Origin of the sequence: Pseudomonas sp. SCA2728.1_7, from assembly GCF_018138145.1 — a bacterium.
Classification (GTDB): Bacteria; Pseudomonadota; Gammaproteobacteria; order Pseudomonadales; family Pseudomonadaceae; genus Aquipseudomonas; species Aquipseudomonas koreensis_A.
In genome coordinates this window covers 2,459,582-2,515,616 of the sequence record NZ_CP073104.1, presented here as the reverse complement: position 1 = coordinate 2,515,616, position 56,035 = coordinate 2,459,582, and the positions used below count along the sequence as shown (strand labels likewise).

The window sequence follows — 56,035 nt, the reverse complement described above, 5'->3', positions numbered from 1 at the left end:
CATCGTGCCGGCAATTTTCGTGATTTTCGTCCGTCGTCTGGTCAAGGATCCGGAGATCTATCGCGAGGCCAAGGCCCAACAAGCGCCGGAGACTCAGTCGAAGTTTTACGAGATCTTCGCCCCCGGCATGCTCTTCACCACGTTTCGCGCTTCGCTGCTGACTACCGGTGCTCTGGGCGGCTATTACGCGATCACTTCCTGGCTGCCGACCTTTCTGAAAAACGAACGTGGCTTGAGCGTACTCGGCACCGGCGGCTATCTGGCCATGGTGATTGTCGGCTCCTACGTCGGTTACGTGATCAGCGCCTACCTGACTGATCTGCTGGGACGGAAAAAGAACTTCATCCTCTTCGCGGTCGGCTCGTTCACCATCGTTCTGCTCTACACGCAGCTGCCGGTGAGCAACGGCGTGATGCTGTGGCTGGGCTTCCCGCTGGGCTTCTTCGCCTCGGGGATTTTCAGCGGCATGGGCGCGTTTCTGACCGAGCTGTTCCCCACGCGAATTCGCGGTTCGGGGCAGGGCTTTTGCTACAACATCGGTCGGGCGCTGGCGGCATTGTTTCCGCTGCTGATTGGTCTGCTCAGCCAGAAAGTACCGTTGAGCGTAGGCATTGGTGCCTTTGCCGCAGTGTCTTACGGCGTGGTGATTATCGCGGCGTTGAGCCTGCCGGAAACCCGTGGCAAGCAACTCGATGCGCAGTAACTGATAACCTGCGCAGCACAGTCCTACAGATAAAAAGACAAGCACCTACAGGAGTGTTCACCGTGAGCCGCCTGCTATTGAATTGCGACATTGGCGAGAGTTTCGGCAGCTGGACCATGGGTCTGGATGCCGAGGTCATGCCCTTCATCGATTGCGCCAACGTGGCCTGTGGTTTCCACGCCGGCGACCCGAGCATCATGCGCAAGACCGTCAGCCTGGCGTTGAGCCACGGCGTGCAGATCGGCGCGCACCCGGCCTATCAGGACCTGGTCGGATTCGGTCGCCGTTCCATGGCGTATTCGGCGCAAGAGCTGCAAGACATCCTGCATTACCAGATCGGTGCCCTCGATGGCATTTGCAAGGCCCAGGGCGGGCGCGTCAGTTACGTCAAACCCCACGGCGCGATGTACAACGACATGATGGCCAACCCGGCGCAACTGCGTGCGGTGATTCAGGCCGTGGCCGCTTACGACCGCAGCCTGCCGCTGATGCTGATGGCCACTCGCGACAATTCGGCTGCGCAGCAGATTGGCGATGAGTACGGCGTGACGTTGTGGTTCGAAGCCTTCGCTGACCGCGCTTACGACAGTGCCGGCAAACTGGTTTCACGACAATTGCCGGGCGCGGTGCATCACGATCCCGAGAAGATCATCGAGCAAGCGTTGACCATCGCCCGTGGCGACAGCCTCAGCGCCAGCGACGGCAGCGCCTTGCTGCTGCACGCCAATACCCTCTGCGTGCACGGCGACAACGCCAGTTCGGTCGCCGCCGTGCAACGCATTCGCGAGGCCTTGAATCAGCAGAGCGCGCCATGAACCCAAGGATTGAAGTGGTGGCACTGGATTGCCTGATGCTGCGTCTGTTCGATGAAATCGCCGAAACCAACATGCCGTGGATGCTCGCCGCCAGTGAGCGCTTGCGTACGGCATTCGGTGAGCAACTGATCGATCTGGTGCCTTCCTATACGACGCTGATGGTGCATTACGATTTGACTGCACTGAGTCCGGGTCAGGCGCGGGAATTGATCGCTGAAGCGTTGATCGACCTGTCGCCCAATACGCGAACGGCTGGCCAGTGCCATGTGCTGCCGGTCTGGTATGACTTGAGCGTCGGCCCTGAGTTGAGCTTGCTCGCCGAGCGCAGCGGTCTGGCGGTGACGGAGGTGATCCGGCGCCACAGTGCGCGGGAGTATCAGGTGTTTGCCCTGGGTTTCGCACCGGGCTTCGCCTTTATGGGCCTGGTCGAAGAGATTCTGGCCGCGCCACGTCTGAATACCCCACGAAAAAAAGTTGCTGCAGGCAGCGTCGGGATTGCCGAGCGCCAGACCGCTGCGTATCCCGTGGCATCACCCGGCGGCTGGAACCTGATCGGTCGCACTCCGGCCAGACTGTTCGACCGCAATCGCGATGGTTACAGCCTGATGCAACCCGGCGACACGGTGCGATTCGAAGTGGTCAGTCACGCCGAATTCGTCAATCTGGGCGGCGATGACACGCCACTGGAGGTGCAGGCATGAGCCGACTGACGATTGAAGCGAGTACACCGCTCTGTCTGTTGCAGGATGCAGGACGTTTCGGCGTGCGCCATCTGGGCGTTACCCAGGGCGGCGCGGCGGACTGGTGCTCAATGAGCTGGGCCAACTGGTTGCTGGGCAACGGACTGGATGTGCCGGTGATCGAAATCACCCTCGGCGGCTTTGCCGTCATCGCCGAGGAGGACTGCTTGCTGGCGCTGGCCGGAGCTGATCTTGGCGCGCAGATTGAGGGTCAACCGCTGGCGCCGTGGCGCAGTTTCAAGTTGGGTAAAGGACAGAAGTTGCTGTTCACGCAACCGTTGCTCGGTGCCCGGGCTTATCTGGCGGCGCCCGGCGGCTTCGAGGCCCCCAAGGTCTTGGGCAGTAGCGCGACAGTGGTGCGCGAGGAGCTCGGTGGTCTGGATGGCCTAGGCTTGCCGCTGGCCAAGGGGGCGGCGCTGAGCTATCGCGGTGAATCGCTGTCGCTTCGTGAAGTGCCTTTGGCGTTACGGCCGGATTTGAAATCGAATGCAGCGCTGGATCTGGTACTCGGCGCGCAGATCGGCCAGTTCAGCGGGCAGAGCCTGTTTGACGTGTTCAATACATCCTGGTCACTGGACAGTCGCGCAGATCGCATGGGCATTCGCTTGTTGGGCAGCGCCTTGCACTATCAGGGGCAACCGATGATTTCCGAAGGCATTCCGCTCGGCGCAGTGCAGGTGCCGCCGGACGGGCAGCCGATCGTCTTGCTCAATGATCGCCAGACCATTGGTGGTTATCCACGCTTGGGCGCGTTGACGCCGTTGGCGCTGGCGAGGCTGGCGCAGCGTCTGCCGGGTGACAAGGTGCGCTTCACACCTGTCATGCAAGAGCGTGCATGGCACGACCATATCAACTATCTGAAGTCCTACTTGTAATTGTCCTTATTTCGGACTGAAGACCGAGACGTTTCCTGACGCTTTGGTAAGTTGCCCTACATCACGCGTCGAGGAGGTGTGGAACTATCGGTCTTCATCTTTTACAAGGAAGTTACAGATGCGTTTTATGAAAGTGATGGCCCAGTCAGAGGGCGAGTGTGCGAACTGTGTCGATGGGCACATTGTCGGTTTTTATGAGGATGTGGGCAGCGTGCCGGTTTATCGGGCGAGCGTCGATCGTTTCTACAATGTGCAACGACTGGACGCCGAAGATGCCGGTCATCAGGACATCGTTGCGCGTATCGAGACATTCATGTCCACCGCAACCGTCGACATGATGCGAATGTTTCACTGGAATCACCGCACAGAGGCAGGTGGTCAATCCATGGAACTGATTGCCGAGGGGAACAACAGTGAAACGGAGGCGACCCGGGTCAGGTTTCGTTTTCTGTCGCCAGAGGGCGAGATGAAGAGTGAAACGACCCTGAGTTCTGAAACGGATATTGAGAAAGCTCGTAGGGTAGAGCTGGCAAACGGCGGGACGAAAGTGGTCGCCAAAGGGAAAACGAGACGTCGCGGGCAAAAAACTGCCTCTGTCGGGCCGGCGATTCAGGACACCATTTTTATGGACAGGCTCTGCAATTCCTATCTCGCAACAGGTTGGTAAAACGGCCGCCGATTTCGCACGGAATTGAGGGTTCCCACGCTCACGTGGGAACCCTTGGCCGTTATTTGGACAAAAAGCGCATCCCTTCCTCAAGCCCGCGCAACGTCAACGGATACATCTGATCCTCGATCAGATCCCGCACGATATTGGTCGATGAGGTATAGCCCCAGGTATCTTTCGGATACGGGTTGATCCAGATGAGCTTCTTGTACTTCTCCATGAAGCGCTGCATCCACACGTAGCCCGGCTCTTCGTTCCAGTGCTCGACACTGCCGCCAGCCTGGGTGATTTCATAGGGCGCCATGGCGGCGTCACCGATGAAAATCACTTTGTAGTCGGCGCCGTACTTGTGCAGCAGATCCTGGGTCGACGTGCGCTCGGAGGTGCGGCGCATGTTGTTCTTCCACACCGATTCGTAAACGAAGTTGTGGAAGTAGAAATACTCCAGATGCTTGAACTCGGTCTTGCAGGCCGAGAACAGTTCCTCGCAGATCTTCACATGGGCGTCCATCGAACCGCCGATGTCGAACAGCAGCAACAGCTTCACCGTGTTGCGGCGCTCGGGGCGCATCTGGATATTCAGCAGACCGGCATCCTTGGCGGTGTGGTCGATGGTACCGTCGATGTCCAGCTCTTCTGCCGCGCCTTGGCGGGCAAATTTGCGCAGTCGGCGCAGGGCGACTTTGATATTGCGCGTGCCCAGTTCCACCGAATCATCGAGGTTCTTGTACTCGCGTTGATCCCAGACTTTCACGGCTTTGCCCTGACGCTTGCCGGCATCGCCGACCCGAATGCCTTCCGGGTTGAAACCACCGGAGCCGAACGGGCTAGTGCCGCCAGTGCCAATCCATTTGTTGCCGCCGGCGTGGCGTTCCTTCTGTTCTTCCAGACGTTTCTTGAACTCTTCGATCAGCTTGTCCAGACCGCCGAGGGACTGGATCTGCGCGCGTTCCTCGTCGCTCAGCGAGCGCTCGAACTCCTTGCGCAGCCAGTCTTCGGGAATCAGCGCCTGCAAGTGATCATCGAGCTTTTCGAGGCCATTGAAGTAGGCGCCGAACGCGCGGTCGAACTTGTCGAAATGGCGTTCGTCCTTGACCAGAATCGCCCGCGACAAGTAATAGAACTCGTCCATGTCGGCGAAGGTCACGCGCTGTTTCAGCGCGTTGATCAGGTCGAGCAACTCGCGCACCGACACCGGCACCTTGGCGGCACGCATTTCATTGAACAGGTTGAGCAACATGGCATCAGCCTCTTAGCGGGTGCCGCGACGGCTCATGAACGCCAGGCGCTCAAGCAGCTGCACGTCCTGCTCGTTCTTCACCAACGCGCCGGCCAGCGGCGGAATCGCTTTGGTCGGATCGCGCTCGCGCAGCACCGCTTCGCCGATGTTGTCGGCCATCAGCAGCTTCAGCCAGTCGACCAGTTCCGAGGTCGACGGCTTCTTCTTCAGGCCCGGCACCTTGCGCACATCGAAGAACACGTCCAGCGCTTCGCTGACCAGATCCTTCTTGATGTCCGGGTAGTGCACGTCGACGATTTTCTGCAGGGTGGTGCGGTCGGGGAAGGCGATGTAGTGGAAGAAGCAACGGCGCAGGAAAGCGTCCGGCAGCTCTTTTTCATTGTTGGAGGTAATGATGATGATCGGGCGCTTCTTGGCTTTGATGGTCTCGTCGATCTCGTAAACGTAGAACTCCATCTTGTCGAGTTCTTGCAGCAAGTCGTTAGGGAACTCGATGTCAGCCTTGTCGATTTCGTCAATCAACAAAATGACCCGCTCTTCGGACTCGAACGCTTCCCAGAGCTTGCCTTTTTTCAGGTAGTTGCGCACGTCGTGGACTTTTTCATTGCCCAGTTGCGAGTCGCGCAGGCGGCTGACCGCATCGTACTCGTACAGACCCTGATGGGCCTTGGTGGTGGACTTGATGTGCCAGGTGATCAACTTGGCGCCGAACGATTCGGCCAGTTGCTCGGCGAGCATGGTCTTGCCGGTGCCCGGTTCGCCCTTGACCAGCAGCGGCCGCTCCAGGGTGATGGCGGCGTTGACCGCCAGCTTCAGGTCATCGGTGGCGACGTAGGCCTGGGTGCCTTCGAACTTCATCTGCTAATCCTCGAACGGTAACGCCGACCTGACGGGCAGGGCGGGGGCGAAATAATCGGATGCCCGACTATAACGCGCAGGCCGGTCGACTGTGAACGCAGACGGCTTATTCAGTCTCTGAATGGGGCGTCACATGTTGACTCAGTCTCGGCCGATGGCCAGTATTCAGGCCTCGTTGATTTGGCGATAGCCTTCAGGATGTCCACTGAATCTGTGGCGAGGGAGCTTGCTCCCGCAGGGCTGCGAAGCAGTCCCCATGTGCCTGGAGGCGCTGAATTGATGCTATCCATGAAACGACCACGTTTGGCGGCTGTTACTGCACTCTCTGATTGCCGGCTTACACTGGACTTTGTTGATGGTCGAGCGCTGACACTCGATTTGAGTCGAGATATTCAAACGTGTAAGCAGTTGCAGCCCTTGCTTGATCCCCAAGTCTTTGCGACTGCCATTTTGGGCGATAAAGGTTGGACCGTTGAATGGCCGGCCCCGGATATTCAGATTGGCGCCGATACTCTATATCTGGATGCTTTTCCAGAGATGAACTCTAACCCGCATCCGGCTTCGGCCGCTCATACCGGGCATTGAATGCCTGTACGAAACCATTACGCAAAATCTGCAAAAACGCTTCGAATGCGCTGATATTTTGCTGATGGACGTTGCCGCTGAGTTCGACCTTGGTGGCGAACTGGTTTTTCGCCTGGTTCTTCAGCACGGTTTCCGAGCCGCCGACGATGGCCTCCCAGACCGAGCGGAAGATGCTCTTGTTCTTGTTTTCCACATCTTGCTGCCAGTTGAACACTTCGACGTCGCGCAGCAGCGGCTTGATGTAACCGTTGACCTGGGCCTTTTTGGCTTGGGCTTCGATCACCACATCACCGTGGCCAGCGTTGAAGTCGAACTTGCCGTAAGCCGAGGCGAAGTCGTTCATGCTTTTGAGTTCGATGTCTTTGGCGCGCAGGCGGAATTGGAAGTCCTCGAAATTGCTCAGCGGGTCGAAGGTGGCAGTGGTTTCCAGTGGGGCATGCCCGAGCAAAAGCGCTTTGCCCTCGAAACGGGCGTCACGTTTGCCCTGCTTGTCGACCACGTTGGTCAGGTTGTAGATGCTCGCGTCGACGTTGGTGGCGTTCATGTTGACCGGCGGTTTTGAATTGAAATTGCGGAAGCTGATCTTGCCGTCGTGAATCTGCACTTCATCGAGGGTAATCGGCAGCAACTTGCCCAATTGCGCGCGCCAGTCAGTGCCCTGACCGGTCTGGGAGTTCTGCTTGTTGGCCCCGCCATCGACGAAATTGATCTCGGGATTGACGAATTTCACTTGCGCCACCACAGCATGGTCGTACCACAGCGAATGCCAGCTGACCGCAAGATCGATCAGCGGTGCATTGACGAACGGCACCGGCACCTTGCCGTCGACCTTGACGATTTTCAGCCCATTGATCTTGTAGGCGCCGCGCCATAGGGCCAGATCGACATCAGTGATCTGACCCCGGTAGTCACCCATGTCCGCCAGTTTGCCGTTCAGATAGTCGCGCACCATGTAGGGCAGGGCGATGTGCAGCGCGATCAGCAACACAACGACGACGGCGAAAATCCCTAGTGGCCAACTGTAGCGACGCTTCATGACGGCAATTCCCAGACGATGTAAGCGATTGACTGTTACGCCGCGCAGACGTTCGACCCGACTGGACTGCGCCAGGCAACAGGCATACCTTGGAAGGCTGAATTCAATGCTGCATAAGGACCCAGCCATGAGCCGTATTTTTGCTGACAACGCCCATTCCATCGGCAACACGCCGCTGGTGCAGATCAACCGTATCGCGCCGCGCGGCGTGACTATCCTGGCCAAGATCGAGGGGCGCAACCCCGGTTACTCGGTCAAGTGCCGGATCGGCGCCAACATGATCTGGGACGCCGAAAGCAGCGGAAAACTCAAGCCGGGCATGACCATTGTCGAGCCGACGTCGGGTAACACGGGGATCGGTCTGGCATTCGTCGCCGCCGCTCGTGGTTACAAATTGATGCTGACCATGCCGGCCTCGATGAGCATCGAGCGTCGCAAGGTTCTCAAGGCTCTGGGCGCCGAACTGGTTTTGACCGAGCCGGCCAAGGGCATGAAAGGCGCAATCGAGAAGGCGGCCGAAATCGTTGCCAGCGATGCTGACAAATACTTCATGCCATCGCAGTTCGATAACCCGGCCAACCCAGCCATCCATGAAAAGACCACCGGTCCGGAAATCTGGAACGACACTGACGGCGCCGTCGATGTACTGGTAGCGGGCGTTGGCACCGGCGGAACCATCACCGGTGTTTCGCGGTATATCAAGAATACCCAGGGCAAACCGATTCTGTCGGTAGCGGTGGAGCCGGTGTCATCGCCAGTAATCACCCAAGCGCTGGCCGGTGAAGAGATCAAACCGAGCCCGCACAAGATTCAAGGGATCGGCGCCGGTTTTGTGCCGAAGAACCTGGATCTGTCGATGGTTGACCGGGTCGAGCAGGTCACTGACGAAGAGTCCAAGGCCATGGCCCTGCGTTTGATGCAGGAAGAGGGGATTTTGTGCGGTATCTCCTGCGGTGCCGCAATGGCGGTAGCGGTGAGACTGGCAGAGACGCCGGAGATGCAGGGCAAGACCATCGTCGTGATTCTGCCGGACTCCGGTGAGCGTTATCTGTCGAGCATGCTGTTCAGCGATCTGTTCACTGAGCAGGAGACTCAGCAGTAATCCAGTTGATTCAGGTCAGCCAGGGTTCAGGATCGTTATGCTAATAAATGCTTTGTTGCGCAATTCTTAACACTGAATCTTGTGTAAGGCGGGTTTTGCCCGGCGCCGGTAGTGTTTATCATGGCCGGCTGCCATGCCGGGTAACGGGCATTGCGCAGCGTTGTCTTTATTCAAGGAGTCGTTGATGACCTTTTCGTTAGCCGCCAAGGTATTGGTGCTGCTGCTGTTTGTGGGCAGCATCCTGTATGTGCATTTGCGCGGCAAGGCGCGTTTGCCGGTTCTGCGCCAGTTCGTCAACCACTCGGCGCTGTTCGCCCCGTACAACGCCTTGATGTACCTGTTCTCCGGCGTACCGTCCAAGCCGTACCTGGATCGCAGCAAATTCCCGGAACTGGACGTACTGCGCGACAACTGGGAAACCATTCGCGACGAGGCCATGCACCTGTTCGACGAAGGCTATATTCGCGCGGCGGAAAAGAACAACGACGCCGGTTTCGGCTCGTTCTTCAAGAAGGGCTGGAAGCGTTTCTACCTCAAGTGGTACGACAAACCGCTGCCGTCGGCTGAAACCCTGTGCCCGAAAACCGTGGCGCTGGTCAGTGCGATTCCCAACGTCAAAGGTGCGATGTTTGCGTTGCTGCCGGGTGGCAGTCACCTGAACCCGCACCGCGATCCGTTTGCCGGCTCGCTGCGCTATCACCTCGGTTTGTCGACGCCAAACTCCGATGATTGCCGGATCTTCGTCGATGGTCAGGTCTACGCCTGGCGTGACGGCGAAGACGTGATGTTCGACGAGACCTACGTGCACTGGGTCAAGAACGAAACTGATCAAACCCGTGTGATCCTGTTCTGCGACGTCGAGCGTCCGCTGAGCAATCGCCTCATGACCCGCATCAATCGCGCGATCAGCGCCTGGCTCGGCCGTGCCACCGCACCGCAGAACCTTGATGATGAACGCGTAGGCGGGATCAACCAGGCCTATGCCTGGAGCAAGAACTTCAGTGACAAGTTCAGTGGCGTGGTCAAACAGTGGAAACGTCGTCATCCGAAAGCCTACCGCGTGATGCGGCCGGTGCTGGCAGTGGCGGTGTTGACGTTGTTGGGGTATTGGCTGTTTGGTTAAGGCTGGATGTTGTAATAAAAAACTGCTCCTTGTGAGCGGTTTTTTATTGCCTGCGATTCAGCGCCGCCCAGCGAGAACGTTGGGTTCATCTACGTCAATGCCATCGACAAGAACTTGCAGAAATCGTTGCTGGTTGGTGGATAACACTAAATCCCCCAGCTTTTCATCGGCTTTGCGTGATCCCTTTTTCGAGGGGGCTCGTTTAACAACCTTACGCATTTTTTTGCCCTCGCTGATCATTAATTGAACAGTTTTCACAATACTTTACCCTCCACTGCGAGCACAAGCCGGCCATCCAAATCAAATGTGAAGCCGAGCTGTCTATATTTCGGAATGGCTCCTTGCATGGGCTCCTGAACTTCAATCAATCTGCTGCCAATAATTTGGGCAAATTCGTCAATGGCCAGCATCGCCAACGCCGCGATACGGTTTTTAAGTGGATGCGCTTCCCCTGGCCTTCCCTCTAGCCGCACGATTCGAATTCGCTGACGGCTATTGTTTGGAATGACAAAACACAGCCCGCGGAGCTCTTGTTCAAACCAGATCGCGACATCCAGAGACAAGGGTTCTCGGGTCTTCCAAGTGACGACATCTCCCCAGGAAAAATGCGGGTTATCCCAAAGCTCAAAAGCACTCATTGCCTGAGCATCGATGGCTTCGAAGCGTACTTTCGAAAAGTCTGCTCCCTCATGAAAAAGCATTTTCTTGGTGGTGATACTAGTCGCCTTTCTCGCCTCTGACCGATACAACTGATAGCGCAGATAACTCCGTTCCCTTGGCATATGATTTCGAGCATTCCATGTCTCCCCATCGATAGGTGTTGCGGTTGCTCAACAGCCTATGCAGCTCTCATGCATCCGTCGCTACTGGCCCTTTGTCCAAATCATTGCAATCCATGTCCCACGCTGGTTATAGTCGGCGCTCGTGAGTCGTATGCCTCACCTTCCACCCTCTCAAAAAAGATCTGCGCAAATGCCTGTATCCCTCATCAACGCGGTAGTCGATTCAGCGGTCAACGCTGGCGTCGTGCCGTGCGGGAATCAGCAGCCCAAGCAGATCAGTCATTACCCCCCACCTGTCAGTAGCACGCCGGTGTGCGCAGTCGTATCACCGCCGGGCGTTGGCGTTTCGGGCTGATCAGCGCTGTCTGCTGAGTCCTGCCGCCCGCCAGAAAAACCTACTGAATTTCAGCTTCGGCTGAGTTGGCTTCTTGCCTGACTACAGGTGGTATTCATGTTTGTCCTGTCGAAAAAATCCGCGCTCGCGGCGACGTCCACGAGCCTGTTCGTTCTGCTGTGGAGCAGCGGTGCGATCTTCTCCAAATGGGGTTTGGCCCACGCTTCGCCGTTTGCCTTTCTGTTGATTCGTTTCGCGATTGCCTTTTGCGGACTCGTGCTGCTGGCGCCGTTGCTGAAGCTGAAGCTGCCCAAGGGCGGCAAACCGATGCTGTTTGCGATTGCCACGGGTGTGGTGTTGTTGGGGGCCTATCAGATTTTCTATCTACTGGCGCTCAACACCAAAGTCACTCCGGGCGTGATGGCGACCATCATGGGCGTGCAGCCGATTCTCACCGTGGTGTTGATGGAGCGGCAGCGCTCCGCGAGCCGGATGTTCGGGCTGGCGCTGGGGCTGGCTGGTCTGATCATGGTGGTTTATCAGGGCATCGGTCTGGCCGGGATGTCATGGGCGGGGATGCTGTTTGGTCTGCTGGCGCTGGCGAGCATGACGCTGGGCTCGATCATGCAGAAACGCATCACCGACAATCCCCTCGGTACACTGCCGGTGCAATATCTGGCCGGGCTGTTGTTGTGCGGGATTTTCGTGCCGTTTCAGCCGTTCCATTTTGAACACAGCACAGGTTTTATCGTGCCGGTGTTGTGGATGGGGCTGGTGGTCTCGGTGCTGGCGACGTTGTTGCTGTATCGACTGATCGCGCGGGGCAATCTGGTGAATGTCACCAGTCTGTTCTATCTGGTGCCGGCGGTGACGGCGGTGATGGACTATCTGATTTTCGGCAATCGCCTGGCGGCGTTGAGTGTGCTGGGGATGCTGTTGATTGTGGTCGGCCTGGCATTTGTGTTTCGTGAAAGGGGGTAACAGATCGTCAGGTGGCGGCTTTTAGGCCGCCGATCGCGAGCAGTCTCACTCCTGCAGGGGAACGCATTCCAATTGTAGGAGTGAGCCTGCTCGCGATAGCCATTTCAGCAGCGCCAGAAGTCTAGCGGGCTGTTACCTGCGAAGGTTTCACTACCGCCGGCTTCAACACCAACCACAACGCCGCAGCAATCAACACCCCGCCATAAATGTGCGCCATCGACAACGGCTCATCCAGCAGCAAAGCCCCCCACAACACCCCGAACGGCGGAATCATGAAGGTCACCGTCATCGATTTCACCGGGCCGATCGAGCTGAGCAGGCGGAAGTAAATGATGTAGGCAAACGCCGTGCAGCCCAGACCCAGGCCCAACAGCGACAACCAGACATTCCAGCCGCCCCAACTGACCGGCGGTGACGTGATCACGCTGTAGCCGAACAACGGCAACAGGAACAACGTCGCACCGAGCATGCTGCCCAGCGCCGACAATCGGCTGTCCAGTCCACCGGCCTGATCCAGCCAGCGACGCGCGAGGAAACCGGCAAAACCATAACAAGTGGTCGCCAGCAAGCAGGCGAGGGCGCCCATCAACAGCTGCATGTCAAATGCCACGGGACCGGCGCGGGTCAGCACGCCAACACCGAACAGGCCGAGGAACACCCCGCCGAGTTTGGCTGCGGTGAGTTTTTCACTGAAGAACAATCCGCCAATCAGCACGCCCATCAGCGGCGTGGTGGCGTTGAAAATCGCCGAATAACCGGCCGGCAAAACCTGGGCAGCAACCGAATACAGCGTCGCCGGAATCCCTGAGTTGATCACGCCCAGCAGCATCACGGTTTTCAGTTTGCCTTTGAAATCCCAGCGCACGCGCATCAGCCCGAGGATCACCAGCAGGCCAACGGCCGCAATCGATACGCGAAAGAACCCGGTCGGAATCGTGCCAATCACCGGCGCAATAATGCGCATGAAAAGAAAGCTCGCGCCCCAGATGGCTGCCAGCGACAACATACGGAAAATATCGACAGGGCTCACGGCGGGTCTCCTTCCTTGATCGGGACGAGAGTGTTGCCGAGCGCCCTGACGAAGGCAACCGCTATTCGGGCATGCAACTTATCGGTCAGATCACAAAGCGTGTCACCAGACCGTTGAGATCGACCGCCAGACGCGACAGTTCCTGGCTTGCAGCTGAGGTCTGAGTGGCGCCAGCGGCGGTTTGGGTCGAGAGGTCACGGATGGTCACCAGATTCTGATCGACCTCACGCGCCACCAGTGCCTGCTGCTCGGCCGCGCTGGCGATCACCAGGTTGCGTTGGTTGATCTGCGAGATCGACGCGGTGATTTTTTCCAGTGCCTGACCGGCACTGTTGGCGCGGCGCAACGTCTGACCCGCCTGCTCGGCACTGCTCTGCAACGCGCCAACGGTTGCCCCGGTGCCTTGCTGGATGCTGCTGATCATCAGCTCGATTTCTTCGGTGGAATTCTGCGTGCGTTGCGCCAGCGAACGCACTTCATCGGCGACCACGGCAAAACCGCGCCCGGCTTCACCGGCGCGCGCCGCTTCGATCGCCGCATTGAGCGCCAACAGATTGGTCTGCCCGGCAATCCCGCGAATCACCTCCAGCACTTTGCTGATGTCCTGTGCCTGCGTGGCCAGGCCCTCGGCTTGTGCGGAAGCACCGAGTACCGCATCGACCAGCTCCTGAATCGAGCTGATCGTTTCGCTGACCTGCACGTGGCCGTGCTTGCTGTCCTCGTTGGATGCGGCAGACGCCTCGGCGCTGGACACGGCGTTGGCAGCGACTTCGTCCACCGCCGTGCTCATCTCGGTGACCGCGGTGGCAGCTTGTTCGATCTGGTCGTTCTGCTGTTGCAGACCGCGGGTGCTTTGCTCCATCACCGAACTCATTTCCTCGGCAGCGGAAGCCAATTGCTGCGCTGATTCGCTGATACCGCGGATGGTCGAGCGCAGATTGCCTTGCATCTCGGCGAGGGCTTCGAGCAACTGCGCGGCTTCATCTTTACCGCTACTGATAATTTCGCCACTGAGATTGCCGGCAGCAATGCGCCGCGCGACATCCAGTGCCTGATTGATCGGGGTGGTGATGCTGCGGGTCAGCAGCCAGGCCAATAGCAAGGTGGCAATCAGGGCGACCACGATGATCGACGCGACGATCCACAATGCCCGTTCATACATGGCTGCGGCGGCATCGGCGGCGTCGTCTGCACCTTGTTGATTGAGGCTGATCATCTGCTCCAGCGTCTTGTCGAGCACAGTGCCCTGCGGTGCCAGTTCGTTGCTCAAACGCGTGGCAGCCTGCTCGTTCTGCCCCGCGTCAATCTGGCTGACAATCTGATCGAGAATGCTCAGGTATTTGCCGACGGCCGCGTTCAAGCCGTCGAGCATCGCCTGTTCCTGATCACTGGCGATCAAGGCTTTGTGGTCGTTGAGGCGCTTGAGCAACTCCTCGCGTTGCGCCTTGAGGATGCTTTTGCTTCGGTCGCGCACCGCGGGTTGGGTGACGGCGATCAGACGCAAGGATTCGAGGCGGATGCTGGCGATATTCGCCGCCGCGTCATGAATGCTCTCGATACTCGGCATCCACGATTCTTCGATCACCGCTGCACTTTCGCGCAGGGTTTTCATCTGGCCCAGACCGAACAGGCCGACCACCACCAGCAGACTGGCCAAAACGGCAAAGCTCAAACTGGCGCGCAAACCTATGCGCAGATTCCGGATAGACATCAGTGTGCTCCTTGATCTTTGAGGGGGGAGGTCGTCCTCGTCAGCGAGGATCTTGTTATGAGGCGGGTAATGGCGGGCTGTATATCAAAGTGCCACTATTTTGGTAAGACCAATCTGGCGTCGTCGCTGAGGGTGCGTGAATATGCAGCAAAGCCACGGCCTAGAAGCATCTGCTTTGTATTGGATCCGAAGCCCAGAGAATTCGCGGGCTGGCGCAGGATGAGAGGCAGCACCGCTCAGGCGCTTAACTGACCGAACGGTCGATTAAAAAAACTTTGCTAAAACGCTGTTGGCGTACAACCCCGGCGCAGATTTGGCAGAAATTGCACTTCACCTGTGCGCGCATCCGTAGCTAAGCTCAGGCACAGATTTCCAAACGCACGCCGAGGTCTTATCTATGCCGCAGCAATGGCCAGCCACCGACATCGCCCGCATGATCCTCGATGGCTTTGACGATTACCGCGAGCATTTCCGGCGCATCACCGACGGCGCCCGGGAGCGTTTCGAGCAGGCGCGCTGGCAGGAGACGCAAACCGCGTCGGCAGCGCGGATCAACCTCTACGAAGACAAGGTCGGCGAAACCATCGCCCGTCTGCGCGAATACTTCGACGACGAAACGCTGATGAATGTCAGCTGCTGGCCGCTGGTGAAAAGTGCCTACATCAGCGTCATCGACCTGCGCTTCGACGATGAGCTGTCCGAGACCTGGTACAACTCGATTTTCTGCGGGCTGTTCAGCCATGACCTGATCAGTGACGGCTGCATGTTCATCCACACCACGCGCCCGAGCCTGCGCCGCGCCCGCGCCGCGCAAACCCGTACCTACAAACCGCAAGGGCAATTGTCGGGGATGCTCGCGAGCATTTTTGCCGACTACCGTTTCAGCGAGGATTACGCCGATCTGCCCGGCGACTTGCTTCGCCTCGAAGCGCAGCTGCGCGAGAACCTGCCGGACTGGGTGTGCAAAGATCCTGAGCTCAGTGTCGAGCTGTTTTCCTCGGTGCTGTACCGCAACAAGGGCGCGTACCTGGTCGGGCGCATTTACACCCGCGACGAGCAATGGCCGCTGGTGATCCCGCTGCTGCACCGCGAAGGGCGCGGGATCCAGATCGATGCGCTGATCACCGACGAAGCCGATGTGTCGATCATCTTCTCGTTCACCCGTTCGTACTTCATGGTCGATGTGCCGGTACCGGCGGAATTCATCGGTTTCCTGCGACGCATCCTGCCGGGCAAACACATCGCCGAGCTGTACACCTCGATCGGCTTCTACAAGCACGGCAAATCCGAGTTCTACCGAGCGCTGATCAATCATCTGGCCAACACCGACGACCAGTTCATCATGGCCCCTGGTGTACGCGGCATGGTCATGAGCGTGTTTACCCTGCCGGGTTTCAACACCGTGTTCAAAATCATCAAGGACCGTTTCTCGCCTTCGAAAAACGTCGACCGTGCCACGGTGATCGAGAAGTATCGATTGGTGAAAAGCGTCGACCGGGTAGGGCGTATGGCCGATACCCAGGAGTTCGCCGACTTCCGTTTTCCGCTGAGCAAATTCGATCCGGCGTGCCTTGAGGAATTGCTGGAAGTCGCGCCATCGACGGTTTCAGTCGAGGGCGACACCGTGTTGATCCGGCACTGCTGGACCGAACGGCGGATGACCCCGCTCAATCTGTATCTGGAAAACGCCAACGATGCGCAGGTACGTGAGGCGCTGGAGGATTACGGCCTGGCGATCAAGCAATTGGCGGCGGCGAACATCTTTCCCGGTGACATGCTGCTGAAAAACTTCGGCGTCACCCGGCACGGGCGGGTGGTGTTTTATGACTACGACGAAATCTGCTTCCTGACCGAGGCCAACTTCCGTCACATTCCCGCGCCGCGCACGCCGGAGGACGAAATGGCCTCCGAACCGTGGTATTCGATCGGGCCGCTGGATGTGTTTCCCGAGGAGTTTCCGCCGTTCCTGTTTGCCGATTCGGGGCAGCGAAAGTTGTTCGATCAGCTGCATGGCGAGTTGTATAACGCCGATTACTGGAAGAGTTTGCAGGAGGCGATTCGGGCGGGGAAGGTCATTGATGTTTTCCCGTATCGGCGTAAAGGCCTCGACAACGAGTAGCTCTTTAAAAAAAACACCCTCACCCCAGCCCTCTCCCGGAGGGAGAGGGGGCCGACCGAGGTGTCTTGCGCCAAACATTGACCTGAAAGATTTTGGCGATTATGGATTTGGCAAGGCTCTTTCAGGTCGATGCATCTGTGGAGTATCACCCAACCGCCCCCTTTCCCGGAGGGAGAGGGGGCTGACCGAGGTGTCTTGGGTCAAACGCCGACCTGAAAGAGCTTGGCGATTATGGATTCGGTGATGCACGTTCAGGTCGATGTACCTTTGAAGCATCCCCCGATCGGTCCCCTCTCCCACCGGGAGAGGGCTAGGGTGAGGGCAGCAATCCCCCAGACACGCCACAAATCCGCCAAATCTGCGACAATCCGCCCCCTGCATAAATAGACGACCGAATTGCCTACCCGATGACCGACGAATCGCCCTCCATCGACAAACTGCTGAAAAACCTCGATCACGCCATGCTCGCCGACCGTCACCGGCTGCGGCGGCAGTTGCTTGAGCTGCGCAAGAAACCCGACGAGGCCAAACTGGCCCAATGGGTGACGCGCATGCAGGCGTCCTGCGATCAGGTGCTGGCGCGCCGTGCCAGCCTGCCGGTGATTCGTTACGACGACAGTTTGCCGATCGCCGCCAAACGCGACGAGATCAAAAAGGCGCTGGAAAAACACCAGGTGCTGATCATCGCCGGCGAAACCGGCTCGGGCAAAACCACCCAGTTACCGAAGATCTGTCTGGAAATCGGTCGCGGCCAGCACGGTCTGATCGGCCATACGCAACCGCGCCGAATCGCTGCTCGCAGCGTCGCCAGCCGCGTCGCCGAAGAACTCGGCACGCCGCTCGGTTCGCTGGTCGGCTATCAGGTGCGTTTCGAGGATCAGAGCGATTCCAACACCCTGATCAAGCTGATGACCGACGGTATTCTGTTGGCGGAAACCCAGAATGATCGCTACCTCGAACGCTACGACACGATCATCGTCGACGAAGCCCACGAGCGCAGCCTCAACATCGACTTCCTTCTCGGTTACCTGAAAACCCTGCTGCCGCGTCGCCCGGATCTGAAAGTCATCATCACCTCGGCGACCATCGATCTGGAGCGCTTCTCCAAGCATTTCGATGATGCGCCGATTGTCGAGGTGTCCGGTCGCACCTTCCCGGTGGACACCTGGTATCGCCCGTTGACGCTCGAGCAGGACGAAGAGGGCAACCGCGTCGAGGATGACCTGACCGTCGATCAGGCGATCCTCGCTACTCTCGATGAAATTGCCGCTTACGAACGCAGCGAGCGTCGCAGCCCCGGTGATGTGCTGGTGTTTTTGCCAGGCGAGCGTGAGATTCGTGACGCCGCCGACATGCTGCGCAAAGCCCAAATCAAACACACTGAAATCCTGCCGCTGTACGCGCGCTTGTCGCCGGCGGAACAGCAGCGGATTTTCCAGTCACACCCGGGCCGTCGCGTGGTGCTGGCAACCAACGTTGCCGAAACTTCGCTGACCGTACCGGGCATCCGTTACGTGATCGACAGCGGCACCGCGCGCATCAGCCGCTACAGCTATCGCGCCAAGGTGCAGCGTCTACCGATCGAAGCGATTTCCCAGGCCAGCGCCAATCAGCGTAAGGGTCGTTGTGGTCGGGTTGAGCCAGGCATCTGCATTCGGTTGTACAGCGAAGAAGATTTTAACGGGCGCCCGGAATTCACCGATCCGGAGATTCTGCGCACCAACCTCGCCGCTGTGATCCTGCAAATGCTGCATCTGCGCCTCGGCGAGATCACCGCGTTCCCGTTTATCGAGCCGCCGGATGGCAAGGCGATCAGTGACGGTTTCAACCTGCTGCAAGAACTCTCGGCGGTGGATCGCAACAGCCAGTTGACCCCGCTGGGTCGCCAGTTGGCGCGCCTGCCGGTCGACCCGCGCATGGGCCGCATGTTGCTCGAAGCGGCCAAGCTCGGCAGCCTGCAGGAAGTGCTGATCGTCGCCAGTGCCATGTCGATTCAAGACCCGCGCGAGCGTCCGCCGGAACGTCAGCAAGCGGCCGATCAGGCTCACGCACAGTGGAAGGATGTCGATTCGGATTTCGCCGGTTTGGTAAATCTGTGGCGTGGTTTTGAAGAGCAACGCCAGGCGCTGACTGCGAGTCCGCTGCGCAACTGGTGCCGCAAGAACTTCCTCAACTATCTGCGTCTGCGCGAATGGCGTGATTCCCATCGGCAGTTGAGCCTGATCTGCCGTGACATGCAGTTGAGCCTGAATAAAGAGCCGGCGGATTATCCGAAACTGCACAAAGCGGTGCTGGTCGGTTTGCTTAGCCAGATCGGTCAGAAAACCGAAGATGGCGATTACCTCGGCGCGCGTCAGCGGCGCTTCTGGATTCATCCGTCGTCGGGCATTGGCAAGAAGCGCCCGCAATGGCTGATGACCGCTGAACTGGTGGAAACCACCAAGCTCTACGCGCGCATGGTCGCCAAGATCGACGCCGACTGGATCGAGCCGCTGGCCGGGCACCTGATCAAGAAAAACCATTTCGAACCGCACTGGGAGAAGAAGCGCGGCCAGGTCGTCGCGTTCGAACAGATCACCCTGTTCGGGCTGATCGTGGTCGGCCGCCGCCCGGTGCATTACGGCCCGGTGGACCCGGTCGTTTCCCGTGAACTGTTCATCCGCGAAGGTCTGGTACGCGGGGAGATTCAGTCCAGAGCCAAGTGCCTGACGGCCAACCAGCAACTGCTGGAACAGCTCGATGAGCTGGAAGCCAAGGCCCGTCGTCGCGACATTCTCGCGGATGAAGAAACCCTGTACGCGTTCTACGACGCGCGGTTGCCGGCGGAGATTCACCAGACTGCGACCTTCGACAGTTGGTACCGCATCAACAGTCAGAAAAACCCGCAACTGCTGATCATGCGCGAAGAAGATGTGCTGGCCCGCGAGGCCAGTGAAGTCACCGCGCGCGATTACCCGGACACCCTGCACATCGGCGATCTGGAACTGGCGCTGACCTACCACTTCGAACCCAATCACCCGCGTGACGGCGTGACCCTGCGCGTGCCCGCGCCGCTGCTGCCGATGCTGCCGCCGGAACGCCTGGAGTGGCTGGTGCCGGGGCTGATCGAGGCCAAGTGCATCGCCCTCGTGCGCAACTTGCCGAAAGCGCTGCGCAAGAATTTTGTGCCGGTGCCGGACTTCATCAAGGCTGCCTTGCAACGTATGACCTTTGCCGAAGGTTCGTTGCCGCAAGCGCTGGGCCGTGAATTGCTGCGCATGACCGGCGCGCGGGTCAGCGATGAGGCGTGGGCAGAAGCCGAGCTGGGCGTCGAGGGGCATCTGCGGATGAACCTGGAAATCGTCGATGGCCAGGGCAAATTCCTCGGTGAAGGTCGCGATCTGGCCGAGCTGACTGCGCGGTTTGCCGAAGCCAGTCAGGCTGCGTTGGCGGTGCCGCAGAGCGCGAAAAGTCAGCAACCGGTGGAGGCCAAGGTCTTCGCCCCGGTAGCAGAAAAGACTCAACAGAAGATCGCCGGGCTGTCGATGACGGTGTATCCGGCGCTGGTCGAAGAGGGCGGCACGGTCAAGGAGGGGCGCTTTTCGACCCCGGCCGAAGCCGAATTCCAGCACCGTCGCGCCTTGCAGCGGTTGTTGATGCAGCAACTGGCAGAGCCGGCCAAGTTCCTGCGCAGCAAGTTGCCGGGGCAAACCGAACTGGGCTTGCTCTATCGCGAGCTGGGCCGCGTCGATGCGCTGGTCGAAGACATTCTGCTGGCCAGCCTCGACAGCTGCATTCTCGAAGGCGAAGACCCTTTGCCCCGCGACGGCGCCGGTTTGGCTGCACTGGCCGAGCGCAAACGCGGCAACTGGACCGAGCACGCCGAGCGTGTGGCGCGCCTGACGCTGGAGATTCTCAAGCTTTGGCACGGTCTGCAGAAGCGCTTCAAGGGCAAGATCGACCTGGCGCAAGCCGTGGCGCTGAATGACATCAAGCAGCAAATCAACAATCTGGTGTATCCGGGTTTTGTCCGCGAAACGCCGATGCAGTGGCTCAAAGAGTTGCCGCGTTACTTGAAGGCGGTCGAGCAGCGTTTCGAAAAACTCGGTGCGCAGGTGCAGAAGGATCGCGTCTGGAGCGGCGAACTCGCCGGCCTCTGGGCGCAATACCAGACCCGCGCAGCGAAACATGCGCAGGAAGGCAAACGCGATCCGCAGCTTGAGCTGTACCGCTGGTGGCTGGAGGAATACCGGGTGTCGTTGTTCGCCCAACAGTTGGGCACGAAAACGCCGATTTCCGACAAACGCCTGAACAAGCAGTGGACCCAGGTCGAACCCTGACCTTGAGCCATGCGCAATCCCCTGTGGGAGCGAGCCTGCTCGCGAAAGCGGTGTGTCAGGTAAGAATGTGCTGACTGACACCGCGCCTTCGCGAGCAGGCTCGCTCCCACATTGGGATGTGGGTTGTGCTTGAGAAAGGCGCCAAAAGTCCACGTTTATGGCAAACTTCGCGACCATAAACGCCGGTTTCGCGACCCAGAGCCTTCGGCCACGTCGCGAGACGGAATAAAGCGATGCCAGGTTTGCGTCCCCCGGATGGGAATAGACCCTTTGTGTGTTGGTACGACGGTTCCAGCACTTTCTGCCTGAACAGATTAGAGAAACGACCATGCATAACGTCGTCATCAGCGGCACCGGCCTGTACACCCCGGCCAACAGCATCTCCAACGAAGAGCTGGTGCAGTCTTTCAATACCTACGTCGCCCAGTTCAACGCCGACAACGCCGAGGCCATTGCCAGCGGCGAAGTCCAGGCCCTGACCGAATCCAGCGCGGCGTTTATCGAAAAGGCTTCCGGCATCAAGAGCCGCTTTGTCATGGACAAGGACGGCATCCTCGATCCACAACGCATGGCCCCGCGCCTGCCAGAGCGTTCCAACGACGAATGGTCGGTGCTCTGCCAGATGGCCATCGGCGCTGCCGAACAGGCCCTGCAACGCGCCGGCAAAACCGCCGCTGACATCGACGGCGTGATCGTCGCCTGCTCCAACCTGCAGCGCGCCTACCCAGCCATCGCCATCGAAGTCCAGGAAGCTCTGGGCATTCAGGGTTTCGGTTTCGACATGAACGTGGCCTGCTCCTCGGCGACCTTCGGCATTCAGGCCGCGGCCAACAGCGTGCAACTGGGCCAGGCCCGGGCGATCCTGATGGTCAACCCGGAAGTCTGCACCGGTCACCTGAACTTCCGCGACCGCGACAGCCACTTCATCTTCGGCGACGCCGCCACTGCGGTGATCATCGAGCGCGCTGACACCGCGACGTCCAAGCACCAGTTCGATGTAGTCAGCACCAAACTGCTGACCAAGTTTTCCAATAACATCCGCAACAACTTCGGCTTCCTCAACCGCGCGGCTGAAGAGGGCGTCGGTGCACGCGACAAGCTGTTCGTGCAGGAAGGCCGCAAGGTGTTCAAGGATGTCTGCCCGATGGTTGCCGAACTTATTGGCGAGCATCTGCAAGAGAACCAGCTTAACGTCGGCGACGTGAAGCGCTTCTGGCTGCACCAGGCCAACCTGAGCATGAACCACCTGATCGTGCGCAAACTGCTGGGCCGTGAAGCCACCGAAGAAGAAGCGCCGGTGATTCTCGACACCTACGCCAACACCAGCTCCGCGGGTTCGGTGATTGCTTTCCACAAATATCAGGACGATCTGGCTGCCGGTTCGCTGGCTGTCTTGAGTTCGTTCGGTGCCGGCTATTCGATCGGCAGCGTCATTCTGCGCAAGCGTTGAAAAGAGGTTTAATTTCCTCTTAATCGCGCCGACTTTTCCTACATCCGAATCGGCTCAAACGCTGTAATTTTTCGGAAATGGCGGCAGGTGAAGACCTGGCGCCGTCATTTTCGGAATCGGCACAAGGAAATTTTTGGATGGCGGCTGACGACACCCAACTGCTTGCGCGCCTGCTGGCCGGTGAGCAACAGGCTTTCAAGGAACTGGTGACGACGTATCAGAGCGCCATGCGCGCCGTAGCGTATGCGATTGTCGGGCAGCGCCATGTCGAAGAAGTGGTGCAGGACGCCTGGCTTTCCGTGGTGCGCCATATCGCCAGCTTCGAGGGGCGTTCCAGTCTCAAGACCTGGCTGTTGACCATCACTGCCAACTCGGCAAAAAGTCGCTACAAGCAAAATCGCCGGGAAGTGTTTATGGATGATTTGCCATCGCCCCATGGCACCATCGACGACGACCGTTTTTCTCCCGGTGACGGCCATTGGCTGGTCGCCCCGTTCGCCTGGCACCAGGACACCCCCGAAGCGCTGCTCACTGAAGACGAATTGCGCGAGTGCCTGGAGCATACGCTGCTGAGTCTGTCGGAACTGCAAAGCAGCGTTTTGCTGTTGCGCGAACGGCAGGGGCTGGAGCTAGAGGAGATCTGTAATCTTCTGGAGATCTCGCTCTCCAATGTCCGTGTGCTGCTGCATCGTGCGCGGCTGAAAGTCTTCGCGACCGTGGAGCATTTTGAGGAGACCGGAGAATGTTGACCTGCAAGGAGCAAGTGGCACGCTCCAGCGATTATCTCGATGACCAATTGAGCTTTGGTGAAAAGTGGATGGTGCGTCATCACCTGATGTTTTGCCCGAACTGCCGGCGTTTCATTCGTCAGATGCGTTTGATGCAAGCCACCTTGAAGGCGATGCCGGAGAAACCGGAGGACGGGGTGGATGCGCTGGCTGAGCGTCTGGCGGCGCAGCGGCGGGACGATAGCCCGTGAAAAAACACAGCCCGATGCAGCGCCAGCGAACGGATGATGGGGATCGCTGTAACTGGACCGGGCTGCAGGAAAATCAGCTTCGATCGACAAGTCGCAAGGGGAGCGGTGACTTGCAGCTTGTCGCTCGAAGCTTGTAGCTGTTTTCTTAGAACTTGGCTTCGGCGTCCAGTTGCAGGGTGTTGGCGTCAGCATCACGCTGGGTACGGCTGGCGAAGTCGGCCTTGGTCAGGAAGTACGTAGCGCCAATGGCGAAGTTCTTGTCGATGTCGTAACCGACCTTGAACTTGTGGCCACGGGAACCAGTGGTGCCGTTGGCGAAGTCGGAGTCGGTGAAGGCGCCGACCACGGCATTACGCTGCACGTCACGATAGTTGTAATCGAGGTTCAGGCCGAAGACTTTCGACTTGGCACCCAACAGCCACGCGGTGTCCTGATCGGTCACGGCGTCGTTGTTCTTCACGTACTGACCGTAGAACGACAGTGGCATCGGCAGACCGCCGATGTCGACCTGGCTGAACCCTTCATACAGACGGAATTCGTTGTTGGCCGAGTTGCCGTTGACCGCCAGCGCGCACGGTGTGGAAGTACCGGTGCAGCGGCTGTCTTCGTCGTTCTGGTAGGCGTAGACGCTGCCGCCCACGGTCACTTTCAGGTTGTCGCTGATGTTGAAGCGGCTACCCAACTGGCCAGCGGTCAGACGCAGGTCGTGACGGAATTGCACGCCATCGCCGTCGACGTTGTCCTTGAGGTTGTAGTTACCCAGGCTGCCGAACAGTTCGGCGCTGCTGCCCAATGGGTACTTGTAGGTCACGGCCAGACCTTCCGGGTTGATGTCGCTATCCCAGATCACGTCGCCCATGCTGACCCACGGCTGAAGCATCTTGCCGCCGATGATGTGCAGGTTCTTGATCTGATCCGGGTGGTAGTCGATGTAACCCAGGTCGAGCCAGATCTGCTTCTTGTCGAAGTAGTTGTCCTGGTCCTGGTTGGTCGAACGGGCATCGTCGCCGCCGCCGGTGGCGATACGGATGCCGGTGTCGACTTGTGGGTTGATCTCGGTGTAGGCGCCCAGACGGGCACGGATGCGCTGACGATCCTTGTCGCGGCCGCCGTTGTTCGGTTCGCCGTCGATCTTGATGGTTTCCTGACGGATACGCACATCGCCTTTGAACTGGGTCTTGGCCGCCCAGGCGAGTTTCTGGTCGAAGACGCTTTGTTCGTTGGTTTTCTTCGCAACGGCGGCGACTTGTTCGTTGGTCTCTTGCTGCGCCTGCTGCGCGATTTGCTGAGCCTTCTGATCCTTGGCCAGTTCAGTTTGCAGTTCGATGTACTGCGCCTGGGAAATGGAACCGTTAGCCTTGAGCATGTCGAGCAGTTTGGCGTCGACTGCAGCACTGGCCGGAACACTCATGGCCAGCAACAAGCCACCGCACAGGGCCGCCGCAGTTTTCGTGGAAGCAAGACGCATAGCAATCTCCGAAGATGAGAGGGGATGGCACAGCCATCCGGGGCACAACCGACGATTCGAGCGTCGGAAAACAGTGTCCGGGTAGAACCCGGCGCTCTAAAAACAGGCGCCAGTATCGCGATGGTTTATGACAGAGCAGTGGCACAGTGATGGCAGGTTGATGACGATATAGATTCGCCCTGAACTATTGATCTAGAGCGCTGTCGGCCGATTGCGGGTGTGCAATGCCGTGCAATCGGCGATACTCGCCGGGCGCTGAAGTCCTGTTGTGGAGAGCTTGTTGATGCCGTTGCAACGCCTGCAAAACCTGTCGGAAATTGCCTCGGCAACCTGGGATGCGCTAGTGCCTGAAAGCCAGCCATTTTTGCGCTATGCCTTTCTCAGTGCGCTGGAAGACAGCGGCAGCATTGGCCCTCACACCGGCTGGCAACCTGAGCATTTGCTGCACATCGAAGATGGCCGTCTGATCGCCGCGTTACCCAGTTATCGCAAGTGGCATTCCTACGGCGAGTACGTGTTCGATCACGGCTGGGCCGACGCCTGCGCCCGCGCCGGCATCGATTACTACCCCAAGCTGTTGACCGCTGTGCCATTCAGTCCGGTCAGCGGCCCGCGCTTGTTGGCGGCCAATGTCGAAGACGGTTTCGAACTGCTCAAGAGCCTGCCGGGCTACCTGGAGATCGAAGGGCTTTCCAGCGCGCACATCAATTTCACCGACGCTTTCAGCGATGCTGCGATGGCCGAACAGCCGGGCTGGCTGCAACGCATTGGCTGTCAATATCACTGGCAGAATCGCGGGTATCGCGACTTTCAGGATTTCCTCGACGTGCTCAGTTCACGCAAACGCAAACAGATGCGCAAGGAACGCGAGCAAGTGGCGGGGCAGGGCTTTGAGTTTGAATGGCTGGAGGGGCGCGAGCTGGACGAGGCACAATGGGATTTTGTCTACGCCTGCTATGCCAATACCTATGCGGTCAGGCGCCAGACGCCGTATCTGACGCGGGACTTTTTCAGTCTGCTGGCCGAGCGCATGCCCGAGGCGATTCGCGTGGTGCTGGCGAAACAGGGCTCACGGCCGGTGGCGATGGCCTTCAGTCTGGTCGGTGGCGACAGTTTCTACGGGCGCTATTGGGGCTGTCTGGCGGAGTTTGATCGACTGCACTTCGAGACCTGTTTTTATCAGGGGATGGATTATGCGATTGCCCAGGGTTTTCAGCGTTTCGACGCTGGCGCCCAGGGCGAGCACAAGCTGATTCGCGGGTTCGAACCGGTGATCACCCACTCGTGGCACTACTTGCTGCATCCGGGGCTGAAAGCAGCGGTGAAGGATTTCCTGCAACAGGAACGCGCCGGCATCCTCGCGTATGCCGAAGAAGCGAAAACAGCCTTGCCCTATCGCCAGACATAGATACTTTGTAGGAGTGAGCCTGCTCGCGATAGCGGTCTGTCAGAGCCATTGATGTTGACTGACACACCGCTATCGCGAGCAGGCTCACTCCTACAAGGGGATTTGTACAGGCTTCAGGTTTCTTCCTTGCCTAGCCATCGATAGATCCCGCCACCGACCACCGCGCCAATCAGCGGTGCGACCCAGAACATCCACAGCTGCGCGATCGCCCAGCCGCCGACCATCAGCGCCGGCCCGGTGCTGCGTGCCGGGTTCACCGAGGTGTTGGTGACGGGAATCGAGATCAGGTGGATCAACGTCAGGCCCAGGCCGATGGCGATGGGTGCCAGCCCGGGTGGTGCGCGTTTATCGGTGGCGCCGAGGATGATGATCACAAACATCGCGGTCATCACGAGCTCAGTGACAAACCCCGCCGCCATCGAGTACTTGCCTGGCGAATGCTCACCATAACCGTTGGATGCCAGGCCTGTGGCGATGTCGAAGCCCTCCTTGCCGCTGGCGATGTGGGCGATCAGCGCCGCCGCGAGAATCGCGCCGAGCACTTGGGCAATGATGTAAGCGGGTAACTCCTTGGCCGGAAACCGACCGCCGACGAACAGACCGACCGAGACGGCCGGGTTGAGGTGACAGCCGCTGATGTGGCCAATGGCGAATGCCATGGTCAGCACCGTCAGACCAAACGCCAGGGCCACCCCCAGCACCCCGATTCCCAGTGGTGAAGACGCGGCGATCACCGCGCTGCCGCAACCACCCAATACCAACCAGAACGTACCCAACAACTCAGTGACTGAACGTTTGAACAGAGACATGAGAGGCGTCCTTGATAGCCCTGCTATCGAGACTGCATCGCGTTGTGCATCCTTGCAGACTTACGACAGGCTCCCTTCCGGAACCTTGGCTGAGTACAGCAGGCTTTTGGTGGATTTCCAGCGGCCACAAAAAAACCGCCAGCGCCCGTGGTTGGCGGGTTGTGGCGGTTTTATCCTGTGCCGATGGCACCTGTAGGAGTGAGCCTGCTCGCGATAGCGGTGTGTCAGCCGACGTTAACGGGACTGACACACCGCTATCGCGAGCAGGCTCACTCCTACAGGGTTTTGTGGTGACTGGAGAGATCAATCGATGCCGACAAACCCCCCTGTCTGATGCGCCCATAGCCGTGCATACAACCCGCGATGGGCCAACAGTTCAGCATGGGTGCCGCTCTCGGCAATCTTGCCGTTCTCCAGCACCACCAGCCGATCCATGCGCGCGATCGTCGAGAGACGGTGCGCAATCGCGATCACGGTTTTGCCCTGCATCAACGTTTCCAGGCTTTCCTGAATCGCTGCCTCGACTTCCGAATCCAGCGCCGAGGTCGCTTCGTCCATGATCAAAATCGGCGCGTCCTTGAGCAGCACCCGCGCAATCGCAATGCGCTGACGCTGACCACCGGACAATTTCACCCCACGCTCACCGACATGCGCATCGAAACCGGTGCGGCCCTCAGCGTCCGACAACAGCGGAATGAACTCATCGGCGCGCGCCTTGTGCACCGCATCCCACAACTCGGCATCAGTCGCATCGGGTTTGCCGTACAGCAAGTTGTCGCGGATCGAACGGTGCAGCAGCGAGGTGTCCTGGGTGATCATGCCGATCCGCGCGCGCAGGCTTTCCTGACCGACTTCGGCGATGTTCTGGCCGTCGATCATAATCCGTCCGCCTTCGACGTCGTACAGGCGCAGCAGCAGGTTGACCAGCGTCGATTTGCCGGCACCTGATGGCCCGATCAAGCCGATTTTCTCGCCCGGTTTGATGTTCAGGTTGAGGTCGCCGATGATCCCGCGCTTCTTGCCGTAGTGAAAATCCACGTGCTCGAAGCGCACTTCGCCACGGGCCACTTCCAGCGGTCTGGCTTGCTCGTGATCGGTGACGCTGACCGGTTGCGAGATGGTGCGCAGACCGTCCTGAACCATGCCGATGTTTTCGAAAATGCCAGTGACCACCCACATGATCCAGCCGGACATGTTGACGATGCGGATCACCAGACCCGTGGCCAGGGCAATTGCGCCGACGGTGATCAGCGACTGCGTCCACAGCCACAGCGCCAACGCGGTCGTGCCGACGATCAGCAGGCCGTTCATGGCAGTGATCGCCACGTCCATGCTGGTGACCACGCGACCGGCCATTTGCGCTTTGACGGTCTGTTCTTCGATGGCTTCCTTGGCGTAATGCTGTTCGAAGTTGGTGTGGGCAAACAGCTTCAGCGTGGCGATGTTGGTGTAGCCGTCGACGATGCGGCCCATCAGTTTCGAGCGCGCGTCGGAGGCTTCCACCGAGCGCTCTTTCACCCGCGGTACGAAGTAATACAGCGCGCCGATGTAGGCGACAATCCACGTCAGCAGCGGGATCATCAGGCGCCAGTCGGCCTCGGCGAACAACACCAGCGAGCTGATCGCGTAGATCACCACGTGCCACAGTGCATCGACCGCTTGCACCGCCGAGTCACGCAGCGAGTTGCCGGTCTGCATGATGCGTTGGGCGATACGCCCGGCGAAGTCGTTCTGGAAGAAATTCAGGCTCTGTTTGAGCACGTAGCTGTGGTTCTGCCAGCGAATCATGCTGGTCATGCCGGGACTCAAGGTCTGATGCACCAGCAAGTCATGCAGGCCGAAGAAGATCGGCCGCAGCACCAGAGCAACCACCAGCATCCACGTCAGTTCGAGGGCGTGGTCGCTGAAGAAATTCGGGTTCGGCGTACCTTGGGCCAAATCGATGATGCGGCTCAGGTAACTGAACAGTGCCACTTCGATCAACGCGGCGAACAGGCCGACGACGAGCAGGGCGGCAAAACTCGGCCAGACCTGCTTGAGGTAATAGGTGTAGAAGGGGAGAACGCGGTCCGGCGGAGACGCCGTCGGGGCTTCACGGAATATGTCGATCAGTTGTTCGAAACGGCGATAGAGCATCAGATAACCGCCCGGAGTACGGGCTCTCCTTTTATCGGTGTGAGCGGCGCGCGGGATCAGGCCGGCGCCGCTCGATACGCCCTGTACAGCTTAGTCGATGACTTTGGCCGACTTGATGATCACAGGGTCGACAGGCACGTTTTGCATGCCGCTTTTAGTGGTGGTTTGCGAGTTGACGATGATGTCGACCACGTCCATGCCCTTGACCACTTTGGCGAACACCGCGTAACCGGCGTCACGGCCCGGATCGAGGAACGCGTTGTCAGCCACGTTGATGAAGAACTGGCTGGTGGCCGAGTCAGGGTTGGAAGTGCGCGCCATCGACAAGGTGCCGCGAACGTTGTGCAGGCCATTGCTGGCTTCGTTCTTGATCGGTGCCTTGGTCTCTTTCTGTTGCATCTGCTGGGTGAAACCGCCGCCCTGAGCCATGAAGCCCGGGATCACACGGTGGAAAATGGTGTTGGTGTAAAAACCGCTGTTGACGTAATCGAGAAAGTTCTTGGTACTGATCGGCGCCTTGACCGGGTCCAGTTCGATTTCGATCTGGCCGTTGGTGGTGTCCAGCAGCACGTGCGGTGCTTTGGCCGGCGTGGCAGCCATCAGGTTGGCGGCAAACAGCACAGTACCAGCGGCGAGGGCGAGTTTTTTCAGCATGGGTCAGTGATCCTGAGATTGAATATCGGCTGCGGCGAGAAACTCCAGCAGCGTTTGATTGAAGCGTTCGGGTTGATCAAGCGGGGTGGCGTGGCGCGAATCGGCGATTACCACCAGCCGCGCATTGGGCAGCAGTTTTACATAGGTTTCTTTCAGCGCAACCGGTGTGTAGTCACGGTCGGCGCTGATGACGAGCGTTGGACAGGTCACCCGGGAAAGTCGTTCCTGAACGCCCCAGCCAACAATCGCATCGAAGCTGGCGAGATAAGCACGTTTGTCGTTTTTTGCCCAGCGTTCGGCCATTTTCTGCCGCAGATCGGCTTGTTCAGGTTTCGGAAAAAGTTTGCCGCCCAGCGCTTTGCCAATGGCCGCGAGACTCAGCACGCGCATCAGGCTCCAGCGTTTGAACCACTGCCAATAATCGTCGCGGCTGCGGATTTTGACTTCGGGCGCGCTGTTGACGATGGTCAGGCTCTTGAGCATTTGCGGATGATCGACGCCGAACTGGAAGCCGATCATCCCGCCCATCGACAGCCCGACGTAATGCACCGGGCCAAGATTCAGATGCTCGATCAGCGCCAGCATATCGGCACTGAAACCGGCAATGCTGTAGCGCTCGCGTGGTTTGTCCGAGCGCCCGTGGCCGCGAATGTCCGGGACGATCACCCGGTAATGCGCGGCCAGTGCCGGGACCTGCATTTCCCAGTCCAGCGTGCTCGAACCGAGCCCGTGAACCAGCAGCAACGGCGTACCGTGGCCATATTCCTCGTAGTGCAGGTTGCAACCTTCATGCTCGAAATACGCCATCGGTGAACTCCGTGTCAGGCTTGTTCAGGGGCGGCGAACGGTGCGTCCAGCGGCAAGGTGTCGAAGGTACGCAGCAGTTCGATGAGGATTTGCGTGGCCGGGCCCAGGGGTTTGTCCTTGTTCGAATACAGATAGAAACTGGAGTTGCGGTTGCCGCCCCTGTCCAACGGTAGCAGCTTGAGCGAGCCATCCTTCAGTTCGCGCTCGATCATATGCCGTGGCAGCCAGGCAAAACCGAGCCCGCTGCTGACGAACGTGGCCGCCGTGGCAAGGCTGCCGACGGTCCAGCGCTGCTCGGCGCCGAGCCAGCCGACATCACGCGGCTGCTGGCGGCCGGAGTCGCGAATCACCACTTGCATCTGGGTTTCCAGATCCTGAAAGCTCAATTCGCGATTGAGCCGATGCAGCGGGTGATCGGGGTGGGCGACGGCGACGAATTCGACGTCGCTCAGTTCCGCACCAAGGTAACCGGGAATGCTCAGGCCGGTGATGGCCAGATCGGCCACGCCTTCGAGCAGCACTTCTTCGACACCTGACAACACTTCCTCACGCAAACGCACGCGGCAGCCGCGACTCTGCGGCATGAACGCGGTCAGCGCGCGAACGATCCGTGCGCTCGGGTAGGCCGCATCGACTACCAGCCGCACCTCGGCTTCCCAACCTTGCTCCATGTGGTGGGCGAGGTCTTCCAGTTGGCTGGCCTGTTTCACCAGTTGCCGCGAACGGCGCAGCAATACGCCACCGGCTTCGGTGAGCACGGCTTTGCGCCCGTCGATGCGCAGCAACGGCACGCCGAGCTGGTCCTGCATGCGGGCGACGGTGTAACTCACCGACGATTGCGAACGGTGCAAGGCCTCGGCGGCCTGGGCGAATCCGCCGTGGTCGACCACGGCCTGCAATGTTCGCCATTGATCAAGGGTCACGCGGGGCGCTTTCATCAATAGCTCCTCTTGTCCTAAGCTGGCCGTCCCTCATGGAGACTGCCGAATGAAAAAATTCTGTTGTGTGCTGCTGGCGTTGCTTCCGTTGACTGCTTTTGCCTACCCGATCGATGTGCAGAAAGACCTCAACGGCATGAAGATCGACTACGAGACCTTCGACACCGACAACGACATCGGCTCGATTCGGGTGGCCAACTACGGTGATGTCGATGCAACGTGCAAAGCGGTGTTCAGCAATGGCCCGGAAGCACCGCGCACCCGCACAATCGATGTGCCGGCGGGCAAACATAAAAACGCCACGGCCAAGTTCACCCGCGAGATCATCAAGTTGCGCATCAAACTGACCTGCACCCCGAAATAACACCGATCCCTGTAGGAGTGAGCCTGCTCGCGATAGCGGTGTGTCATATACATCTGTGTTAACTGACACACCGCTATCGCGAGCAGGCTCACTCCTACAGGAGCATGGTTCAGCATCTAAACGAATTATTCGATACTTTGCAGCAATTATTTGCGCTTTTTCATCGATTCGACTCTGTTTAACCTTCACTCCATCGACCTACAACATTCTCGGATGGAGGCTACACACCATGTCCCGCGTTCTGATCATCGAAAGCAGCGCCCGCCAGCAAGACTCGGTATCCCGTCAACTGACTCAGACTTTCATCAGTCAGTGGAAAGCGGCGCACCCTGCCGATCAGATCACCGTACGTGACCTCGCCATGAACCCGGTTCCGCATCTGGACAGCAACCTGCTGGGCGGCTGGATGAAACCCGCCGAGCAGCGCAACGCCAACGAGCAATCGTCGCTGGATCGTTCCAACGAATTGACCGATGAACTGCTCGCCGCTGACGTGCTGGTGATGGCCGCGCCGATGTACAACTTTGCGATCCCGAGCACCCTCAAGGCCTGGCTCGACCACGTGCTGCGTGCCGGCGTGACCTTCAAGTACACCGAAACCGGCCCGCAAGGCCTGCTCAGCGGCAAACGTGCCTACGTGCTCACCGCTCGCGGCGGCATCTACGCCGGCGGCCCGGCGGATCATCAGGAACCGTACCTGCGTCAGGTCATGGGTTTCATCGGCATCAACGACGTGACGTTCATTCACGCCGAAGGCATGAACCTCGGTGGCGACTTCCAGGAGAAGGGCTTGAATCAGGCCAACGCCAAGCTGTCCCAGGTCGCTTGATATGTTAATCGCCAGATAATCGCCGATTGTTTAAGTGACCTGGCGCAACCCCTTCAAGGCTCTACGCGCATCGAACCTCCCTTTGCACTTGTTGCTCCTGAGTGCTGTAGCCCGATTGAACGCATTTGCGAGATCGGGCTTTTTTTTGCCTGCGATTCACAGAACGACGTAGATCCCTGTAGGAGTGAGCCTGCTCGCGATAGCGGTGTGTCAGTCAATGCTGATGTGTCTGAACAACCGCTATCGCGAGCAGGCTCACTCCTACAGGGGATTTGTGTTGTTGGAGGGTTCGCGGTCTTGCGCAAAAACCGCTATCGTCGCCGCCATTCGATTTCGAGGCGAGCATGGGCTATCTACTTTTTGTCACGCTGATCCAGGCGTTTTCCTTCAGTCTGATCGGCGAATACCTGGCCGGTCATGTCGACAGTTACTTCGCGGTGCTGGTGCGTGTTGTGCTGGCCGGGCTGGTGTTCATTCCGTTGACCCGCTGGCGCTCGGTGGAACCTTCGTTCATGCGCGGCATGCTGGTGATCGGCGCGTTGCAGTTCGGCGTGACTTACGTCTGTCTGTACTTGAGCTTCCGCGTGCTGACGGTGCCGGAGGTGTTGCTGTTCACCATCCTCACGCCGTTGCACGTGACACTGATCGAAGATGCGCTGAACCGACGCTTCAACCCGTGGGCGCTGATCGCTGCGCTGGTGGCGGTGTGCGGGGCGGCGGTGATTCGTTTCGACAGCATCAATCCGGACTTCTTCATGGGCTTCCTGCTCCTGCAACTGGCCAACTTCACCTACGCCGCTGGACAGGTGATGTACAAGCATCTGGTGGCGAAACACCCGAGCGACCTGCCGCATTACCGGCGTTTCGGCTTCTTCTACCTCGGCGCGCTGGCGGTGGTGCTGCCGGCATTCCTGATGTTCGGCAAAGCCAACTTCCTCCCGGAAGCGCCGCTGCAGTGGGGCGTTTTGCTGTTCCTCGGCCTGGTCTCGACCGCGTTGGGCATGTACTGGTGGAACAAGGGCGCGTGCATGGTCAACGGCGGCACGCTGGCGGTGATGAACAACCTGCACGTGCCGGTGGGCTTGCTGCTGAATTTGCTGATCTGGAATCAGCATGAGGAACTGGGGCGGTTGTTCCTCGGCGGCAGCGTCATCCTCGCCGCCGTATGGATCAGCCGACTGGGCATCCGCAAATCCCCAGCCACCGCGTAACCCCTGTAGGAGTGAGCCTGCTCGCGATAGCGGTGTATCAGTCAATATGGATTTGTCTGACACACCGCTATCGCGAGCAGGCTCACTCCTACAGTTTTGATCGGTGGGGTTACATGAGATGTTTCTGCGGCTCGGGAATACTGGCCGCGCCGAGCACCGCCGGCAGCAATCCAGAGCGCAAATCCCCACCACTCGGCTGCTGATACAGACTCAGCCCGAACTCCGGCAGCACCGCCAGCAGATAATCGAAAATATCCCCCTGAATCCGCTCGTAATCGGCCCACGCCGTGGTGCGGGTGAAGCAGTAGATCTCCAGCGGAATGCCCTGCGCCGTGGTCTGCATCTGGCGGACCATGCAGGTCATGTTCGGCTGAATCTCCGGATGGCTCTTCAGATACGCCAGTGCATAGGCGCGGAAGGTGCCGATATTGGTCATGCGTCGGCGGTTGGCTGACATTGCCGCGACATTGCCCTGCGCCTCGTTCCAAGCCTTGAGTTCGGCTTTCTTGCGGCTCATGTAGTCGGTGAGCAGGTGCACCTGGGAGAGCTTTTCCTCTTCGTCATCGCGGATGAAACGCACACCGCTGGCATCGATGAACAGGCTGCGCTTGATCCGCCGCCCGCCGGATTGCTGCATGCCGCGCCAGTTCTTGAACGACTCGGACATCAGCCGCCAGGTCGGGATCGAGACGATGGTTTTATCAAAATTCTGCACCTTGACCGTGTGCAGGGTGATGTCGACCACATCGCCATCGGCGCCGACTTGCGGCATCTCGATCCAGTCGCCTACGCGCAACATGTCGTTGCTGGTCAACTGCACGCTGGCAACGAACGACAGCAGCGTGTCCTTGTAGACCAACAGAATCACCGCCGACATCGCACCCAGACCGGACAGCAGCAACAGCGGTGAACGGTCGATCAACGTCGCGACGATGATGATCGCGCCAAACACGTACAAGACCATTTTCGCCAGTTGCACGTAGCCCTTGATCGAGCGCGTGCGGGCGTGTTCGGTGCGTGCATAGATGTCGAGCAGGGCATTGAGCAGGGCGCTGACCGACAGCAGCAGGAACAGGATGGTGAACGACAACGCCACATTGCCGAGAAAGGTCGTTGCAGTTTTGCTCAGTTCCGGCACCAGATGCAGGCCGAACTGGATCACCAGCGATGGCGTCATCTGCGCCAGGCGCTGAAACACCTTGTTGTGGCGAAAGTCATTGATCCAGTGCAGCGCCGGCTGGCGCCCGAGCATGCGGCTGGCGTGCAGGATCAGGTAACGCGCCACTCGTCCGAGCACCAGCGCGATGACCAGCAGCAGCGTCAGGGCGAGGCCGGCCTGCAAGAGCGGATGCTGTTCGAGGGTGCCCCAGAGGTCCTGGGCGTTGAGCCAGAGCTGTTTGAAATCCATATGAGCAACGATTCTTCTGTAAGACGCGATGGGTGATTAGAGCATTTAAGCCGCCGTGTATTACCGTTGAAGACAAATCGAGCAACAAAAAAGCCACTGATTACGTCCGTTTGTATAAAGAAACTCGGCCTGAGCGCTCGAAACCGGTAACCTATGCAGCTGTTTTTTTGCATATCTTCGAGGTAGCACCCGTGTTTTCCCAATTCGCCCTGCACGAACGCCTGCTTAAAGCTGTGGCCGAGCTGAAATTTGTCGAGCCAACGCCTGTGCAAGCCGCGGCCATTCCGCTGGCGCTCCAAGGGCGTGATCTGCGGGTGACGGCGCAAACCGGTAGCGGCAAAACCGCCGCTTTCGTTCTGCCAATCCTCAATCGCCTGATCGGCCCGGCCAAGGTTCGCGTCAGCATCAAGACGCTGATCCTGCTGCCGACCCGCGAGCTGGCCCAGCAGACGCTGAAGGAAGTTGAGCGCTTTTCGCAGTTCACTTTCATCAAGTCCGGACTGATCACTGGCGGTGAAGACTTCAAGGTCCAGGCGGCGATGCTGCGCAAAGTGCCGGACATCCTCATCGGCACCCCGGGCCGGATGATCGAGCAACTCAATGCCGGCAACCTCGACCTCAAAGAAGTCGAAGTGCTGGTGCTTGACGAAGCCGACCGCATGCTCGACATGGGTTTCGCCGAAGACGTCCAGCGTCTGGTCGACGAATGCCCGAACCGTCAGCAGACCATGCTGTTTTCCGCCACCACCGGCGGTTCCGGCCTGCGCGACATGATCGGCAAGGTGCTGAACAACCCTGAGCACTTGCAGCTCAACGCGGTCAGCCAGCTGAACTCGACGACCCGTCAGCAAATCATCACCGCCGACCACAATCAGCACAAAGAGCAGATTGTGAACTGGCTGCTGGCCAACGAGACCTATCAGAAGGCCATCGTCTTCACCAACACCCGCGCCATGGCCGACCGCATCTACGGTCGTCTTGTGGCTCAGGAATACAAAGCGTTCGTGCTGCACGGCGAGAAAGACCAGAAGGATCGCAAACTGGCGATCGACCGTCTGAAGCAGGGCGGCGTGAAGATTCTGGTCGCTACCGACGTCGCGGCCCGTGGTCTGGACGTCGATGGTCTGGATCTGGTGATCAACTTCGACATGCCCCGCAGCGGCGACGAATACGTTCACCGCATCGGTCGTACTGGCCGTGCCGGTAACGATGGCCTGGCGATCTCGCTGATCTGCCACGGCGACTGGAACCTGATGTCGAGCATCGAGCGCTACCTGAAGCAGAGCTTCGAGCGCCGTACCATCAAGGAAGTCAAAGGCACCTACGGCGGGCCGAAAAAGGTCAAGGCCTCGGGCAAAGCCGTTGGCGTGAAGAAGAAAAAGACTGACGCCAAGGGTGACAAGAAGAAAACTGCCGCGAAGACGCCGACCAAGCGCAAGAGTGCCAACCGTCCGAAGCCGGACTCGTTGGTGAGCAGCGACGGCATGGCGCCGCTGAAGCGTCGTAAGCCGGCAGAGCCTGCGGCTGAGTAAGGCGTTTCAGACGTGTATAAAAAAACCGGACAGTGTCCGGTTTTTTTTTCGTCCATCAGTTGCCGAGCTGGCCACTGGTGTCGGTGTCAAAGCGCCGCTTGGCCTGATCAGCCGCCGGTTTCAATGCGGCGAGCAGTGCTGCTTCGCTGTACAACCCGGTAACCGCCAATTCCTTGGGCGTCGGCTCGATCGGGATCAGCACATCTTCACCGTCGGTATGCAGCCAGATCGCCACAACGTGCAGTGCCGAGACAAACAGCACGCGCAGCTCAACGGTTTTGCCCTGCAATTGCGGCGCTTGTTCCGCCATTTTCAGCGCACCCACCGTAGCTGCGGCGTGATCGCCGTGGTTCAACGAGGCGAACTCGACATGCCCGCGAACTTCGGCCAATTGCGCATCGGCAATCGTCACGCCGTCGGCAAACACCAGGTAATGCCAGTCGCCGAGGCGGGCATCCTTCAGGCCTTTGCCTTGGCTCAGGTCCTCCAGATTCAGCGAATAGCCGCGATAGGCCTCGCTGAGGCTGATCTTCGCAGGTGCTGCGTTGGCGAACTGGCGATTGGCGCCAAAGCCCTGGGTTTGCAAAGCGGCTTGCAGCGCCGGACGCAAGGTCTGTACGCCGTTGGAAGGCGCCTTTGGATAAGTCAGTTGCATGATGTCGCCCTCCTAGTTTTTCACGGTGAAGTAAGTGTGCGTCCAGTTGCCGCCGCCGTTATAGGCACGCGGGAACGCGTTCAGTGCGCGGGTCGAGTAGCCGTAGATCGAATCCGCGACCAACAGGTAATCGCCGTTGGTGCCGTAAATCGTCAGGAAATGCGCACCGCCGCCGTACCACGCGCAGCGCAGGCCGACCGGGCGCCCCATGCTGATCTGGTTCTGAATGGCCGACATCTGTAGCGAACCCTGATTCATGCCGTTGTAGCTGCGGGTGGTTTGCAGGGCCGAATCCAGATAGCCGTAAACGTTGCACGGCCCCGGCTGATTGCAGCAATTGCGATCGAGCTGGGTGCTGGCCACGCCGCACTGCGTCCAGTTGCCGGTGCCGTAATAGTTGCCGACCGAGGCGGAAACTGCCGCCCAGCACCAGTTGGTCTGAGTCTGTTTCTGCATGTTGAAGTTGAGGCTGCCAGCGGCGCGGGCACTGAGTTGTTCAGCGGCTTCGACTTCGGCGAGTTGCGGGTCGAGCAGGTGACCGGCCAGGCACCTTGGCAGTGATTCGCCGGTGAATTGTGTTGCTGCTGTGGTTAACATTTTTCAATCCTCCATGAGTGAAAACAAGCGTCCAGCTTGTATGGGTGGTGCGGTGTTGCCGAGCGATCGGTGCTTAACGGTTGCCATCTTCTGTGGTTGGTTCCGATCTCCTTGCTCGAGGTAACCCTAGCCAGAGATATGCGTTAATGCAAATAAATAAATGCATTAATGCATTTTCGGTGGCAAAAGATCGCAGCCTTCGGCAGCTCTACAGGGGGTTATGTAGGAGCTGCCGCAGGCTGCGATCTTTTGATCTTGCTGTTAGCCCTCGGTCTTCTTCTCGGCAGAATTCAGTTCTTTCAGCCGCTGATCAATCAACTGGCACTTGTCCGGCAGATCCTTGCTGGCCGTGCCCAGATCCATCTTCTGCAATTCGGCATTGATCTCTTTGGCCTTGGCCGGATTCTGCTCGGTCAGTTTCGAGACTACCTTGGCCAATTGTTCGCGCTTGGCGGTGGCTTCTTCAGGCGTGCAGGCCCAGACGGGCAGGGCGCAGGCGAGGGTGGCGGCGAGGGTGAGCTTGATCAGGGTTTTCATCGGGGCAGGCCTCAGTTCCGGTTAAGGCGGTTAACCGGTTGAGCGGCGAGACTGGCGAAAAGTTCAGACTCTGTGGGGGCGAGCTTGCTCGCTCCTACAAAAGGCTTTCAGTTTCCGTGGCAGCAACTGGATTTTGTCGCTGGCGCATAGCGATCATGATGCCGAACCCACTCCATGATCTCGTCCTCATTCCTGCCCTTGGGCGTGAGATCAAGGTAGTTGTAGGCGCCGACCAGCATGTCGAGGCCACGCGCATACGTTGAATAGGTGTGGAAGATGTCGCCATTCGTGTCGCGATAAAACACGCTCAGCCCGGGCATTTCTTCCTCGGCGCTGTCAGTTTTTTCGTAGTTGTAGGTAGCCTTTCCCGCCGCGACATCTTCTGCCCGGGCGCACACGCCGAAGTCATAGTTGAAGTCGCAACCCTCTGACGACACCCAGTCAAACTTCCAGCCCATGCGCCGTTTAAAGTCCTGGAACTCGTTGAAGGGGGCGTGAGAAACAGCCACAACGGCGATGTCGTGATGCGCCAGATGCTGATTGGCACCGTCGATATGGTCGCTGAGGAACGAGCAACCCTGGCACCCTTCCTCCCAATCCTTGGCAAACATGAAGTGGTAAACCACCAATTGGCTGTGTTTGCCGAACAGGTCAGCCAGCTTCAATCCGCCGTTGGGCCCCTGAAAGTGGTAGTCCTTGTCGACCTTTACCCACGGCAGCGCGCGACGTTCAGCGCTGAGGCGGTCGCGTTCCTTGGTGAAGGCTTTTTCGTCGGCGAGGTGTTGCTTACGGGCGGCGAGCCATTCTTCGCGCGATACCACCGGATGATTCTCAACGTTCATGATGATTTCTCCTGCGGGGGTTGAAACCGTCTGTTTCAGACTAGTCGTTTAACCCTGCTGGAAATCGACAGACCGCCGGTCGGTCGCTGCGGGAAATGCGGCTGAACGGCTGCGAGCCACTCCGGTCACAACCTATGAACGCGCCATTAATCACGCGCACCGGAGGTTGTATCAGGATGACGACTTATAACTGGGATTTGATTGAACGCTTGCTCCATGAAGTGCAGAACAGCGCCGGCCACAGTTTTGCCCCTCGCGCCTACGCCGAAGACTATGCGGCGGCGAAAGCCAGCGCCGGCGAGCCGATCGAGAACCTTGATCACCTGAAAACGCTGGCCTGCGACTATGAAAGGTTGTTGCTCCTGCGCGGTTACATTGCACCGCGCCCGGATGAGGAGGGCAGCACCGGAAACAATTTTGTCCTGACACCACGCGGTTCCAGCCTGCTGAGCCTGATCGACAGCAGCATTCCCGGCAATGATCACCCGCGTCAGGTGCTGGATGAGCAGGAGGATCCGCTGGCCGAGGCGACGTTTGATGAAGTGGCTTCCAAAGCCCAGATCGCCTGAGTTTACGCAGATCCCCCTGTAGGAGTGAGCCTGCTCGCGATAGCGGTCTTCCAGTCAACATTGATGTCACTGGAAGTCCGCTATCGCGAGCAGGCTCACTCCTACATTGGATTCGGGTATGTTCAGGTTTTTTGCGCGGCCTTGAGGCACTTGAGGTCGTTGAAGTCTTTACGCACACCCTCGATCTTCTTCAACAACCGCTGACGCTGTTGCGGCGTACTTTGGGCCATCAAATCCACCGCCAGCGAGCGTCCCTGCGCTTCAGTTTCGGCGAAGGCCTTGCGGTAATCCGCTGTCCATAAGCTCTCGCGATTGACCAGAAGTGTCTCGATTCTCTGTGGGAATTCGGGGCTTTTGCGTTGTGCGACGGCGGCACTGAATTGCTTCTGCCAATGGGCGCGATTGGCGATCCATTGGGTGTACTGATCGCCCAGGGCGGTCGACCACGCCATGACCCGCTGTTCCTGGGTGGCGCTCAAGGGGCCGAGCCAGTCATTCAAGCGTTTAACCATTCGTGCGCCACGCTCGGCAATTTGTTGATCAAGCGGCGGCTTGAGGTATTCCTGCTGACGTTTGCGCAGATCCTTGGCAAACGCGTCATTCATTTCGGCGACCTGTTTGTCATCCAGCCCTTGCAGCAACTCGATCGCCGACGGGGTGATCTCTCGAGCGGTTTCGGCAATCGCCTGCTTGGCTTCCGCAGTGCGCGCCTGTAACGCGGCATCGGTGACCTGATTGGTTTCGACCATGGTTTGCAGGCGATCAAGCCAGTCCAGATAGCCCGGCAATTGCGTGGTGCAATGCCAGCTCAGGTGGTCCTTGAGGCGTTCGTTGAACCAGTCTTTCTGCTCGCCGTTCATGTCCAGGTAATCGCCGAGCGTCCACGGAATGATCACGTCAAGATTGCGATAGGCCAGTCCGACGCGACTGCAAGCGCCGAGGGCGAGGGTGAAGATCAGTAGTGCGGCGATGTGTTTGAACCAGCGAGACATGGGCGAATCCTTGCGTGAGCCTGGCTTCGAGGGACTGATTCCTATGTGAACGCAGAATGAACCCGGCAGTTCAGCCGATCAATAGAACGCGCGGGCAGCCTTGAGGGTGACGAGACCGTCGCACTCGCTGTTGTGCCCGGAATAGGCTGAGCAATCACTGCCGCTGAGGCTGGAGTTGCTGTAGATCAGGTCGAGGTCGACCCCCATGAACGGCCGGGACAATTTCACCGACCAATCGGTGAAACTGCCGACATAACCACCGTCCACGGCGACGGGCGTGTTCAGTTGGTGGGTGGTGTATTTCATACTGACGCCGATGCCGAATGGCTGGTTGCCGCCAAGATCGGCAAACAAGGTGTTGTTCTGTTTGTCCGGGTCGTTGCTGAAGGCCACGCCGAAACGACTGCCGAGCAAGGTCAGGCCACCGAACAGCTCCTGGCTGTCGAGGGTATCTACCTTGGGATAGCTGTAGTGGATCATGCCGACTTCATAGCCAAGGGTCTGATCGAAAGGCTGTTTAAAGCCGACGTAGGAGTCGATCTCGAGGTTCTTGCCAGGGCTGATGCCCATACTCGGTGCGTACTGGCCGACATAGAGGCCGCTGTCGTGGCTCAGGTCGAGGCCGCCGTGGAACGAGCCGACTGCTGCCGGTTTGACCAGACCCTGGGCCATGCTGCGCGTCGGTGTGGTGCCGAGTTTGAGATCGAAGTCGCCCAGTTCACGCTGGAAAATCTGTGCGTGCGCGGTCGAGCCGGCCATCAGGCTTGCGAGCAATAAACAGGAAGATTTGCGCATGCGTCACTCCATGAACGGCGAGCGCAGGACGGCGGGCCTGCTGAAACGCTTGATCTAGACGCGTGCAAGGATACCGGCGAATGATCGGCATTGAAGGCCGTTCGTCGATTTACAAGGATTTTTGTTTAAAAGGGAGGGATGTTGCACGGTGCCAGTCCAGACGCTTCGAAGCTCAAAGCGCCTCTGGACGGGTGTAAAACCGGGTGTTACTTCTTGCCCAGGCTGATCTGCTTGGACGGGCCGAATGTCTGGCCACTGACGCCTTTGGCAATTTGCTGGATCTCGCCACCAGACTTGAGGAACGCTGCGATCTGATCGTTGATCGATTCGCTGGTTTCAACGGCTGGAGCTGGCTTTGCTTTGCTGGTGGATGCTTTTACACGCATGGCGGCCATTAACCTGTAGAAAAGTAACTCGGCCAGGCATCGTACAGGAATAACTTGACAATTGCTTGGTAAATATCCCCCGGAATAACCCAGCGCTGTGCTGCATTATTCTCGATTGAATATTCGATATATCCGGCTAACCTGCTGTTTTAAATAAGAACATTTGGGCTGGGCGGCATTGAAATACTCAGCCGCGAGCGGTGCTGCCTGCCAGACGAGCGGCACCTCAACCCAGCCGCACACAAGGAAAATCAAGGCGTTGCGCAGAATTCCGACGCGTGCGGATCTGCCGCCCGACGGCCAGCACAAAAACGGGTAGAATGCCGCCCACGCAATGAGGGTTCTGGAAATGGCTTTAGTCGGGCGTTACAACAGTTTGCAAGTGGTTAAACACACTAACTTCGGTTTATATCTGGACGGCGGTGCTGACGGCGAGATTCTTTTGCCTAATCGTTATATTCCGAAAGATATTCCGACCGAAGATGAAGATTGGCTCAACGTATTTGTTTATCTGGACAGCGAAGACAAACTTCTCGCTACCACGGAAAAACCGAAAGTTCAGGTCGGTGAGTTTGCCAGCCTGAAAGTCGTTGAAGTCAACAGCATCGGTGTGTTTCTCGATTGGGGGCTGCCGAAGGATCTGTTGCTGCCGTATTCCGAAGAAAAGCGCCAGATGACCGCCGGCGAATACTGCGTGGTGCACGTCTACCTCGACAAGCACACCCGCCGCATCACCGCCACTGCGCGTCTGGATCGCTACCTCGACAAGACCCCGGCCAACTACAGCCAGGGCCAGGAAGTTGATCTGCTGGTTGCCGAAGCCACCGACATGGGCTTCAAGGCGATCATCAACAACAAGCACTGGGGTTTGATTCACAAGAATGAAATCTTCAAGTTCATGCGCGCCGGCATGATCGAGAAGGGCTACATCAAGGAAGTCCGTGCCGACGGCAAGATCGCCCTGAGCCTGCAACCGGTTGGCCAGGAAGCGGCCAGCAGTCTGAACTCGAAGATCCTCGCCAAGTTGCGCGACAACAGCGGCACGCTGCCGGTCAGCGACAAGAGCGATCCGGCGCTGATCAGCAGCCTGTTTGGCGTCAGTAAAGGCAACTTCAAGAAGGCCATCGGTGCGCTGTACAAGGAAGGCAAGATCGTCATTCATGCTGATCGCATTGAACTAACCTGAGACACCGCTGGCCCCATGTAAGAGCTGCCGCAGGCTGCGATCTTTTGACTTTGAAGATCAACAGATCGCAGCCTGCGGCAGCTCCTACATGAGGGCGGGTGTGATGAAGAAGTCTCTGGTTGCCTATGTTGCGACGCTGATTGCGTTTCTGTTGCTCGACGGTCTCTGGCTCGGCCTGTTGATGGCGCCGACCTATCGCGAACTGCTCGGTCCGCTGATGCTCGAAAAACCGCTGCTGGTTCCGGCAGCGGTTTTTTATTGCCTGTATGTTTTTGGCTGCGTGGTGTTTGTGGTGACGCCGGCCGTGACATGGCAATGGGCGGCGAAGCGGGGCGCGTTGTTAGGGCTGATAGCTTACGGCACCTATGACCTGACCAATTGGGCGACGTTGCGCGGGTGGTCGGTGCAGGTGACGCTGATGGATTGGGCGTGGGGGACGTTTGCTACTGCTATGGCTTGTATTGTCGGGTTTTTGGTGAGCAAAAGGTTTGGCAAGTCTGCTCGGTAATGTGTGTTGGCAGTGCCGGCCTATTCGCGAGCAGGCTCGCTCCCACAGGGAAATGCATTCCACTTGTGGGAGCGAGCCTGCTCGCGAATGGCGGCGCAGCCGACAGCCATTCACCACTGCCGCCACTGAAGCACTAAATGTCTTTTCTAGACGCGTTTTTTCCGCCCGACTGATTGATAATCCCCAGCACTGTTTTCTGACCATTGGATGGCCTGCCATGTTGTGTGTGTTCGAGGTGTTGCGGTGATTGTCGAGCGGCGCAATGCCGACAGTTTTGCCTTGCAGGTGATGATCGGCCTCTGCCTGATCTGGGGCGTGCAGCAAGTGATGATCAAATGGGCGGCGCCGGACATCGCGCCTGTCATGCAAGCGGCCGCGCGCTCGGGGATCTCTGCGTTGCTGGTGGGGTTGCTGATCTGCTGGAAGGGCGGCTGGGATCAGGTCGGCAACACCTGGCGCGGCGGCTTGCTGGCTGGTGCGCTGTTCGGTCTGGAATTCCTTTTTATCGCTGAAGGTCTGCAACTGACCACGGCTGCACACATGTCGGTGTTCCTCTACACCGCGCCGATCTTCACCGCGTTGGGCGTGCATTTTCTGCTGGCCAGTGAGCGCCTGCGACCGTTGCAATGGCTGGGCATTTTGCTCGCGTTCATCGGCATTGCAATTGCCTTCGCCGGCGGCGTGTCGTGGGACAACCTCGACCGGCGCATGCTGCTCGGCGATGCCTTTGGCGTGTTGGCTGGCGCCTGTTGGGGCGCGACCACGGTGGTGGTGCGCGCCTCACGGCTGTCGGAAGCACCGGTGACGCTGACCTTGTTCTATCAGTTGATCGTCGGCTTCCTCGGCCTGCTGCTGATTGCGCTGTTCAGCGGCCAGATCACCCACGTCAGCCTGACCCCCGTGGCGGTGGCCAGCGTGCTGTTCCAGGGCCTGGTGGTGTCGTTCTTCAGCTACCTGATCTGGTTCTGGCTGCTGCGCCGTTATCTGGCAGCCAACCTCGCGGTGTTTTCGTTTATGACGCCGCTGTTCGGCGTGACCTTTGGCGTATTGCTGCTCGGCGAACAATTGACGGTTAACTTCGTCCTCGGCGCCGTGCTGGTGCTGCTCGGCATCACGTTTGTCAGCGCCGAGCAGTGGCTGCGTCGGCGTTTGCGCAAAGCGCTGGGTCAGCGTTAGTCGATTGCATCGCCAGACCGCCGGCAATCAATAAACCGCTGCCGGCGATCACCAGCGCCGGATGCAGGCCACCGCTGAAATGGCTGCTCAGCGCTGCCAATAGAGGGCCGCTGAGTTGGCCGACGGCGAAGCAGGCGGTAAGCATCCCGGCATTGCGTTGCGTGGCATGTGGCGCCAGTTCCCGCGAGCGCTGCATGACCAATTGCATGCAAGCCAGAAATGGCGTGCCGCAGAGGATCACCCCGAGTGCGAGGCCAAGGCCGCTGCCCAGTAGACAGGCGAACACGCCGGCCGCTTGCAGCCACAGCGTCGCCATCAACCAGTGACGGGTGGTTGCGGGATCGTGACGCCGCAGGCTCACCAGCAACACGCCAAGCGCCGCGGCCAGACCGAAACAAGGCCAGAACAGGTCTGCCTGCCATTCCCCGTGAAACTGCGCATTGGCCATTTGCGAGAGGAAGGTCGCCGGAATGATGTAGCCGACGCCGTACAGCGCATAAATTCCCGCCAGCCGACCAATGCCCCGATTCGATGGACTGACCGGCGCTGCAGCCACCGTCGGCGTTGCGACAGGTGTTGGCAGCAGACGCCAGACCCCCAACATCATCACCAGCGCAGCCGTTGCATAAATCAGCCACAACGTTGCGGACGTCTGCTGCAACAGATGTGAGACCAGCGCCAATAAACCCGTGAGAAAAATCCCCAAACCCGGTCCGGCAAATACCAGGGCACCCAACCGTGGCCGACCTGCCGCCGCTGCCAAGGGTTGGCTTAAAGACGTGATCATCACCAGAACCCAGGCGCTCGCCACCCCGGTGCCGAAGCGCAGCACCAAGTGTGACCAGAATCCATTGGCCCAGAACGACGCCAGCGTCAGCAGCACGCACAACCACAGGCCTCCATGCAGGCGCCGCTGCACCTGTTGCGGGCGATGCGCGAACATCGCATCCACCGCGCCCAGCAAGTAGCCGAGGTAGTTGGCCGCGGCAATCAGACCGGCGGCCGTCAGATCGATCTGGCCTTCGCTGAGCAGGTGCGGCATTTGCGGGGTGAGGGCGAAACGCCCGATGCCCATGGCCATCATCAAGGCAACGAAGCAAGCGGATAAGCGAATCAGAGGCGACATGGTCGGGATTCCTTGGAAGGATCAATGACCGTCAGGCTAGGACTGATTGACTTTCTTTAAAATTGAATAATAGTGAGTAACTTGTTCTGTTATGGAGAAAGGTTGTGGAGTTCAGCCAACTGCGGATCTTTCAGGCTGTGGCCGAGGAGGGTTCGATTACCCGCGCCGCCGAACGCCTGCACCGGGTGCCGTCGAACCTGTCGACCCGGCTCAAGCAGCTTGAGGAACAACTCGGTGTCGAACTTTTCGTCCGTGAGCGTCAGCGTTTGCAGCTATCGCCTGCGGGAAAAGTCTTGCTGGACTACACCGGCAAACTTTTCGCCCTGCGCGATCAAGCCAGTGCCGCGGTAATGGGTGGCAAACCGGCCGGCGACTTCGCTCTGGGCACCATGTACAGCACGGCGGCGATCCATTTGCCGGCGCTGCTGGCGCAGTATCACAAGCAGTATCCGGCGGTGAATCTGCAGGTGCAGTCAGCGCCCAGTGGAGAGTTACTGGAAGGCTTGCTCACCGGTCGTCTTGATGCCGCGTTGGTCGATGGCCCGCTGGAACTGGCCGGGCTCGACGGCGTGCCGTTGTGCGAAGAGCGGCTGGTGCTGATCACTGAAATTGATCATCCGCCGGTACGCAGTGCCCGGGATGTCGAAGGGCGGTCGGTGTTTACCTTTCGCCGGGGCTGCTCCTATCGCATGCGTCTGGAAGCCTGGTTTTCGCACTACCACGCGACCATGGGCCGGGCGATGGAGATCGAGTCCTATCAGGGCATGCTCGCCTGCGTGATTGCCGGCAGCGGCGTGGCGCTGATGTCGGAGTCGATGCTGGCCAGTCTGCCGGGCCGCGACAGCGTGGCGATGCATCCGTTGGCCGAGCCATTTGTGGGTGCGACAACCTGGCTCATGTGGCGCAAAGGCATGCTGGGCGCCAACCTTAATGCGTGGATCGAGGTGCAGCAGGCTGTCTATCCCGCGGCTCAGATCGAAACCCGGGAAACAGCCTGAACCAATGGCGGCGAACTCTGTTCAATTCAGTAACAGATCATTGCGGATTTGGCCGAGCATTGCGTAGGACTTCGGACTATTATCAGTGCGAAGCGGCCTCAGAATTCCGGCCGCTCAGCACCACCCTGAAGGGGGCATGACGATGAAAGAGAAAATTCAAAACTGGCTGCACGATTTGGGTGTTGCCCTCGGTTTGATCGAACCGCCTCTGCAACCTGTACCGATCCGCACCGATGACGAGCAGCGCCGCCGTCAACAACGGCGCCGGTAACGCCCCCGATCCGAGATCAAAGGATTCAAGATCAAGAGATCGCAGTCTTCGGCAGCTCCTGCACGGATTAATGTAGGAGCTGCCGAAGGCTGCGATCTTTTGCTTTTAATGACGGCCGATTTCCAGCAAAAACCGGCTCAAGTCATTCGCCGTCTTCGCGGTCTTGAGCATGCGGTCTTCCTCGGCGGTGAACGCCGTCAGTCCGAATTCATCTTCCAGATGAAAGATCAAATCCTCGATGTCGGCTTTCTCCAGGCCCAACTGCACCAGACTGGTGTTGTCGTTGAATTCGCGGGTTTCCAGCAGACGCCGGATATATCGATGCACGGCGGCACGCACGGCAGCTCTTCTCATGGCAGATATTTCTGATGGTTGTTGTGCTTGAGTGAAGCAGGCCTCAGGCGTGGCCGCGCAACCACTGGTCAATCATCGAGCGCAAATGCTCCCCGGAAAAACTGCCAAAGTGCCCGCCGTGCACCGTACGGATCGGCAACGCCTGCAAACGCCGCAGACTGGCGGCGTAATCCTCAAGATTGGAGTGGTAGGCGTCTTCGATGAGCGGCCCGTCGTAGATGATGTCGCCGCTGAACAGGGTTTGCGTCGCCGCCTCATACAGGCTGATCCCGCCCGGCGAATGCCCCGGCGTGTGCAGCACTTGCAGCGTGCGATTGCCCAGATCCAGTACATCGCCGTCCTCGACAAACCCGGTGGCCGGCGCGGCTTTGACCCGGTATTCGGCGTAGCACAACGGGCAATCCGGATGCGCTTCGAACATGTCATCGCCGACGAACGCGCGGCTCAAGTCGTTTTCGCCATCCGGCGCCGCAAGGATGTCCGCTTCGGCTGGATGCACCAGCCGTTCAGTAAATTCGTGATGCCCGGCGATATGGTCGAAATGGCAATGACTGGCCACCGCCACCAGCGGTCGCTCGGTGATCCATGGCAACTGCTCGCGCAGGCTCACCAGCCCCGAACCGCTGTCGAGCAACAGGTCTTTGTCGCGACCCTGAATGTGCCACAGGTTGCAGCGGTAGAACGGCCGGATATACGGTTCATGAATCAGCCGAATACCGTCACTCAAACTCTGCACTTCAAACCAATGATCACGCGATACGATCTTCATCAGCCATTTTCTCCAGACGTAAAAAAACGGGTGTGGCAACCGACGCCACACCCGTCGAAGAAAGCATCAAGTCGTTACATCAGAGCTTAGATCGCACTCGCCACCGTCGCCGGGCGAGGGGAGACCAGACTCACCACCACAAAACTCACCAGACCCACAGCCAGGCTGTAGTAGATCGGTGTGTTGGCATCCAGACCGTCCTTGAACATGAACAGCAGCGCCGTGGCAAAACCCAGACCCATGCTGGCGATGGCGCCGGCGGTGGTCGCGCGTTTCCAGAAGATCGCTCCCATCAGCGGGATCAGCATGCCGCCCACCAACAGGTTGTAGGCGAGGGTCAGGGCACTGATCACATCGTTCACCACCAGCGCGATACCCAGCACGACAATACCGGTGAGCAGGGTGAACAGGCGGTTGATGCCCAGGCTCGACGGTTTGCCGCCACGCAGTTTCGGCAGCAGGTCTTCAGTCAGAGTAGTGGCCGCGGCAAGGAGGCCGGCGCTGGCGGTGGACATCATCGCCGCCAGTGCAGCCGCGATCACCAGACCACGGATGCCGTCCGGCAGCGACAGTTTGACGATGGCGGCGAAGGCGTTGTTGACGTTGTCCAGATCCGGGATCAGCACGTGCGCGGCCATGCCGATCAGCGCGCAGGCCAGACCGTAGACGATGCAGTAGATGCCGGCGATGCTGCCGGCGTATTGCGCGACTTTGGCTGTCTTGACGGTGAATACCCGTTGCCAGATGTCCTGACCGATCAGGATGCCGAAGAAGTAGATCATGAAGTAGGTGATGATCGTGTCCCAGCCGATGGTGGTGAAGCTGAAGGCAGTTGCCGGCAGTTTCAGCACCAGTTCGTCCCAACCGCCGACGCGGTACAGGCAGATCGGCAACAGGATGAACATCAGGCCCACGGTCTTGATGATGAACTGGACGATGTCGGTCAGGGTCAGCGACCACATGCCGCCGATCGCCGAGTAGATCACCACCACGCCACCGCCAAGCAGTACCGAGATCCAGAACGGCAGGCCGAACAGCACTTGCAGCACGGTGCCGATGGCGAGGATCGAGGTCACGCCGATCATCAGCGCGTAGGCCAGCATGATTGCCGCGCTGGCCGAGCGGGCCATCGGGTTGTAGCGTTTTTCCAGGACCTGGGTAACGGTGTAGATCTTCAGTTTCAGCAGCGGTTTGGCGAGGAACAGGTTCAGCGCGACGATGCCGCAACCGAGTGCCGCACACAGCCAGAAACCGGAGATGCCATGCACGTAGCCCAGACGCACGGTGCCGACGGTGGACGCACCACCGAGCACGGTCGCGGCCATGGTGCCCATGTACAGGCTTGGGCCGAGGTTACGCCCGGCGACGAGAAAGTCCTCGTTGGTCTTGGCCTTGCGCATGCCGAAGTAGCCGAGCAAGAGCATGCCGGCGGCGTAGATGAGGACGACGAATAAATCCAAAGCCATGATGGCGTGTCTCCGATTGTCTTTTTTATGTTGAGGCTGAATTCGAATCTCACTGTGGGAGCGAGCCTGCTCGCGAAGGCGGTCTGTCAGTCACATCAATGTTGAATGTGCTGAAGTCTTCGCGAGCAGGCTCGCTCCCACAGGGGATCGGCGTCAGGCGGCCTGGCGCAGTTGAGGTTTTACTGCGGCTTCACGCCGGGCATCCTTCGGGCCGAACACTTCGCGCGGTTCCGGGAACAGGCTCAGCAGCGTCAGGTACACCACCGAAGCCAGGCCCAATGTCACCGGCAAACTGATGTCGATGCCGCCGGCCATTTCACCCAGCGGGCCAACGAACTGCCCCGGCAAATTGACGAAGCACAAACCCACCGCCGCGCTCGGGATCCATGCACCCAGACCGCGCCAGTTCCAGCCGTGGCTGAACCAGTAGCGTCCGCCCTGTTCGCCGCGCGTGAACACTTGCAGGTCATCCGGGCAATAGAAGCCGCGACGCACCAACAGACCAATGATCATGATCACCATCCACGGCGTGGTGCAGGTGATGATCAGCACCGCGAAGGTCGACACGCTCTGCACCAGGTTCGCGGCAAAACGGCCGATGAAGATGAAGGCAATCGACAGCACGCCGATCAGCAGCGTCGCCTTGACCCGCGACAGCACGCGGGGAAACACGCTGGACATGTCCAGCCCGGTGCCATACAGCGAGGTGGTGCCGGTGGACATGCCGCCGATTACCGCAATCAGGCATACCGGCAGGAAGAACCAGCTCGGCGACACCGCCAGCAAACCCCCGACATAGTTGTTCGCCGCGATGTAGTCCGGCGCCTTGATCGCGACGATGGTCGCGGTGCTCAGGCCGAACAGGAACGGGATGAACGTGGCGATCTGCGATAGCACCACCGCCGCCATGATGCGCTGCTTGGAGGTGTCACGCGGGATGTAGCGCGACCAGTCGCCGAGGAACGCGCCGAAGGAAATCGGGTTGCTCATCGCCACCAGCGCAGCGCCGATGAACGCGGCCCAGAAGCCTGGCTGACCGAGGCTCACCGTACCGGCGTAGTTCACATCGAAAGGACCGGCGAAGGCGAAGATGCCCAGCAGGAATAGCAGGCTGGCGCTCCACACCGCGATCTTGTTCACCCACAGCAAAAAGCGAAAGCCGTAGATGCACACGGTCAGCACCAGAATCGCGAACAGACCGTAGGCCAGGCCCAAAGTCAGGTCGGTTTCCGGCAGACCGATCAGGCGTTTTGCACCACCAATCAGCGCATCCCCCGAACTCCACACCGAGAGCGAGAAAAACGCGATAGCGGTCAACAGCGACAGGAACGAACCGACGATCCGCCCGTGCACGCCGAAGTGCGCACCGGATGACACGGCATTGTTGGTGCCGTTGAGCGGGCCGAACAGGCCCATCGGTGCGAGGATCAGCGAGCCAAGCAACACGCCCAGCACAATCGCCCAGACGCCGGCCTGAAAAGACAGGCCGAACAGCACCGGAAAACTGCCGAGCACGGCGGTGGCAAAGGTGTTCGAACCACCGAAGATCATCCGGAACAAGTCCGTCGGGCCTGCGCTGCGTTCGTGGTCCGGGATCTGTTCGACCCCGTGGGTTTCAATTTGCGTAAGGCTTTGGTCGTTGTTGTTGTTATTCATGATCTGCTCCGATCATAAAGGCGCGCCTCATCGTGCGTGAGGCGTCACCTGTTTGGCTAAGGGGATGGCAGCCCTTCCGGCATTGCGGACAAATGTTCGTGACAGGCCAGCCAATGGCCTTGTTGTTCTAGGCTCGACGCTTGTTTCCTGAAAACAATCGTCTCGCGCTCCTGGCTGAAGTGTTGCTCCCCTTGCATGCGCAGCTCGGTGGCCACGTCATGGATGAAAATCGCCACGTCACCCTGCAGGCTGACGAAGGCGTTGCTCGAAGTGCACGAGAGCACCTCGAAGCCATCCTCGGCGCGCCAGCTGTCCCACAAGGCCTGATAGGCATCGCGCGACAGCAGCGGCTGTTCGAGGGTGTAGAAGACGAAACTTGCATCGGCGCTGAACGCGCCGAAATAAGCTTCGCGATCGTTACGGGCGAAGGCGGATACCAGGTCGGCGGCCGCTTGCAAAACCTGATCACGTTCGTTCATGACCCGACCCTCAGCGATGGACCACACCAGGCAGTACGCAGAGCATTTCGTACAGCAGGTTGGCGGCCAGCAGCGAGGTGTTGCCGGTGGTGTCATAAGCGGGCGAGACTTCTACCAGATCGCAACCGATCAGGTCGAGGCCTTGGCAGCCGCGAATGATTTCAATCGCCTGAATGGTCGTCAGACCACCGATTTCCGGGGTGCCGGTGCCCGGTGCCCAGGCCGGATCGATGCCGTCGATGTCGAAGCTCAGATACACCGGACCGCCGCCGACTTTCTCGCGTACTTCGGCCATCAGTGGCGCCAGCGACTTGTGCCAGCACTCTTCGGCTTGCACCACGCGGAAGCCCTGATCACGGCTCCAGTTGAAGTCGTCAGCGGTGTAACCCTGCGCGCGCAGACCGATCTGCACCACGCGGTCGCAGTCCAGCAGACCTTCTTCGACAGCGCGACGGAACGTGGTGCCGTGGGCGATCTTCTCGCCGAACATGTGATCGTTGACGTCCGCGTGGGCATCGATGTGCACCAGACCGACCTTGCCATGCTTTTTATGGATCGCACGCAGGATCGGCAGGGTGATGGTGTGGTCGCCACCCAGGGTCATCGGGATCACGTTGTGCTCGAGAATGTTGTCGTAGGCTTCTTCGATGATGCGCACGGCGTCGAGCAGGTTGAAGGTGTTGATCGCCACGTCACCGATGTCGGCCACCGACAGCGAGTCGAACGGCGCCGCGCCGGTCGCCATGTTGTACGGGCGGATCATCACCGATTCGGTGCGGATGTCGCGTGGCCCGAAGCGGGTGCCGGGGCGCAGCGAAGTACCGATGTCCAGGGGCACGCCAACAAAGGCAGCGTCCAGGCCGGCAGCGGTCGGTACATGGGGGAGTCGGAGCATGGTGGCGATGCCGCCGAAGCGCGGCATTTCGTTGCCGCCCAGTGGTTGGTGAAGAATCTTGTCCACGGGTAAGGCCTCATCGTCTTTGTTTTATTTATGTCGGCGCGCCGTTGAGCACGGGGTCGGACGCCGCTGTGGGGCCGATGATGCGAAATGTAGTGCGGCGGAAGAATCGCTACGGGCAAAAACTTAGTTCAGATTTTTCTAAACTAATGGCGAGGCTGGGATTAGACTTCGGCGGGTTCAAGATTGTGATCGGCTGGGGATTGCTGCCCTCACCCCAGCCCTCTCCCCCAGGAGAGGGGGCCGATCTCCATTGCTTTTGAATCCTGAGTTCGACTCGATATCGCAGGTCGGCGTAAATCCTCATAACAGCTCGGTAGGCTCCCTCTCCCTCTCCCTCGGGGAGAGGGCTGGGGTGAGGGGCTTTTCCCACAGACACACAGTTGCAAAGCCCGGAGTAGACATGGCCAACGCTTTACCCGACCTGAAACTGTTGCGCATCTTCGTCAGCGTCGTGCGTCATCAGGGTTTCGCCAACGCCCAACAGGAACTCAACCTGTCGACCTCGGCGATCAGCACCTACATGAGCCAGCTCGAAGCCGCGCTCGGCCTGGTGTTGTGCCATCGCGGGCGCGGCGGCTTCAGCCTGACCAGCAAGGGTGAATTGTTCCATCAGGAAACCCTGCGCCTGCTCGCCGAACTCGAAGGTTTCGAGCAATACGCCGCCGCGCTCAAGGGCGAACTGCGCGGCACGCTCAACCTCGGTGTGATCGACTCCACCGTCAGTGACAAGGCCTTGCCCTTTGCCGAAGCCATCGGCGCCTACAGCCAGGAACACCCAGCGGTGCATTTGCATCTGTCGGTGATGAGCCCGTACGAGTTGCAACTCGGCGTGCAGGACAACCGCCTCGATCTGGCCATCGGTGCGTTTTCCACGCGCATGAGCGGTCTGATCTACATGCCGCTGTACCGCGAACAACACTGGTTGTATTGCAGTAGCCGGCATCCGTTGTTCAACGAGCGGCGCATTCCCGAGCAAGTCATTACCCAGCAACGCATGGTCGGGCGTGGTTACTGGAGTCAGGCCGAATTGGCCCGCCACGGCTTTAAACACAGCGCCGCCACCGTGGAAAGTATGGAAGCGCAGCTGATTCTGGTGCTGTCCGGTGCCTACATCGGTTACTTGCCAGAACACTACGCTCAGGCCTGGGCCGACAAGGGTGACCTGCGCGTGCTGCTGCCGGCGACCTTCGGTTATCAGGCGCCGTTTTCGATGATCATGCGTCGGGGTCGTAGCCGTGAACCGCTGATCCAGACCTTCCGTGATTTGCTCAAAGCTCAGCTCAATCAGGCTTAGCTTGTAGGGAAAAGAAGTATGTCCAGACCGCAATGCCCGCGCTGCCTGCGCCCCCAGAGCCATTGCCTGTGCCCGCTGATCCCGAGCCTCGACAGCCGCACGCGAGTGTTGCTGTTGCAGCATCCGAGTGAGGTCAATCATGCGTTGAATACTGCTCGATTGGCGGCGTTGGGACTGACCAATGCCGAGCTGATTGTTGGTGAAGTATTCGAGGATTTACCGGCGCTGTTGAACCGGCCGGGCTATCGGGTACGTCTGTTGTTTCCCGCCGATGATGCGCAGCCGATGCAGGCTTATGGCGAGTCCGATGAACCACTGTTGCTGGTCGTTCCGGATGGCACCTGGCGCAAGGCGCGCAAGATGTTGCACCTCAATCCTCTGTTGGCGGCTTTGCCACGGGTGACGTTGGCCGAAGGTGGCGTGTCGCGCTATCGCTTGCGCAAGGCACCGGGACCGGGGGCGTTGTCGACCATCGAGGCGATTGCGCAGGCGTTGCAGACGCTGGAACCGTCGGCGTCATTTGAACCGTTGCTCAAGCCGTTCGAGGCGTTGATCGAGGGGCAGATTGCGGCGATGGGGGAGGAGACGTTTCAGCGTAATCATGGCGATAGATAAGTGTTGTTTGGACTGGCGCCATCGCGAGCAGGCTCACTCCTACAGGGGAATGCATTCCAAAGGTAGGAGTGAGCCTGCTCGCGATAGCAATTGTTCAGTCAACGCAGGTTACAGCGAGATTTACCGTTCGCGCATCGCCTCGGTCCGGGCTTTCAGCACCGGTTTCAGCAAGTAATCCAGAACACTTTTCTCCCCGGTAATAATGTCCACCGTCGCCACCATCCCCGGAATAATCAACAGCGGTTTCACATCCCCGCCCAAGTGGTTTTTATCAGTGCGCACCTGAATCAGATAAAAGCTGTTGCCCTTGTCATCGGTAATCGTGTCGGCACCGATCAGCTCAAGCTTGGCGCTCAGCCCACCATAAATCGTGTAGTCATAAGCACTGAACTTGACCATGGCTTTCTGGCCCGGATGCAGGAACGCGACATCCTGTGGGCGCACTTTGGCTTCGATCAGCAGGTTGTCTTCCAGCGGCACGATTTCGACCATGTCGCTGCCCGGCTGGACCACGCCGCCGATGGTGTTGACCTTCAATTGCTTGATCACCCCGTGCACCGGTGAGGTCACGGTGGTGCGGGTGACGCGGTCGTCGATGGCGATGCTGGTGGCGGTGATTTTCGACAGGTCGGTGCGTTTCTCATTCAGCTCTTTCGCCGCTTCCGAACGGAAGGTTTGTTCCGACTCGTCGATCTTGCTGCGGATCTCGGCAATCGCCGATTCGGCGCGCGGGATGGCCAGCGTCGTGGCGTTCAATGAACCGCGGATTTCCACTGCGCTGCGCTTGAGG

56 protein-coding genes and 1 pseudogene (2 of these 57 cut by a window edge) are annotated in these 56,035 nt (G+C 59.1%); 28 read left to right on the top strand and 29 right to left on the bottom strand.

Annotated elements, in window-relative coordinates; translation table 11 throughout:
- From KBP52_RS11145 to KBP52_RS11125, 5 genes are all read left to right on the top strand, one after another.
- Positions 1-703, top strand: partial view of an MFS transporter gene (locus KBP52_RS11145; RefSeq protein WP_212622754.1) — the 3' portion only. 584 nt of this gene lie to the left of the window's left edge; only the last 703 of its 1,287 coding nucleotides appear in the window; its start codon lies beyond the left edge, outside the window; the stop codon is at positions 701-703.
- 62 nt (positions 704-765) lie between these two features.
- Entirely contained in the window at positions 766-1,518 is a 753-nt protein-coding gene (locus tag KBP52_RS11140; protein WP_212622753.1) for a 5-oxoprolinase subunit PxpA, read from the top strand.
- The gene (pxpB, locus tag KBP52_RS11135) at positions 1,515-2,219 is read left to right on the top strand and encodes a 5-oxoprolinase subunit PxpB (RefSeq protein WP_212622752.1); all 705 of its coding nucleotides are present in this window, start codon (positions 1,515-1,517) and stop codon (positions 2,217-2,219) included. The genes KBP52_RS11140 and pxpB overlap by 4 nt, the downstream gene beginning before the upstream one ends.
- Positions 2,216-3,133 carry a biotin-dependent carboxyltransferase family protein gene (locus tag KBP52_RS11130; RefSeq protein ID WP_123594767.1) on the top strand — a complete coding sequence of 306 codons (918 nt, stop codon included), beginning with the start codon at positions 2,216-2,218 and terminating at the stop codon, positions 3,131-3,133. Before pxpB ends, KBP52_RS11130 begins: the two co-directional genes overlap by 4 nt.
- Before the next feature lie 118 nt (positions 3,134-3,251).
- Positions 3,252-3,800: a hypothetical protein gene (locus KBP52_RS11125; RefSeq protein ID WP_212622751.1), complete on the top strand. Its 549-nt coding sequence runs from the start codon at positions 3,252-3,254 to the stop codon at positions 3,798-3,800.
- Between the two features lie 61 nt (positions 3,801-3,861).
- Here the strand turns inward: KBP52_RS11125 and KBP52_RS11120 are convergent, their stop codons facing one another.
- Both KBP52_RS11120 and KBP52_RS11115 read right to left on the bottom strand, forming a co-directional pair.
- On the bottom strand, positions 3,862-5,040 hold the full coding sequence (locus tag KBP52_RS11120; protein ID WP_007911295.1) for a VWA domain-containing protein: 1,179 nt from the start codon (positions 5,038-5,040) through the stop codon (positions 3,862-3,864).
- Between the two features lie 12 nt (positions 5,041-5,052).
- On the bottom strand, positions 5,053-5,898 hold the full coding sequence (locus KBP52_RS11115) for a MoxR family ATPase (protein ID WP_007911294.1): 846 nt from the start codon (positions 5,896-5,898) through the stop codon (positions 5,053-5,055).
- 279 nt (positions 5,899-6,177) lie between these two features.
- Here KBP52_RS11115 and KBP52_RS11110 point away from each other — a divergent pair.
- Positions 6,178-6,426: pseudogene (locus KBP52_RS11110) on the top strand (DUF2442 domain-containing protein); the annotation flags it as partial.
- Between the two features lie 16 nt (positions 6,427-6,442).
- On the opposite strand, the gene KBP52_RS11105 reads toward KBP52_RS11110, so the two are convergent.
- Positions 6,443-7,519, bottom strand: a complete 1,077-nt coding sequence (locus KBP52_RS11105) for a DUF748 domain-containing protein (RefSeq protein WP_077571561.1) — start codon at positions 7,517-7,519, stop codon at positions 6,443-6,445.
- A 127-nt stretch (positions 7,520-7,646) separates the two neighbouring features.
- On the opposite strand from KBP52_RS11105, the gene cysK reads away from it, so the two are divergent.
- Both cysK and KBP52_RS11095 read left to right on the top strand, forming a co-directional pair.
- Positions 7,647-8,621: a cysteine synthase A gene (gene cysK / locus KBP52_RS11100; RefSeq protein ID WP_077571562.1), complete on the top strand. Its 975-nt coding sequence runs from the start codon at positions 7,647-7,649 to the stop codon at positions 8,619-8,621.
- Between the two features lie 184 nt (positions 8,622-8,805).
- Positions 8,806-9,744 carry an aspartyl/asparaginyl beta-hydroxylase domain-containing protein gene (locus tag KBP52_RS11095; protein ID WP_212622750.1) on the top strand — a complete coding sequence of 313 codons (939 nt, stop codon included), beginning with the start codon at positions 8,806-8,808 and terminating at the stop codon, positions 9,742-9,744.
- A 57-nt stretch (positions 9,745-9,801) separates the two neighbouring features.
- Here KBP52_RS11095 and KBP52_RS11090 read toward each other — a convergent pair whose 3' ends face one another.
- Together KBP52_RS11090 and KBP52_RS11085 are read right to left on the bottom strand one after the other, a co-directional pair.
- Entirely contained in the window at positions 9,802-10,002 is a 201-nt protein-coding gene (locus KBP52_RS11090) for a hypothetical protein (protein ID WP_127926226.1), read from the bottom strand.
- The gene (locus tag KBP52_RS11085) at positions 9,999-10,526 is read right to left on the bottom strand and encodes a hypothetical protein (protein WP_212622749.1); all 528 of its coding nucleotides are present in this window, start codon (positions 10,524-10,526) and stop codon (positions 9,999-10,001) included. The genes KBP52_RS11090 and KBP52_RS11085 overlap by 4 nt, the downstream gene beginning before the upstream one ends.
- A gap of 190 nt (positions 10,527-10,716) precedes the next feature.
- Between KBP52_RS11085 and KBP52_RS11080 the strand changes: the two genes are divergently transcribed.
- Together KBP52_RS11080 and KBP52_RS11075 are read left to right on the top strand one after the other, a co-directional pair.
- A complete protein-coding gene (locus tag KBP52_RS11080; RefSeq protein WP_212622748.1) occupies positions 10,717-10,881 on the top strand; it encodes a hypothetical protein in 165 nt (54 codons plus the stop codon).
- Positions 10,882-10,977: 96 nt separating this feature from the next.
- Positions 10,978-11,841: a DMT family transporter gene (locus tag KBP52_RS11075; protein WP_212622747.1), complete on the top strand. Its 864-nt coding sequence runs from the start codon at positions 10,978-10,980 to the stop codon at positions 11,839-11,841.
- A 121-nt stretch (positions 11,842-11,962) separates the two neighbouring features.
- Here KBP52_RS11075 and KBP52_RS11070 read toward each other — a convergent pair whose 3' ends face one another.
- Together KBP52_RS11070 and KBP52_RS11065 are read right to left on the bottom strand one after the other, a co-directional pair.
- Entirely contained in the window at positions 11,963-12,871 is a 909-nt protein-coding gene (locus tag KBP52_RS11070; RefSeq protein WP_212622746.1) for a DMT family transporter, read from the bottom strand.
- Positions 12,872-12,956: 85 nt separating this feature from the next.
- On the bottom strand, positions 12,957-14,582 hold the full coding sequence (locus KBP52_RS11065) for a methyl-accepting chemotaxis protein (protein WP_077571566.1): 1,626 nt from the start codon (positions 14,580-14,582) through the stop codon (positions 12,957-12,959).
- 397 nt (positions 14,583-14,979) lie between these two features.
- On the opposite strand from KBP52_RS11065, the gene aceK reads away from it, so the two are divergent.
- The 5 genes from aceK to KBP52_RS11040 all read left to right on the top strand — a co-directional run bounded on the left by aceK (position 14,980) and on the right by KBP52_RS11040 (position 23,449).
- Positions 14,980-16,701: a bifunctional isocitrate dehydrogenase kinase/phosphatase gene (gene aceK / locus KBP52_RS11060; RefSeq protein ID WP_212622745.1), complete on the top strand. Its 1,722-nt coding sequence runs from the start codon at positions 14,980-14,982 to the stop codon at positions 16,699-16,701.
- A gap of 407 nt (positions 16,702-17,108) precedes the next feature.
- Positions 17,109-21,020: an ATP-dependent RNA helicase HrpA gene (gene hrpA, locus KBP52_RS11055; RefSeq protein WP_212622744.1), complete on the top strand. Its 3,912-nt coding sequence runs from the start codon at positions 17,109-17,111 to the stop codon at positions 21,018-21,020.
- Positions 21,021-21,348: 328 nt separating this feature from the next.
- The gene (locus KBP52_RS11050; RefSeq protein ID WP_212622743.1) at positions 21,349-22,470 is read left to right on the top strand and encodes a beta-ketoacyl-ACP synthase III; all 1,122 of its coding nucleotides are present in this window, start codon (positions 21,349-21,351) and stop codon (positions 22,468-22,470) included.
- Between the two features lie 137 nt (positions 22,471-22,607).
- Positions 22,608-23,219: an RNA polymerase sigma factor gene (locus KBP52_RS11045; RefSeq protein WP_212622742.1), complete on the top strand. Its 612-nt coding sequence runs from the start codon at positions 22,608-22,610 to the stop codon at positions 23,217-23,219.
- Positions 23,213-23,449, top strand: a complete 237-nt coding sequence (locus KBP52_RS11040) for a zf-HC2 domain-containing protein (RefSeq protein WP_077571571.1) — start codon at positions 23,213-23,215, stop codon at positions 23,447-23,449. Before KBP52_RS11045 ends, KBP52_RS11040 begins: the two co-directional genes overlap by 7 nt.
- A 145-nt stretch (positions 23,450-23,594) precedes the next feature.
- On the opposite strand, the gene KBP52_RS11035 is transcribed toward KBP52_RS11040, so the two are convergent.
- Positions 23,595-24,917, bottom strand: a complete 1,323-nt coding sequence (locus KBP52_RS11035; RefSeq protein ID WP_077571572.1) for a putative porin — start codon at positions 24,915-24,917, stop codon at positions 23,595-23,597.
- A 283-nt stretch (positions 24,918-25,200) separates the two neighbouring features.
- On the opposite strand from KBP52_RS11035, the gene KBP52_RS11030 reads away from it, so the two are divergent.
- Entirely contained in the window at positions 25,201-26,325 is a 1,125-nt protein-coding gene (locus KBP52_RS11030) for a GNAT family N-acetyltransferase (RefSeq protein WP_212622741.1), read from the top strand.
- 113 nt (positions 26,326-26,438) lie between these two features.
- On the opposite strand, the gene aqpZ is transcribed toward KBP52_RS11030, so the two are convergent.
- The 5 genes from aqpZ to KBP52_RS11005 form a co-directional block, all read right to left on the bottom strand.
- Positions 26,439-27,134 (bottom strand): aquaporin Z, encoded by a 696-nt coding sequence (gene aqpZ, locus KBP52_RS11025; protein WP_116028890.1) that lies wholly within the window; start codon positions 27,132-27,134, stop codon positions 26,439-26,441.
- A gap of 303 nt (positions 27,135-27,437) precedes the next feature.
- Positions 27,438-29,270 (bottom strand): ABC transporter ATP-binding protein, encoded by a 1,833-nt coding sequence (locus KBP52_RS11020; protein ID WP_077571575.1) that lies wholly within the window; start codon positions 29,268-29,270, stop codon positions 27,438-27,440.
- 90 nt (positions 29,271-29,360) lie between these two features.
- Positions 29,361-29,924 carry a peptidylprolyl isomerase gene (locus KBP52_RS11015; protein ID WP_077571576.1) on the bottom strand — a complete coding sequence of 188 codons (564 nt, stop codon included), beginning with the start codon at positions 29,922-29,924 and terminating at the stop codon, positions 29,361-29,363.
- Positions 29,925-29,927: 3 nt separating this feature from the next.
- Complete coding sequence (locus KBP52_RS11010; RefSeq protein WP_077571577.1) at positions 29,928-30,731, bottom strand: alpha/beta hydrolase; 804 nt, start codon at positions 30,729-30,731, stop codon at positions 29,928-29,930.
- A 14-nt stretch (positions 30,732-30,745) separates the two neighbouring features.
- Positions 30,746-31,669, bottom strand: a complete 924-nt coding sequence (locus KBP52_RS11005) for a LysR family transcriptional regulator (RefSeq protein WP_007914443.1) — start codon at positions 31,667-31,669, stop codon at positions 30,746-30,748.
- 49 nt (positions 31,670-31,718) lie between these two features.
- Between KBP52_RS11005 and KBP52_RS11000 the strand changes: the two genes are divergently transcribed.
- The 3 genes from KBP52_RS11000 to KBP52_RS10990 all read left to right on the top strand — a co-directional run bounded on the left by KBP52_RS11000 (position 31,719) and on the right by KBP52_RS10990 (position 34,073).
- Positions 31,719-32,033 carry a 3-phosphoglycerate kinase gene (locus KBP52_RS11000; RefSeq protein ID WP_077571578.1) on the top strand — a complete coding sequence of 105 codons (315 nt, stop codon included), beginning with the start codon at positions 31,719-31,721 and terminating at the stop codon, positions 32,031-32,033.
- A 229-nt stretch (positions 32,034-32,262) separates the two neighbouring features.
- Positions 32,263-32,862 carry an FMN-dependent NADH-azoreductase gene (locus KBP52_RS10995; protein ID WP_116028893.1) on the top strand — a complete coding sequence of 200 codons (600 nt, stop codon included), beginning with the start codon at positions 32,263-32,265 and terminating at the stop codon, positions 32,860-32,862.
- A 344-nt stretch (positions 32,863-33,206) separates the two neighbouring features.
- Positions 33,207-34,073: a carboxylate/amino acid/amine transporter gene (locus KBP52_RS10990; protein WP_212622740.1), complete on the top strand. Its 867-nt coding sequence runs from the start codon at positions 33,207-33,209 to the stop codon at positions 34,071-34,073.
- Positions 34,074-34,182: 109 nt separating this feature from the next.
- On the opposite strand, the gene KBP52_RS10985 is transcribed toward KBP52_RS10990, so the two are convergent.
- Positions 34,183-35,481, bottom strand: a complete 1,299-nt coding sequence (locus KBP52_RS10985; protein WP_212622739.1) for a mechanosensitive ion channel family protein — start codon at positions 35,479-35,481, stop codon at positions 34,183-34,185.
- 191 nt (positions 35,482-35,672) lie between these two features.
- Between KBP52_RS10985 and KBP52_RS10980 the strand changes: the two genes are divergently transcribed.
- Positions 35,673-37,013 (top strand): DEAD/DEAH box helicase, encoded by a 1,341-nt coding sequence (locus tag KBP52_RS10980; protein WP_007914470.1) that lies wholly within the window; start codon positions 35,673-35,675, stop codon positions 37,011-37,013.
- Between the two features lie 55 nt (positions 37,014-37,068).
- Here KBP52_RS10980 and KBP52_RS10975 read toward each other — a convergent pair whose 3' ends face one another.
- From KBP52_RS10975 to KBP52_RS10960, 4 genes are all read right to left on the bottom strand, one after another.
- Positions 37,069-37,668 carry a hypothetical protein gene (locus KBP52_RS10975; RefSeq protein WP_212622738.1) on the bottom strand — a complete coding sequence of 200 codons (600 nt, stop codon included), beginning with the start codon at positions 37,666-37,668 and terminating at the stop codon, positions 37,069-37,071.
- A 12-nt stretch (positions 37,669-37,680) separates the two neighbouring features.
- Positions 37,681-38,265, bottom strand: a complete 585-nt coding sequence (locus KBP52_RS10970; protein ID WP_150795646.1) for a papain-like cysteine protease family protein — start codon at positions 38,263-38,265, stop codon at positions 37,681-37,683.
- A gap of 261 nt (positions 38,266-38,526) precedes the next feature.
- The gene (locus KBP52_RS10965; protein ID WP_212622737.1) at positions 38,527-38,802 is read right to left on the bottom strand and encodes a hypothetical protein; all 276 of its coding nucleotides are present in this window, start codon (positions 38,800-38,802) and stop codon (positions 38,527-38,529) included.
- Between the two features lie 107 nt (positions 38,803-38,909).
- Entirely contained in the window at positions 38,910-39,644 is a 735-nt protein-coding gene (locus tag KBP52_RS10960; RefSeq protein ID WP_212622736.1) for a thioredoxin family protein, read from the bottom strand.
- Positions 39,645-39,820: 176 nt separating this feature from the next.
- Between KBP52_RS10960 and KBP52_RS10955 the strand changes: the two genes are divergently transcribed.
- Complete coding sequence (locus KBP52_RS10955; RefSeq protein WP_116028899.1) at positions 39,821-40,213, top strand: transcriptional regulator; 393 nt, start codon at positions 39,821-39,823, stop codon at positions 40,211-40,213.
- A gap of 122 nt (positions 40,214-40,335) precedes the next feature.
- Here the strand turns inward: KBP52_RS10955 and KBP52_RS10950 are convergent, their stop codons facing one another.
- From KBP52_RS10950 to KBP52_RS10940, 3 genes are all read right to left on the bottom strand, one after another.
- On the bottom strand, positions 40,336-41,205 hold the full coding sequence (locus KBP52_RS10950; protein WP_212622735.1) for a DUF6279 family lipoprotein: 870 nt from the start codon (positions 41,203-41,205) through the stop codon (positions 40,336-40,338).
- Between the two features lie 78 nt (positions 41,206-41,283).
- Positions 41,284-42,000: a TorF family putative porin gene (locus KBP52_RS10945; protein WP_034153217.1), complete on the bottom strand. Its 717-nt coding sequence runs from the start codon at positions 41,998-42,000 to the stop codon at positions 41,284-41,286.
- Between the two features lie 206 nt (positions 42,001-42,206).
- Entirely contained in the window at positions 42,207-42,395 is a 189-nt protein-coding gene (locus tag KBP52_RS10940; RefSeq protein ID WP_016985943.1) for a hypothetical protein, read from the bottom strand.
- A 340-nt stretch (positions 42,396-42,735) separates the two neighbouring features.
- On the opposite strand from KBP52_RS10940, the gene KBP52_RS10935 reads away from it, so the two are divergent.
- The 3 genes from KBP52_RS10935 (at position 42,736) to KBP52_RS10925 (ending at position 45,256) form a co-directional block, all read left to right on the top strand.
- Positions 42,736-43,572: a S1-like domain-containing RNA-binding protein gene (locus tag KBP52_RS10935; protein WP_077571586.1), complete on the top strand. Its 837-nt coding sequence runs from the start codon at positions 42,736-42,738 to the stop codon at positions 43,570-43,572.
- A 103-nt stretch (positions 43,573-43,675) separates the two neighbouring features.
- Positions 43,676-44,080: a DUF2177 family protein gene (locus tag KBP52_RS10930; protein ID WP_116028901.1), complete on the top strand. Its 405-nt coding sequence runs from the start codon at positions 43,676-43,678 to the stop codon at positions 44,078-44,080.
- Between the two features lie 243 nt (positions 44,081-44,323).
- Positions 44,324-45,256: a DMT family transporter gene (locus KBP52_RS10925; protein ID WP_212623123.1), complete on the top strand. Its 933-nt coding sequence runs from the start codon at positions 44,324-44,326 to the stop codon at positions 45,254-45,256.
- Here the strand turns inward: KBP52_RS10925 and KBP52_RS10920 are convergent.
- Positions 45,201-46,382, bottom strand: a complete 1,182-nt coding sequence (locus KBP52_RS10920; protein ID WP_212622734.1) for an MFS transporter — start codon at positions 46,380-46,382, stop codon at positions 45,201-45,203. The two genes, KBP52_RS10925 and KBP52_RS10920, sit on opposite strands and share 56 nt — an antisense overlap.
- 104 nt (positions 46,383-46,486) lie before the next feature.
- Here KBP52_RS10920 and KBP52_RS10915 point away from each other — a divergent pair, with 104 nt between their 5' ends.
- Positions 46,487-47,380, top strand: a complete 894-nt coding sequence (locus KBP52_RS10915; RefSeq protein ID WP_212622733.1) for a LysR family transcriptional regulator — start codon at positions 46,487-46,489, stop codon at positions 47,378-47,380.
- Between the two features lie 142 nt (positions 47,381-47,522).
- Positions 47,523-47,651 (top strand): PA1414 family protein, encoded by a 129-nt coding sequence (locus KBP52_RS30685; RefSeq protein ID WP_007914492.1) that lies wholly within the window; start codon positions 47,523-47,525, stop codon positions 47,649-47,651.
- A 105-nt stretch (positions 47,652-47,756) separates the two neighbouring features.
- Here KBP52_RS30685 and KBP52_RS10910 read toward each other — a convergent pair whose 3' ends face one another.
- The 6 genes from KBP52_RS10910 to speB form a co-directional block, all read right to left on the bottom strand.
- Positions 47,757-48,005: a phosphopantetheine-containing protein gene (locus tag KBP52_RS10910; RefSeq protein WP_034153223.1), complete on the bottom strand. Its 249-nt coding sequence runs from the start codon at positions 48,003-48,005 to the stop codon at positions 47,757-47,759.
- 43 nt (positions 48,006-48,048) lie between these two features.
- Entirely contained in the window at positions 48,049-48,774 is a 726-nt protein-coding gene (locus KBP52_RS10905; protein ID WP_212622732.1) for an MBL fold metallo-hydrolase, read from the bottom strand.
- An 86-nt stretch (positions 48,775-48,860) separates the two neighbouring features.
- On the bottom strand, positions 48,861-50,240 hold the full coding sequence (locus KBP52_RS10900) for a sodium:solute symporter (RefSeq protein ID WP_141128952.1): 1,380 nt from the start codon (positions 50,238-50,240) through the stop codon (positions 48,861-48,863).
- A gap of 153 nt (positions 50,241-50,393) precedes the next feature.
- Positions 50,394-51,896: a cytosine permease gene (locus KBP52_RS10895; RefSeq protein ID WP_077571593.1), complete on the bottom strand. Its 1,503-nt coding sequence runs from the start codon at positions 51,894-51,896 to the stop codon at positions 50,394-50,396.
- Positions 51,897-51,952: 56 nt separating this feature from the next.
- Positions 51,953-52,375, bottom strand: a complete 423-nt coding sequence (locus tag KBP52_RS10890; RefSeq protein ID WP_077571594.1) for a nuclear transport factor 2 family protein — start codon at positions 52,373-52,375, stop codon at positions 51,953-51,955.
- A gap of 10 nt (positions 52,376-52,385) precedes the next feature.
- The gene (speB, locus tag KBP52_RS10885; protein ID WP_039761035.1) at positions 52,386-53,336 is read right to left on the bottom strand and encodes an agmatinase; all 951 of its coding nucleotides are present in this window, start codon (positions 53,334-53,336) and stop codon (positions 52,386-52,388) included.
- A gap of 400 nt (positions 53,337-53,736) precedes the next feature.
- On the opposite strand from speB, the gene KBP52_RS10880 reads away from it, so the two are divergent.
- Positions 53,737-54,630: a LysR family transcriptional regulator gene (locus KBP52_RS10880; RefSeq protein WP_007914510.1), complete on the top strand. Its 894-nt coding sequence runs from the start codon at positions 53,737-53,739 to the stop codon at positions 54,628-54,630.
- 18 nt (positions 54,631-54,648) lie between these two features.
- Complete coding sequence (locus KBP52_RS10875) at positions 54,649-55,245, top strand: DTW domain-containing protein (RefSeq protein ID WP_212622731.1); 597 nt, start codon at positions 54,649-54,651, stop codon at positions 55,243-55,245.
- A 120-nt stretch (positions 55,246-55,365) separates the two neighbouring features.
- Here KBP52_RS10875 and KBP52_RS10870 read toward each other — a convergent pair whose 3' ends face one another.
- Positions 55,366-56,035 carry the 3' portion of an HlyD family type I secretion periplasmic adaptor subunit gene (locus tag KBP52_RS10870; RefSeq protein ID WP_137218687.1) on the bottom strand. It continues 692 nt past the right edge of the window, so only the last 670 of its 1,362 coding nucleotides appear in the window; its start codon lies off the right edge, out of view — the gene reads right to left on this strand; it ends in the stop codon at positions 55,366-55,368.

Coding starts and splice junctions, on each gene's coding strand:
- KBP52_RS10965 (WP_212622737.1), bottom strand. CDS start 38,802: ATGAAAACCCTGATCAAGCTCACCCTCGCCGCCACCCTCGCCTGCGCC.
- hrpA (WP_212622744.1), top strand. CDS start 17,109: ATGACCGACGAATCGCCCTCCATCGACAAACTGCTGAAAAACCTCGAT.
- KBP52_RS11020 (WP_077571575.1), bottom strand. CDS start 29,270: ATGCTCTATCGCCGTTTCGAACAACTGATCGACATATTCCGTGAAGCC.
- cysK (WP_077571562.1), top strand. CDS start 7,647: ATGAGCCGTATTTTTGCTGACAACGCCCATTCCATCGGCAACACGCCG.
- KBP52_RS10895 (WP_077571593.1), bottom strand. CDS start 51,896: ATGAATAACAACAACAACGACCAAAGCCTTACGCAAATTGAAACCCAC.
- KBP52_RS10975 (WP_212622738.1), bottom strand. CDS start 37,668: ATGCAACTGACTTATCCAAAGGCGCCTTCCAACGGCGTACAGACCTTG.
- KBP52_RS11040 (WP_077571571.1), top strand. CDS start 23,213: ATGTTGACCTGCAAGGAGCAAGTGGCACGCTCCAGCGATTATCTCGAT.
- KBP52_RS11000 (WP_077571578.1), top strand. CDS start 31,719: ATGAAAAAATTCTGTTGTGTGCTGCTGGCGTTGCTTCCGTTGACTGCT.
- KBP52_RS11120 (WP_007911295.1), bottom strand. CDS start 5,040: ATGTTGCTCAACCTGTTCAATGAAATGCGTGCCGCCAAGGTGCCGGTG.
- KBP52_RS11130 (WP_123594767.1), top strand. CDS start 2,216: ATGAGCCGACTGACGATTGAAGCGAGTACACCGCTCTGTCTGTTGCAG.
- KBP52_RS10890 (WP_077571594.1), bottom strand. CDS start 52,375: ATGAACGAACGTGATCAGGTTTTGCAAGCGGCCGCCGACCTGGTATCC.
- KBP52_RS11095 (WP_212622750.1), top strand. CDS start 8,806: ATGACCTTTTCGTTAGCCGCCAAGGTATTGGTGCTGCTGCTGTTTGTG.
- KBP52_RS30685 (WP_007914492.1), top strand. CDS start 47,523: ATGAAAGAGAAAATTCAAAACTGGCTGCACGATTTGGGTGTTGCCCTC.
- KBP52_RS10960 (WP_212622736.1), bottom strand. CDS start 39,644: ATGAACGTTGAGAATCATCCGGTGGTATCGCGCGAAGAATGGCTCGCC.
- KBP52_RS10875 (WP_212622731.1), top strand. CDS start 54,649: ATGTCCAGACCGCAATGCCCGCGCTGCCTGCGCCCCCAGAGCCATTGC.
- KBP52_RS10930 (WP_116028901.1), top strand. CDS start 43,676: ATGAAGAAGTCTCTGGTTGCCTATGTTGCGACGCTGATTGCGTTTCTG.
- KBP52_RS10905 (WP_212622732.1), bottom strand. CDS start 48,774: ATGAAGATCGTATCGCGTGATCATTGGTTTGAAGTGCAGAGTTTGAGT.
- KBP52_RS10940 (WP_016985943.1), bottom strand. CDS start 42,395: ATGGCCGCCATGCGTGTAAAAGCATCCACCAGCAAAGCAAAGCCAGCT.
- KBP52_RS11010 (WP_077571577.1), bottom strand. CDS start 30,731: ATGGCGTATTTCGAGCATGAAGGTTGCAACCTGCACTACGAGGAATAT.
- KBP52_RS11015 (WP_077571576.1), bottom strand. CDS start 29,924: ATGCTGAAAAAACTCGCCCTCGCCGCTGGTACTGTGCTGTTTGCCGCC.
- KBP52_RS10935 (WP_077571586.1), top strand. CDS start 42,736: ATGGCTTTAGTCGGGCGTTACAACAGTTTGCAAGTGGTTAAACACACT.
- KBP52_RS10900 (WP_141128952.1), bottom strand. CDS start 50,240: ATGGCTTTGGATTTATTCGTCGTCCTCATCTACGCCGCCGGCATGCTC.
- KBP52_RS10990 (WP_212622740.1), top strand. CDS start 33,207: ATGGGCTATCTACTTTTTGTCACGCTGATCCAGGCGTTTTCCTTCAGT.
- KBP52_RS11115 (WP_007911294.1), bottom strand. CDS start 5,898: ATGAAGTTCGAAGGCACCCAGGCCTACGTCGCCACCGATGACCTGAAG.
- KBP52_RS10945 (WP_034153217.1), bottom strand. CDS start 42,000: ATGCGCAAATCTTCCTGTTTATTGCTCGCAAGCCTGATGGCCGGCTCG.
- KBP52_RS11065 (WP_077571566.1), bottom strand. CDS start 14,582: ATGTCTATCCGGAATCTGCGCATAGGTTTGCGCGCCAGTTTGAGCTTT.
- KBP52_RS11105 (WP_077571561.1), bottom strand. CDS start 7,519: ATGAAGCGTCGCTACAGTTGGCCACTAGGGATTTTCGCCGTCGTCGTT.
- KBP52_RS11045 (WP_212622742.1), top strand. CDS start 22,608: ATGGCGGCTGACGACACCCAACTGCTTGCGCGCCTGCTGGCCGGTGAG.
- KBP52_RS11050 (WP_212622743.1), top strand. CDS start 21,349: ATGCATAACGTCGTCATCAGCGGCACCGGCCTGTACACCCCGGCCAAC.
- KBP52_RS10920 (WP_212622734.1), bottom strand. CDS start 46,382: ATGTCGCCTCTGATTCGCTTATCCGCTTGCTTCGTTGCCTTGATGATG.
- KBP52_RS11125 (WP_212622751.1), top strand. CDS start 3,252: ATGCGTTTTATGAAAGTGATGGCCCAGTCAGAGGGCGAGTGTGCGAAC.
- KBP52_RS11035 (WP_077571572.1), bottom strand. CDS start 24,917: ATGCGTCTTGCTTCCACGAAAACTGCGGCGGCCCTGTGCGGTGGCTTG.
- KBP52_RS11080 (WP_212622748.1), top strand. CDS start 10,717: ATGCCTGTATCCCTCATCAACGCGGTAGTCGATTCAGCGGTCAACGCT.
- KBP52_RS11075 (WP_212622747.1), top strand. CDS start 10,978: ATGTTTGTCCTGTCGAAAAAATCCGCGCTCGCGGCGACGTCCACGAGC.
- KBP52_RS10970 (WP_150795646.1), bottom strand. CDS start 38,265: ATGTTAACCACAGCAGCAACACAATTCACCGGCGAATCACTGCCAAGG.
- KBP52_RS11030 (WP_212622741.1), top strand. CDS start 25,201: ATGCCGTTGCAACGCCTGCAAAACCTGTCGGAAATTGCCTCGGCAACC.
- KBP52_RS10955 (WP_116028899.1), top strand. CDS start 39,821: ATGACGACTTATAACTGGGATTTGATTGAACGCTTGCTCCATGAAGTG.
- KBP52_RS10880 (WP_007914510.1), top strand. CDS start 53,737: ATGGCCAACGCTTTACCCGACCTGAAACTGTTGCGCATCTTCGTCAGC.
- KBP52_RS10985 (WP_212622739.1), bottom strand. CDS start 35,481: ATGGATTTCAAACAGCTCTGGCTCAACGCCCAGGACCTCTGGGGCACC.
- KBP52_RS11085 (WP_212622749.1), bottom strand. CDS start 10,526: ATGCCAAGGGAACGGAGTTATCTGCGCTATCAGTTGTATCGGTCAGAG.
- KBP52_RS10995 (WP_116028893.1), top strand. CDS start 32,263: ATGTCCCGCGTTCTGATCATCGAAAGCAGCGCCCGCCAGCAAGACTCG.
- KBP52_RS11005 (WP_007914443.1), bottom strand. CDS start 31,669: ATGAAAGCGCCCCGCGTGACCCTTGATCAATGGCGAACATTGCAGGCC.
- aqpZ (WP_116028890.1), bottom strand. CDS start 27,134: ATGTCTCTGTTCAAACGTTCAGTCACTGAGTTGTTGGGTACGTTCTGG.
- KBP52_RS10950 (WP_212622735.1), bottom strand. CDS start 41,205: ATGTCTCGCTGGTTCAAACACATCGCCGCACTACTGATCTTCACCCTC.
- KBP52_RS10910 (WP_034153223.1), bottom strand. CDS start 48,005: ATGAGAAGAGCTGCCGTGCGTGCCGCCGTGCATCGATATATCCGGCGT.
- aceK (WP_212622745.1), top strand. CDS start 14,980: ATGCCGCAGCAATGGCCAGCCACCGACATCGCCCGCATGATCCTCGAT.
- pxpB (WP_212622752.1), top strand. CDS start 1,515: ATGAACCCAAGGATTGAAGTGGTGGCACTGGATTGCCTGATGCTGCGT.